The 56974-nt window shown below is 76.6% G+C and carries 49 protein-coding genes; 25 read left to right on the forward strand and 24 right to left on the reverse strand.

The window, feature by feature from the left end; all coding sequences use genetic code 11:
* From Cpa01nite_RS08560 to Cpa01nite_RS08570, 3 genes are all read right to left on the reverse strand, one after another.
* Window positions 1–695 (reverse strand): YcnI family copper-binding membrane protein (locus Cpa01nite_RS08560; protein ID WP_203668345.1); only part of this gene is annotated, 695 nt, incomplete at its 3' end.
* A gap of 119 nt (window positions 696–814) precedes the next feature.
* The gene (locus Cpa01nite_RS08565; RefSeq protein ID WP_203668346.1) at window positions 815–1450 is read right to left on the reverse strand and encodes a hypothetical protein; all 636 of its coding nucleotides are present in this window, start codon (window positions 1448–1450) and stop codon (window positions 815–817) included.
* A 164-nt stretch (window positions 1451–1614) separates the two neighbouring features.
* A complete protein-coding gene (locus Cpa01nite_RS08570; protein WP_203668347.1) occupies window positions 1615–2370 on the reverse strand; it encodes an SDR family NAD(P)-dependent oxidoreductase in 756 nt (251 codons plus the stop codon).
* 215 nt (window positions 2371–2585) lie between these two features.
* On the opposite strand from Cpa01nite_RS08570, the gene Cpa01nite_RS08575 reads away from it, so the two are divergent.
* Together Cpa01nite_RS08575 and Cpa01nite_RS08580 are read left to right on the forward strand one after the other, a co-directional pair.
* Window positions 2586–4634 carry a SpoIIE family protein phosphatase gene (locus tag Cpa01nite_RS08575; protein ID WP_203668348.1) on the forward strand — a complete coding sequence of 683 codons (2049 nt, stop codon included), beginning with the start codon at window positions 2586–2588 and terminating at the stop codon, window positions 4632–4634.
* A 30-nt stretch (window positions 4635–4664) separates the two neighbouring features.
* Window positions 4665–5168, forward strand: coding sequence for a metallophosphoesterase family protein (locus tag Cpa01nite_RS08580; protein WP_203668349.1), 504 nt, complete (start codon window positions 4665–4667; stop codon window positions 5166–5168).
* Window positions 5169–5191: 23 nt separating this feature from the next.
* Here the strand turns inward: Cpa01nite_RS08580 and Cpa01nite_RS08585 are convergent, their stop codons facing one another.
* The 5 genes from Cpa01nite_RS08585 to Cpa01nite_RS08605 all read right to left on the reverse strand — a co-directional run bounded on the left by Cpa01nite_RS08585 (window position 5192) and on the right by Cpa01nite_RS08605 (window position 10345).
* Window positions 5192–6367, reverse strand: coding sequence for a PP2C family protein-serine/threonine phosphatase (locus Cpa01nite_RS08585; RefSeq protein ID WP_203668350.1), 1176 nt, complete (start codon window positions 6365–6367; stop codon window positions 5192–5194).
* Between the two features lie 65 nt (window positions 6368–6432).
* Window positions 6433–6855: an ATP-binding protein gene (locus tag Cpa01nite_RS08590; RefSeq protein ID WP_203668351.1), complete on the reverse strand. Its 423-nt coding sequence runs from the start codon at window positions 6853–6855 to the stop codon at window positions 6433–6435.
* On the reverse strand, window positions 6842–7177 hold the full coding sequence (locus Cpa01nite_RS08595; protein WP_203668352.1) for an STAS domain-containing protein: 336 nt from the start codon (window positions 7175–7177) through the stop codon (window positions 6842–6844). Before Cpa01nite_RS08595 ends, Cpa01nite_RS08590 begins: the two co-directional genes overlap by 14 nt.
* 16 nt (window positions 7178–7193) lie before the next feature.
* On the reverse strand, window positions 7194–9164 hold the full coding sequence (locus Cpa01nite_RS08600; protein WP_203668353.1) for a glycosyltransferase: 1971 nt from the start codon (window positions 9162–9164) through the stop codon (window positions 7194–7196).
* On the reverse strand, window positions 9161–10345 hold the full coding sequence (locus tag Cpa01nite_RS08605; protein WP_203668354.1) for a PP2C family protein-serine/threonine phosphatase: 1185 nt from the start codon (window positions 10343–10345) through the stop codon (window positions 9161–9163). Before Cpa01nite_RS08605 ends, Cpa01nite_RS08600 begins: the two co-directional genes overlap by 4 nt.
* Window positions 10346–10464: 119 nt before the next feature.
* Between Cpa01nite_RS08605 and Cpa01nite_RS08610 the strand changes: the two genes are divergently transcribed.
* The 3 genes from Cpa01nite_RS08610 to Cpa01nite_RS08620 all read left to right on the forward strand — a co-directional run bounded on the left by Cpa01nite_RS08610 (window position 10465) and on the right by Cpa01nite_RS08620 (window position 14159).
* Complete coding sequence (locus Cpa01nite_RS08610) at window positions 10465–12738, forward strand: putative bifunctional diguanylate cyclase/phosphodiesterase (protein WP_203668355.1); 2274 nt, start codon at window positions 10465–10467, stop codon at window positions 12736–12738.
* A 75-nt stretch (window positions 12739–12813) separates the two neighbouring features.
* A complete protein-coding gene (locus tag Cpa01nite_RS08615; RefSeq protein ID WP_203668356.1) occupies window positions 12814–13455 on the forward strand; it encodes a thioredoxin-like domain-containing protein in 642 nt (213 codons plus the stop codon).
* Window positions 13452–14159: a DUF305 domain-containing protein gene (locus tag Cpa01nite_RS08620; RefSeq protein ID WP_203668357.1), complete on the forward strand. Its 708-nt coding sequence runs from the start codon at window positions 13452–13454 to the stop codon at window positions 14157–14159. The genes Cpa01nite_RS08615 and Cpa01nite_RS08620 overlap by 4 nt, the downstream gene beginning before the upstream one ends.
* A 24-nt stretch (window positions 14160–14183) precedes the next feature.
* Here the strand turns inward: Cpa01nite_RS08620 and Cpa01nite_RS08625 are convergent, their stop codons facing one another.
* Window positions 14184–14579, reverse strand: coding sequence for a type II toxin-antitoxin system VapC family toxin (locus Cpa01nite_RS08625; RefSeq protein ID WP_239068636.1), 396 nt, complete (start codon window positions 14577–14579; stop codon window positions 14184–14186).
* An 85-nt stretch (window positions 14580–14664) separates the two neighbouring features.
* Entirely contained in the window at window positions 14665–16506 is a 1842-nt protein-coding gene (locus Cpa01nite_RS08630; protein ID WP_203668358.1) for a cation:proton antiporter, read from the reverse strand.
* A 242-nt stretch (window positions 16507–16748) separates the two neighbouring features.
* Here Cpa01nite_RS08630 and aztD point away from each other — a divergent pair, with 242 nt between their 5' ends.
* The 3 genes from aztD to Cpa01nite_RS08645 all read left to right on the forward strand — a co-directional run bounded on the left by aztD (window position 16749) and on the right by Cpa01nite_RS08645 (window position 22555).
* Window positions 16749–18137 carry a zinc metallochaperone AztD gene (gene aztD / locus Cpa01nite_RS08635; protein WP_203668359.1) on the forward strand — a complete coding sequence of 463 codons (1389 nt, stop codon included), beginning with the start codon at window positions 16749–16751 and terminating at the stop codon, window positions 18135–18137.
* A 104-nt stretch (window positions 18138–18241) separates the two neighbouring features.
* Entirely contained in the window at window positions 18242–19165 is a 924-nt protein-coding gene (locus Cpa01nite_RS08640; protein WP_203668360.1) for a metal ABC transporter substrate-binding protein, read from the forward strand.
* A 138-nt stretch (window positions 19166–19303) separates the two neighbouring features.
* Complete coding sequence (locus Cpa01nite_RS08645) at window positions 19304–22555, forward strand: S8 family serine peptidase (protein ID WP_203668361.1); 3252 nt, start codon at window positions 19304–19306, stop codon at window positions 22553–22555.
* 19 nt (window positions 22556–22574) lie between these two features.
* Here Cpa01nite_RS08645 and Cpa01nite_RS08650 read toward each other — a convergent pair whose 3' ends face one another.
* Window positions 22575–22844: a DUF7218 family protein gene (locus Cpa01nite_RS08650; RefSeq protein ID WP_203668362.1), complete on the reverse strand. Its 270-nt coding sequence runs from the start codon at window positions 22842–22844 to the stop codon at window positions 22575–22577.
* 187 nt (window positions 22845–23031) lie between these two features.
* Here Cpa01nite_RS08650 and Cpa01nite_RS08655 point away from each other — a divergent pair, with 187 nt between their 5' ends.
* Complete coding sequence (locus tag Cpa01nite_RS08655; RefSeq protein WP_203668363.1) at window positions 23032–23670, forward strand: alpha/beta hydrolase family protein; 639 nt, start codon at window positions 23032–23034, stop codon at window positions 23668–23670.
* Between the two features lie 77 nt (window positions 23671–23747).
* Here the strand turns inward: Cpa01nite_RS08655 and Cpa01nite_RS08660 are convergent, their stop codons facing one another.
* The gene (locus tag Cpa01nite_RS08660; RefSeq protein WP_203668364.1) at window positions 23748–24227 is read right to left on the reverse strand and encodes a heme-degrading domain-containing protein; all 480 of its coding nucleotides are present in this window, start codon (window positions 24225–24227) and stop codon (window positions 23748–23750) included.
* A gap of 100 nt (window positions 24228–24327) precedes the next feature.
* Entirely contained in the window at window positions 24328–26040 is a 1713-nt protein-coding gene (locus Cpa01nite_RS18570; RefSeq protein WP_239068637.1) for a bifunctional NAD(P)/FAD-dependent oxidoreductase/class I SAM-dependent methyltransferase, read from the reverse strand.
* Between the two features lie 67 nt (window positions 26041–26107).
* On the opposite strand from Cpa01nite_RS18570, the gene Cpa01nite_RS08675 reads away from it, so the two are divergent.
* The gene (locus tag Cpa01nite_RS08675) at window positions 26108–26695 is read left to right on the forward strand and encodes a helix-turn-helix domain-containing protein (protein ID WP_203668365.1); all 588 of its coding nucleotides are present in this window, start codon (window positions 26108–26110) and stop codon (window positions 26693–26695) included.
* Between the two features lie 10 nt (window positions 26696–26705).
* On the opposite strand, the gene Cpa01nite_RS08680 is transcribed toward Cpa01nite_RS08675, so the two are convergent.
* Together Cpa01nite_RS08680 and Cpa01nite_RS08685 are read right to left on the reverse strand one after the other, a co-directional pair.
* Window positions 26706–27878, reverse strand: coding sequence for an SLC13 family permease (locus tag Cpa01nite_RS08680; RefSeq protein WP_203668366.1), 1173 nt, complete (start codon window positions 27876–27878; stop codon window positions 26706–26708).
* 101 nt (window positions 27879–27979) lie between these two features.
* Complete coding sequence (locus tag Cpa01nite_RS08685; protein ID WP_203668367.1) at window positions 27980–29212, reverse strand: AGE family epimerase/isomerase; 1233 nt, start codon at window positions 29210–29212, stop codon at window positions 27980–27982.
* A gap of 307 nt (window positions 29213–29519) precedes the next feature.
* On the opposite strand from Cpa01nite_RS08685, the gene Cpa01nite_RS08690 reads away from it, so the two are divergent.
* From Cpa01nite_RS08690 to Cpa01nite_RS08700, 3 genes are all read left to right on the forward strand, one after another.
* The gene (locus tag Cpa01nite_RS08690; RefSeq protein WP_203668368.1) at window positions 29520–30611 is read left to right on the forward strand and encodes a LacI family DNA-binding transcriptional regulator; all 1092 of its coding nucleotides are present in this window, start codon (window positions 29520–29522) and stop codon (window positions 30609–30611) included.
* Between the two features lie 74 nt (window positions 30612–30685).
* Window positions 30686–31495, forward strand: coding sequence for an HAD family hydrolase (locus tag Cpa01nite_RS08695; protein WP_203668369.1), 810 nt, complete (start codon window positions 30686–30688; stop codon window positions 31493–31495).
* Entirely contained in the window at window positions 31492–34005 is a 2514-nt protein-coding gene (locus Cpa01nite_RS08700; RefSeq protein WP_203668370.1) for a glycoside hydrolase family 65 protein, read from the forward strand. Before Cpa01nite_RS08695 ends, Cpa01nite_RS08700 begins: the two co-directional genes overlap by 4 nt.
* 22 nt (window positions 34006–34027) lie before the next feature.
* Here the strand turns inward: Cpa01nite_RS08700 and Cpa01nite_RS08705 are convergent, their stop codons facing one another.
* The 3 genes from Cpa01nite_RS08705 to Cpa01nite_RS08715 form a co-directional block, all read right to left on the reverse strand.
* A complete protein-coding gene (locus Cpa01nite_RS08705) occupies window positions 34028–34519 on the reverse strand; it encodes a hypothetical protein (protein WP_203668371.1) in 492 nt (163 codons plus the stop codon).
* 35 nt (window positions 34520–34554) lie between these two features.
* Window positions 34555–34932, reverse strand: coding sequence for a hypothetical protein (locus tag Cpa01nite_RS08710; protein ID WP_203668372.1), 378 nt, complete (start codon window positions 34930–34932; stop codon window positions 34555–34557).
* Window positions 34933–35049: 117 nt separating this feature from the next.
* A complete protein-coding gene (locus Cpa01nite_RS08715) occupies window positions 35050–35418 on the reverse strand; it encodes a hypothetical protein (RefSeq protein ID WP_239068638.1) in 369 nt (122 codons plus the stop codon).
* Window positions 35419–35769: 351 nt separating this feature from the next.
* On the opposite strand from Cpa01nite_RS08715, the gene adhE reads away from it, so the two are divergent.
* From adhE to Cpa01nite_RS08735, 4 genes are all read left to right on the forward strand, one after another.
* On the forward strand, window positions 35770–38481 hold the full coding sequence (gene adhE, locus Cpa01nite_RS08720; RefSeq protein ID WP_239068639.1) for a bifunctional acetaldehyde-CoA/alcohol dehydrogenase: 2712 nt from the start codon (window positions 35770–35772) through the stop codon (window positions 38479–38481).
* Window positions 38482–38639: 158 nt separating this feature from the next.
* Window positions 38640–39188 carry a hypothetical protein gene (locus Cpa01nite_RS08725; RefSeq protein ID WP_203668374.1) on the forward strand — a complete coding sequence of 183 codons (549 nt, stop codon included), beginning with the start codon at window positions 38640–38642 and terminating at the stop codon, window positions 39186–39188.
* A gap of 71 nt (window positions 39189–39259) precedes the next feature.
* Window positions 39260–39385 (forward strand): molybdopterin oxidoreductase, encoded by a 126-nt coding sequence (locus tag Cpa01nite_RS08730; protein WP_203668375.1) that lies wholly within the window; start codon window positions 39260–39262, stop codon window positions 39383–39385.
* Between the two features lie 100 nt (window positions 39386–39485).
* Window positions 39486–40772: an aminotransferase class I/II-fold pyridoxal phosphate-dependent enzyme gene (locus Cpa01nite_RS08735; protein ID WP_203668376.1), complete on the forward strand. Its 1287-nt coding sequence runs from the start codon at window positions 39486–39488 to the stop codon at window positions 40770–40772.
* Between the two features lie 20 nt (window positions 40773–40792).
* Here the strand turns inward: Cpa01nite_RS08735 and Cpa01nite_RS08740 are convergent, their stop codons facing one another.
* From Cpa01nite_RS08740 to Cpa01nite_RS08755, 4 genes are all read right to left on the reverse strand, one after another.
* Complete coding sequence (locus Cpa01nite_RS08740; protein ID WP_239068640.1) at window positions 40793–42118, reverse strand: multidrug effflux MFS transporter; 1326 nt, start codon at window positions 42116–42118, stop codon at window positions 40793–40795.
* A 106-nt stretch (window positions 42119–42224) separates the two neighbouring features.
* The gene (locus tag Cpa01nite_RS08745; protein ID WP_203668378.1) at window positions 42225–42686 is read right to left on the reverse strand and encodes a VOC family protein; all 462 of its coding nucleotides are present in this window, start codon (window positions 42684–42686) and stop codon (window positions 42225–42227) included.
* A gap of 55 nt (window positions 42687–42741) precedes the next feature.
* Complete coding sequence (locus Cpa01nite_RS08750; RefSeq protein WP_239068641.1) at window positions 42742–43809, reverse strand: adenylate/guanylate cyclase domain-containing protein; 1068 nt, start codon at window positions 43807–43809, stop codon at window positions 42742–42744.
* Window positions 43806–44696, reverse strand: a complete 891-nt coding sequence (locus Cpa01nite_RS08755; protein WP_239068642.1) for a biotin--[acetyl-CoA-carboxylase] ligase — start codon at window positions 44694–44696, stop codon at window positions 43806–43808. Before Cpa01nite_RS08755 ends, Cpa01nite_RS08750 begins: the two co-directional genes overlap by 4 nt.
* A gap of 119 nt (window positions 44697–44815) precedes the next feature.
* On the opposite strand from Cpa01nite_RS08755, the gene Cpa01nite_RS08760 reads away from it, so the two are divergent.
* The 4 genes from Cpa01nite_RS08760 to Cpa01nite_RS08775 all read left to right on the forward strand — a co-directional run bounded on the left by Cpa01nite_RS08760 (window position 44816) and on the right by Cpa01nite_RS08775 (window position 49058).
* Window positions 44816–46441, forward strand: a complete 1626-nt coding sequence (locus Cpa01nite_RS08760) for an acyl-CoA carboxylase subunit beta (RefSeq protein ID WP_373307369.1) — start codon at window positions 44816–44818, stop codon at window positions 46439–46441.
* On the forward strand, window positions 46438–47019 hold the full coding sequence (locus Cpa01nite_RS08765) for a hypothetical protein (protein ID WP_239068643.1): 582 nt from the start codon (window positions 46438–46440) through the stop codon (window positions 47017–47019). Before Cpa01nite_RS08760 ends, Cpa01nite_RS08765 begins: the two co-directional genes overlap by 4 nt.
* Entirely contained in the window at window positions 47016–47252 is a 237-nt protein-coding gene (locus Cpa01nite_RS08770) for an acyl-CoA carboxylase epsilon subunit (RefSeq protein WP_239068644.1), read from the forward strand. The genes Cpa01nite_RS08765 and Cpa01nite_RS08770 overlap by 4 nt, the downstream gene beginning before the upstream one ends.
* 87 nt (window positions 47253–47339) lie before the next feature.
* A complete protein-coding gene (locus tag Cpa01nite_RS08775) occupies window positions 47340–49058 on the forward strand; it encodes a DUF885 domain-containing protein (RefSeq protein WP_203668379.1) in 1719 nt (572 codons plus the stop codon).
* 86 nt (window positions 49059–49144) lie between these two features.
* Here Cpa01nite_RS08775 and Cpa01nite_RS08780 read toward each other — a convergent pair whose 3' ends face one another.
* Window positions 49145–49852 carry a vitamin K epoxide reductase family protein gene (locus Cpa01nite_RS08780; protein WP_203668380.1) on the reverse strand — a complete coding sequence of 236 codons (708 nt, stop codon included), beginning with the start codon at window positions 49850–49852 and terminating at the stop codon, window positions 49145–49147.
* 98 nt (window positions 49853–49950) lie between these two features.
* Between Cpa01nite_RS08780 and Cpa01nite_RS08785 the strand changes: the two genes are divergently transcribed.
* The 4 genes from Cpa01nite_RS08785 to Cpa01nite_RS08800 all read left to right on the forward strand — a co-directional run bounded on the left by Cpa01nite_RS08785 (window position 49951) and on the right by Cpa01nite_RS08800 (window position 55344).
* Window positions 49951–50616 carry a Maf family protein gene (locus tag Cpa01nite_RS08785; protein ID WP_203668381.1) on the forward strand — a complete coding sequence of 222 codons (666 nt, stop codon included), beginning with the start codon at window positions 49951–49953 and terminating at the stop codon, window positions 50614–50616.
* A 324-nt stretch (window positions 50617–50940) separates the two neighbouring features.
* Window positions 50941–52740 carry an acetyl/propionyl/methylcrotonyl-CoA carboxylase subunit alpha gene (locus Cpa01nite_RS08790; RefSeq protein ID WP_239068645.1) on the forward strand — a complete coding sequence of 600 codons (1800 nt, stop codon included), beginning with the start codon at window positions 50941–50943 and terminating at the stop codon, window positions 52738–52740.
* 5 nt (window positions 52741–52745) lie between these two features.
* The gene (locus tag Cpa01nite_RS08795; protein ID WP_239068646.1) at window positions 52746–53240 is read left to right on the forward strand and encodes an NUDIX hydrolase; all 495 of its coding nucleotides are present in this window, start codon (window positions 52746–52748) and stop codon (window positions 53238–53240) included.
* Window positions 53241–53361: 121 nt separating this feature from the next.
* A complete protein-coding gene (locus Cpa01nite_RS08800) occupies window positions 53362–55344 on the forward strand; it encodes an endonuclease/exonuclease/phosphatase family protein (protein WP_203668382.1) in 1983 nt (660 codons plus the stop codon).
* Between the two features lie 72 nt (window positions 55345–55416).
* Here Cpa01nite_RS08800 and Cpa01nite_RS08805 read toward each other — a convergent pair whose 3' ends face one another.
* A complete protein-coding gene (locus tag Cpa01nite_RS08805) occupies window positions 55417–56829 on the reverse strand; it encodes an NAD(P)H-quinone dehydrogenase (RefSeq protein ID WP_239068655.1) in 1413 nt (470 codons plus the stop codon).
* Window positions 56830–56974: the final 145 nt, after the last annotated feature.

A 56974-nucleotide genomic window follows, 5' to 3' on the forward strand; every position in this document is an offset into this window, starting at 1 on the left:
AGCGCCGCGACGCCCGCCGCGAGCCCGAGGCCGCCGAGCACGACGGGCAGCGCCCCGCCGTCGTCGGAGCCGGCCGGGGCGGCCACGTCGTCGTCCGCCGCCACGTCCTCGGCCGCCGCGTCGTCCGCCGCAGCCCCGTGCCCGGCGGCCGCGGCCTCGGTCGTCGTGAAGGTCGGCGCCGGCTGGTCCGGCTCGGCGTCGCCCTCGGCGACCTGGTCCCAGTCGACGACCTCGCCGTCGGCGTACTCCTGGTGCGCGGGCAGCACCAGCTCGGTGCCGGCCGCGGGCAGCGGGCCGACGGACAGGGCGAACTGCTGGAACTCGCCGTCGCCGATGCCGGCGCCGTCGGCGGTCCAGGTCACGCTCAGCGGGGCCTCGGTGATCGTGGCGCCGTCCACCTCGACCGGCTCGGGCAGGTCGCCGCGCTCGACGGTCGCGGTCCAGCCCGGGACGGGCTGGGTGGAGACGGACGTCAGCGGGGTGTCCGTCGGGAGGTCGACGGTCACCCGGGTCGTCGCCGACGTGGGCGACTCGTTGGGCACGCGGAAGGTCAGCACGGTCCAGCCGCCGGCGGCGGTGGTCTCCGGGACGACGCGGACGTGCGCGGACGCCGCGGCGGCGGAGCCGAGGACGAGCGATGCGGCGAGCGCGGCGCCGGCCGATGCGCGGGCGAGGGTGCGGGGGGTTGCGGACACGGTGGTTCTCCTGGGGTGCGTGGGGGCACGCCCGCGGCACCGCCGGACGATCGCGGCGGCGCGCCGGGCGCGCGGGGACGCGCGGCCCCACCCCGCGCCGCCGGTCGGCGTGCGGGGCCTCAGGCCACGCGGGGGCGGGTCCCCAGGGGTGGCCCGCGCCGGGCGACCCCGCCGCGCAGGGCCGGCAGCGGGCGCGGCCCGGCGACCGCGGGGGCGACGGGGCGGGGCCGCGCGGCCACCGGCGCGGGCAGCGCACCGGCGAGCGCGGGCAGGAGCGCCGACCAGCGGCGGGCCAGCGCGAGGACGCCGCGGTCGGTGGCGGCGAGCACGAGCACGGTGGCCGCCATCGCGGCGACGTGCGCGGCGAGCATGAGCCCGCCGGGGCCGTGCGGCTCGGTGCCGGCGAGCGCCTCGACGGGTCCCGCCGCACCGGCCGCCGGTGCCGCCACGCCCGCGTGCCCCGCGTGCGCGCCGCTCGCGACCGGGCCGACCCCGACCGGGGCGAGCCAGGTGAGCGCGGCGTGCACGCCGAGCTGGCCGGCGACGGCGGCGGGCAGCAGGACCCGCGCGGTGAGCGGACGGCGCGCGAGCGCGGCGGCGCCGACCAGGACGAGCGCCCCGATCAGCGCGAGCGGCCCCGCGGACGGCGCGTGCCCGCCGGCGAGCACGTGGGCGCCGGACCCGAGCGCGAGCACGGTCGTCGCGACGCCGAGCAGGCGCCCCACGACGAGCGCGCGCTGCACGGACGGGTCCACGGCGCCGACGCTACGGCATGCCCGGGACGAAGGTCCCGTCGGGACCGGGTGACCCGGCGGGCGACCCCGCCCCGGCCGGTGACCCGGTCCCGCCGGGGGCCGCGACCGGCGCGGCGACCCGCGTCGGACCGCGGGGTCGCTGCGTCGGACCCGGGGGAACCGCGTCAGACCGCGGGGTAGCCGCCGTCCACCTGGTGCAGGCTGCCCGTGATGAACGACGCCTCGTCGCTGAGCAGGAAGGCGACGAGCGCGGCGACCTCGTCCGGCCGGCCGATCCGCCCGATCGGGTGCTTCGCGGTGATGGCGTCGACCTGCTCCTGGGGCAGCTGCGCCATCAGCGGCGTCCAGATGTTGCCGGGCGCGACGGCGTTCACGCGGACGCCGCGGGTGCCGTACTCGACGGCGGCGTTCTTGGTGAGGCCGTTGATCGCGTGCTTGGACGCGACGTACGCGGAGTTTCCGGGCGCGGCGACGAGGGCGTGCATCGACGCCATGTTGACGACCGCGCCGCCGCCGGCGGCCTCGATGGCGGGCAGCTCGGCGTGCAGGCCGTACAGGACGCCGTTGAGGTTGATGTCGATGACCCGGCGCCAGTCCGCGTCGAGGTCGAGCTCGCCGGTCGGCAGCTGGTTCCGGGCGGCGATGCCGGCGTTGTTCACCGCGAGGTGCAGCGCGCCGTAGGTCGCGACCGCGAAGTCGACCGCCGCGCGCGAGCTGTCCGCGTCGGCGGTGTCCTGCTGGAACGCGGCCGCGGTGCCGCCGCCGGCGGCGATCTCGTCGGCCACGCGCTGCGCCGCCTCGAGGCGGATGTCGGTGACGACGACGGACGCCCCCTCGGCGGCCAGGCGCTGCGCCACGGCCTCCCCGATCCCGCTGCCGCCACCCGTCACCAGGGCCACCTTGCCGTCGAACCGCGCCATACCGCGTCACTCCTCGTCTCGATCTCCCGGGCCGCACGACGCGGCCCCGACGAGTCAACACCGACCGACCGGTCGGCGATGGTGTCCCCGGGGTGTCTGACCCGTCACACCGGGACCGAGGTCCCTGGACCGCTCGCCGCGCGGCGAGGCGGGCGGTGCGGCTCGCGGCCACGTAACCTGCTGGTCAGGACGGGGCCGACAGCCGAGGGGGACGGGTGACGACGGAGCCGCAGGCCGCCCGCGCGCGGCGGCCGGGGGCGCGCGACGTGCGCGTCGTCCTCGTGTTCGCGGCGCTGAACGTCGCCGCGTCGCTGCTCGGCAGGTCGACCCTGGTCGCCGGCGCCGACGTGAGCCTGGTCTGGCCGGCGGCCGGCGTGTCGGTGCTGTGGCTGGTCGCCCGCGCCCGCCGCCCGTGGCCCTGGCTGGACCCGCTCGTGCTCGCCCTGTCGACCGGCGCGGTGGTCGCGGCCACCGGCGCCTCGGTCTGGACGGCCGTCATCGGCGCCGGCGCGGCGACCGTGCAGGCCGTGGTCTGCACCTGGGTGCTGGCCCGGCGCGCCCCGTACGTGTGGGCCGCCCGAGGGCGGCAGCAGCTGCGCCGCGTGGCCGACCTGTGGTGGTTCGTGCTGGGCGCCGCCCTCAGCTCGGTGGCGTCCGCGCCGCTGGTGGAGCTCGCGGTGGTCGTCGGCGGCGGCCCGTGGACCTGGGAGACGGCGCTGCTCTGGTGCGCGCGGAACACCGTGTCGATCGTCGGCATCGGGACGCTGGGCTTCACGATCGGGGCGTGGCTGCACCAGCGCGCGTCCCGGCGCACCGCGCCCGAGCGCCTCGCGTGGTGGACCGACGGCAAGCCCGCCGACTACCTCGCGGCCCTGCTGCTCGCCCCGGCGCTGTACGTCGTGTGGTTCGTGGAGATCGACTGGGTGGCGGTGGTGTTCCCGCTGATCGGGCTGACGGTGTGGGCGGGCTCCCGGCTGCCGAGCCGCTCGGTCGTCCTGCACACCACGCTCTGCGGGTACGTCGCCATCCAGCTCACCCTCGGGGGCACCGGGCCGTTCTCCGACCTGCCCGACGCGACGGCGCAGGTCGGCGTCGCGCAGCTCTACGTCGGCCTGATCACGGTGATCGGGCTCGCGCTGGCGATCGCCCGGGACGAGCGGCTCCGCCTCGTGGCGGACCTGCAGGCGGCGCGGGACCGCGCCCAGGCGCAGGCGACGCTGCTGACGACGGTCGTGGACACGATGTCCGAGGGCGTCCGGGTGGTCGACGGCGCCGGCCGCGTCGTGGTCCGGAACCCGACCGCCGGGCTGCTGCTCACCGGCCGGCCCGACACCGGTCCGGGCGACGAGGACCTGGCGCACCTCGCGCGGATGGACGGCACCGCGGTCCCGGAGGCCGAGCTGCCGTTCCGCCGGGCGCTCGCGGGCGAGCAGGTGCGGGACGCCGACCTCCTGGTCCGGGTGCCCGGCGCCACGGAGCCCCGGATCGTCACCTTCTCCGCGACGCCCCTGCCGTCCGCGTCGGGCGGCGGCGCGGTGACCGTGCTGCGGGACGTCACCGCCGAGCGCACCGAGCTCCGCCGCGCGGCCCAGGTGCAGGCCAGCCTGCTGCCCTCCCTGGCGCTGGACGTGCCCGGGCTCGACCTCGCGGCGCGGTTCGTCCCGGCGGGCTCGGTGGGCGGCGACTTCTACGACTGGCAGGCGGTCGCCGACGGCCTGGTGCTCACGCTCGCGGACGTGATGGGCAAGGGCCCGGCCGCGGCCATCCTCGCGGCGACGACCCGCTCGGTGCTGCACGCGCAGCCCGCGCTGCACGACGTGGCCGGCACGCTCGCCGCCACCGAGCGCGCGATGACCGCGGACCTGGCGAACGCGGGCGCGTTCGTCACGATGTTCCGGGCCTACGTGGACGCGGCGGACGGCACCGTGTCCTACACCGACGCCGGCCACGGCCTGTCGCTGATCGTCGGCGCCGACGGCGCGGCGCGGCGCCTGTCGGCGACCGGGCTGCCGCTCGGCATCGCCCCCGGGCCCGCCCGGGTCAGCGCCCGCACCCGCCTGGACCCCGGCGACGTCCTGGTGACGTTCTCGGACGGCGTGCTCGACGCGCTGGGCGGCTCGCTGGGCGACCTGGACCAGGTCGGGCGCGCGCTGCGCGGCACGGACACCGCCGAGGAGGCCGCCGAGGCCGTGCTGCAGCTCGTCGACCCGCGGCACCCCGCCGACGACGACCTCACCGTCGTCGCGCTCCGCCGCGCCGCCTGACCCGTTCCCGCGCCACACCCGGAGGCCCCGGTGCACCTGCTGCTCCTCGCCGACACCCACGTCCCCCGCCGCGCCCGCGACCTGCCGCCGGTCGTCTGGGACGCGGTCGACGCCGCCGACGTGGTGCTGCACGCCGGCGACTGGGTGGACGTCGCCCTGCTGGACGCGCTCGAGGCCCGCGCCCGCCGGGTGGTGGGCTGCTGGGGGAACAACGACGGCGCCGACCTGCGCGCCCGGCTGCCCGAGGTGGCGCGGGCCGAGCTCGGCGGGCTGCGGTTCGCGGTGGTGCACGAGACCGGCCAGGCGACCGGCCGGGAGGCGCGCTGCGCCGCGGCGTACCCGGACGCCGACGTGCTGGTCTTCGGGCACAGCCACATCCCGTGGGACACGGTCGCGCCGGGCGGCCTCCGCCTGCTCAACCCGGGCTCGCCCACCGACCGCCGCCGGCAGCCGACGGGCACCTTCCTCACGGCGCGGGCCGAGGGCGGGGCGCTGCACGACGTCGTGCTGCACCCGGTCCCCCCGCGCGCCTGACGCGCACGGGATCCGCGGCGGGGTCAGCCCGCCCGGCGCACCGCCACGACCGTGATGTCGTCCGGCCGCTCGGCGACGCGGGCGGCCAGGCGCAGCACGGCCTCGACGGCGTCGTCGGCCGTCCCGGCCCCGCGCACCGCCTCGACCAGCGGCCGGACGCCCGCCAGCGTGCCGTCGAGCAGGTCGAGCACCCCGTCGGAGAACGTCACCAGGAGGTCCCCGGGCCCGAGCCGGACGGTGCGCTCCTCGCGGGCCTCCTCGTCGAGCACGCCCAGCGGCAGGCCGGTGGCCTCGAGCCGCTCGTCCGTGCCGTCCGCGCGCACCACCACGGTGAGCCCGTGGCCGGCGTCGGCGTAGCGCAGGTCCCCGGTAGCGGCGTCGAGCGCGGCGTGGAACGCGGTGGCGAACACCCCGGCGCCGGACAGGTCGGAGTGCAGGATCGCACCGGCGTACAGCAGCGACTGCGCGACGTCGGTCCCGTGCGCGGAGCCGCGGAGCACGGCCCGGATCGACGCGGCCATGATGCCCGCGCCCGCGCCCTTGCCCATCACGTCGACGAGGCTCAGCACGAGCCCGCCGTCGGTGGCCGTCCAGTCGTAGAAGTCGCCGCCGACGGCCCGGCTCGGCAGGCAGGCGCCGGCGACCTCGTACCCGGGCACGTGCGGGGCGGACCGTGGCAGCAGGCCCGCCTGCACCTGCGCGGCGCGCTCGAGCTCGGAGTCGATCACGAGCTCCTTCTCGACCCACGCGGCCAGGTCCCGCAGCAGCGCCGCGCTGTCGGCGTCGAAGTCGCGCGGCTGCTGGTCGGCGATGCACAGGGTGCCCACCCGGTAGCCCCCGGGGGCGACCAGCGGCTGCCCGGCGTAGAACCGGAGCCCGCCGTCGCCGACCACGAACGGCTTGTCGCGGAACCGCTCGTCGCGGGCCGCGTCCGGCACGACCATCATCCGGTCGGCCAGCACGGTCGTGCCGCAGAACGAGTCCTCGCGGGCCACCCGCGGCTCGTCGAAGCCGGCCATCGCCTTGTGCACGACGACGTCGCGGTCGACGAGCGAGACGATCGCGGTGGAGACGCCGAACAGCTGGCGGGCGAGCCGGACGACCCGGTCGAACCGGTCCTCCGGCGGGGTGTCGAGCACGCCGAGGCGGTGCAGGGCGGCGACCCTGTCTGCTTCCCGGTGCGAGGTGTCGGTGGCCATCGGGTCGACGGTACGTCACCCGCCCCGGAGGGCGCACGGCCGGCCCGGACGCGCCCCGGGGCGCGTCAGGACCAGTCGCGCGCGAGCCGCCAGGTGTTCCGGCCGCCCTCGCGCGCCAGGCTCAGGCTGTCGACCGCCCGCAGGACCAGCGCGATGCCCCGGCCGCTCTCCGCGAGGTCGTCGACGGGCGCCGGGTCCAGGTCGACGCGCACCGGCGCACCGGTGTCCGACAGCTCGGCCTCGAGCCGCGGCGCGCGGGCGCGCAGCAGGACGGTCGCCTCCACCGGTCCGGGTCCCACCGGGGTGGTGTGCCGGACGATGTTGGTGGCGATCTCGATCACCGCCGTCTCGAACCGCATCCGGTCGAGCTCGGGCACGCCGGGCGCGGCGCCCCACAGCCGCTCGAACGCCCCGTGCACCTCGTCGAGCCACCCGGGCTCCGCGGGGCCGTCGACGCGGAGCTCGACGGCCCCCTCAGCGGCGGTCACCGACCGCGTCCTCGACGTCGGCGTAGGGGCGAAGCACCCGGTCCATCGTCGTGAGCTCGAGCACGGTGCGGACCTGCGCGCCCACCCGGGCGATCCGCAGGTCGCCGCCGGCCGCCCGCGCGGACCGCAGGCCGCCCACGAGCGCGCCCAGCCCGGACGAGTCGAGGAACGCGGTGTCCCCGAGGTCGACCACCACGAGCGTCCGGCCCGCGGCGACCTCCCGGTCCACCGCCGCCTTGAGCTCGCCCGCGGCGGCCATCGTCAGCCGGCCCGTCACGTGCAGCACCGCCACGCCCTCGCGCTGGTCGGTCGTCAGCTCCATCGGTTCCTCCTCGTCGTCATGCGATCCCCCGGCGCCGTGCGCTCGCGGGCGGGGTGGCCTCGGGCCCGGTGAACCCGCGGTAGCGCAGCGCCTGGACCACGACGCTCAGCACCACCAGGTCGTACACCACCCAGACCAGGTTGACCGCCGTGCCGACCCACCACGCCAGCCCCATCGACTGCCGGACGATGCCGATGAGCGCCGCGACCACGAGCAGCCCCATCGCGAGCAGCTGGGGCCACACGAGCCGCCACTGGCTCGGGGAGCCGTCCGGCCGCACCTTCGGCGTCACGGCGAACCCGAGGGGCCGACCGAACCACACGTTGGCCACGGCGGTCCACACGGCCTTGATCCACACGGGGAACAGCGCGAGCGCGTACTGCTGCCCGCGCCAGGTCTTCACGCCCCGGGCCGCCACCAGGAACAGCAGCTGGCTGGCCAGGAAGAACGGGATGAACCGCGCGAAGAAGTCGACGGTCCAGGCCGTGACGGGCAGGACGCCGAAGCACAGGAAGATGATCGGGGCGGCCAGGTAGACCAGCGCGGCGAAGCCCGACAGGTACGACCACATCGTCGCGAAGTACATGAGCTTCTGCCCGACCTTCAGGCCCCGCACGCCCAGCGGGTTCTCCTTGAGCATCACCTGCATGGTGCCCTGGGCCCAGCGCAGCCGCTGGGTCATCATCGTGCCCAGGTCCTCGGGCGCGAGCCCGTGCGCGAGGCTCTCGTGGTGGTAGACGGTCCGCCAGCCGAGCGCGTGCAGCCGCATCGCCGTCGCCATGTCCTCGGTGACCGACAGGGTGGCCACCGGCATGACCGCCTGCGCCTCCGAGGACCGGTCGACGTCGACGGCGCGCACCAGGGCCTGCACGGACTCGATCGCGCCGAGCGGGGACCACTCCCGGTCCGCCAGCCGGGCGAGGGCGGGCTCGTCGACCACGACGGCGCCGATCTCGTCGTCCCGGGCGATCGGCAGGGCCGCGATCGCGGCGAGGTCGTCCTGGATGCTCGCGACGTCCCGGGCGACGACCTGCGCCGAGATCGCGTCGACCTCGCGCTGGAAGCCGTAGGTGACGTCCGACAGCGGCTCGCCCGCGTCCAGGGCCGCGAGCGCCCGCGCGGCGGCCTGCTGCACCTCGTGCAGCACCGCGGCCTGCTCCGCGTCGGGCGCGGAGCGCTGCGCGCGGGCGAGCAGCCGGCGGGACGCGTGCAGCGCCTCGCGCACGGAGCGCTCGGTCTCCCGGACGTAGCCGACGAGCCCGAGCTGCATCAGGGCGTCGCGGCGCAGCACGGCGTTCGACCCGCAGAAGAACGCGGCGTTCCAGCCGTCCTTGCCCTGCTGGATCGGGCCGTAGAACAGCGGCGCCTGGCTGCCGAGCGGGTCCGCCCCGGTCACGTTGGTGAAGAACTGGGGCGTCTGCACGAGCGCGACGCCCGGGTCGGCGAAGTACCCGAGGACCCGGTCGAGGATCTCCGGCTCGGGGATCTGGTCGGCGTCGAGGATCAGGAGGAACTCGCCCTCGGTGGCGAACAGCGCGTTGTTGAGGTTCCCGGCCTTCGCGTGCCGGGGCCGGTCGGTCCAGTCCTCCGACCGCTCGATGTACCCGACGCCCGCGGCGCGCGCCGCGGCGGCCAGCTCGGGCCGCGAGCCGTCGTCGAGCACCCAGGTCCGGTGCGGGTAGGCGATGTCCCGCGCGGCCTCGGCGGTGCGCATCACCAGCTCCACCGGCTCGTTGTACGTCGTGACGAACACGTCCACCGTGAGGTCCCGCGGGGGCGGCGGCGGGTCGTCGCGGCGGCGTGCCCGCCACATCGTCGTGCCGAACAGCGCGACGTCGACCAGCGAGTACGTCTCGGCGATCACGAGCGGCACGGCGATCCACCACGCCGACCAGTTGACCGACTCGAGCCACCGCCAGGCGATGTAGTTCACGCCCAGCACCAGCGTGAGCACCACGACCACCCGCAGCACCAGCTGCTGCCTCATGCGTCTCCCCTCCGCAGCACCACGACCGTCATGTCGTCGGCACGATCCGTCGTCGCCGCCGCGGCCGCGAGCACGCGGTCCACGGCGTCCGCCGCCGACGTGGCCGCGCCGAGCGGCCCCGCCAGCACGTCCTCCGGGTCCAGCGCCCGGTCGCCCCGCTCCAGCAGGCCGTCGCTGACGACCGCCAGCGTGTCCCCCGGCGCGAGCGTCGTCTCGGCCGCCAGCCGCGGCACGCCGACGACCACCCCGAGCGGGGGGCCCTGCGCGGGCAGCCGCCGCACGGCGCCGTCGGCGGACCGCACCACCGCGAGGCCGTGCCCGGCGTCCGTGTACCGGAGCACGCCGGTCGCCGGGTCGAGCGCGGCGTGGAACGCCGTGACGAAGGCGCCGGCGCGGTCCAGGTCCGGCTCGAGCACGCGCTCGGCGAGCTCCACGGCGGGCCCCACGTCCTCGTGCCGCCCGACGCCGCGCAGCACCGACCGCACGGTGGCGGCGATGATCGCGGCGCCGAGGCCGCGGTCCATCACGTCGGCCAGGGTGACGACGAGGCGGCCGGGCGTCGCCTGCCAGTCGTAGAAGTCGCCGCCGACCCCGTGGGCCGGCAGGCAGGCGCCGGCCAGGTCCCAGCCGGGCACGTCGGGCGGCGCGTGCGGGAGCAGCCCGCGCTGCACCTCGGCCGCGCGGCCCAGCTCGGCGTCCGCCGCGAGCTCCTTCTCGACCCACGCCGCGAGGTCGGACAGCAGCGCCTCGTCCTCGGCGGTGAACTCGCGCGGCCGCCGGTCCATCAGGCACAGCGTGCCGACCCGCTCGCCGCCCGCCGCCGCCAGCGGCCGGCCGGCGTAGAACCGGATCCTGGGGTCGCCCGTCACGAACGGCCGGCCGGCGAACCGCGGGTCGAGCCCGGCGTCCGGGACCACCAGGGTCTCGGGCCGCTCGATCGCGACGGCGCAGAACATCCCGTCGCGGGGCGCCTGCGTGAGGGTCGTGCCCTGGTGGGACTTGAGGTACAGCCGGTCGGTGTCGACGAGCGAGACGAACGCCATCTGCACGCCGAACAGCTGCTGGGCGAGCCGGGTCACGCGGTCGAACCGCTCCTCGGCGGGCGTGTCGAGGACGTCGAGCTCGCGCAGCGCCGCCACGCGTCGTGCCTCGTCCGCCGCCGGTCCCGCGGTCTCGCCCATGCCTCACCCCCCGGGCCGTGACCCTACCCACAGGCGGGGTGACGCGCCCGGCGGCGCCCCGCGCGAGGTCCACCCCCCTGACGGGTCAAGGACGGGGACGGGGTGCCGATCAGGACCTCGTGCTCCAGCGTGCCTCCCTCGTCCGGCTCGCGGTCGTCGTCGCCGCGCTCCTGGTGCACGCCGCGCTGCCCGCGGGGACGGTCCGGGACGTGCTCTACGTGGCGGTGGGCGCCGTCTGCGCGGCCCGGGCCGCCCGGGCCGCGGCGCGGATCGCGGGGCCGCAGCGGCGCGCGTGGCAGCTGCTCGCACTCGGCCTGGCCGCGTGGGTGCTGGGCGACCTGGCGTGGACCGTGCTGGAGCGCGGGCTCGGCGTCGAGCCGTTCCCCTCGGTCGCCGACATCGCGTACGTGGCGTCGTACCCGCTGCTCGCCGTGGGTCTCGTCCGCGCGTTCCCGGCGCCCCGCGGGCGCCGTCCCACCTGGCTGCTCGACGCGTTCCTCGTGACCAGCGGCGCGCTGCTGGTCCTGTGGGTGCTCGTCCTGGAGCCCACGCTCGCCGGCTGGCACGACGACCCGCTCGGCACGGCGGTCGGCGCGGCGTACCCGGCGGGGGACGCCGTGCTGCTGCTGGTGCTGGCCCGGGCCGCGACCGCGTCGGGCGCCCGCCCGCCGGCACTGCGGCTGTCGATCTGGGGCGTCCTGGCGATCCTCGTCGCCGACGAGCTGTTCCTGCTGGCCCCGGGCTGGCCCCCGCTCGAGGAGCGCGTCCACCTGGTCGACAGCCTGTGGCTCGCCGGCTACGTGCTGCTGGCGGCGGCGGCGCGGCACGCCTCGGCCGGGCAGGTCGCGCCGCCGCGGGAGGAGGGCGACCTGAGCACCCGGTACCTGGTGCTGGTCGCCGTGTCGGTGTGCGTGCTGCCCGGGACCCTCGCCGTCGAGACGCTCGGGGGCGGTCCCGTCCACCTCGTCGAGGTGTGCCTCGCCGCCACCGCCGTGATCGCCGCGTTCCTGCTGCGGTTCATCGGGGTGCTGCGAGCGCTGCAGCGGCAGAACACCCGCCTGGAGCACCTCGCCGTCACGGACCCGCTCACCGGGCTCGCGAACGCGACGGGGCTCGCGCGCCGGCTCGCCGCCGGCCCCGGGGACGCCCCGGCGGGCACCGTCCCGGCGGTGCTGCTGGTGGCCCTCGACGGCTACCGCGACGCCGCGGAGACGCTCGGGCACGTCGTGTCCGACGACCTGCTCCGCGAGGTCGGGGTCGCGCTCCGGCGCGAGGCGGGTCCCGCCGCCACCCCGGCGCGCCTCGGCCGGGAGGTGTTCGCGGTCGCGCTGGACGTGGCCGGTCCGGACGCCGCGGAGGCGCTGGCGCGGACGCTCGTGGCCGGGCTCGCGGCGCCGGTGCCCGTGCGAGGCCTCGACCTGCCCGTCCGACCGCTGGCGGGGGTCGCGGTGGCGGCGGCCCGCCCGGCCGCAGCGGACGAGCTGGTCGCGCGGGCCGACGCCGCGCTCGCCGCCGCACGCCGCCGGGACGACCGGGTCGCGGTCGACGCGACGCCGTCCGCCGCGCCGGGCCTCGTGCCGAGCCCGCGCGCCGGCGCCCCCGCGCCGCGCCCGCGCGAGGCCGACCTGCTGCGGCGGCTGCCCGCCGCAGCCGCCGACGGCGAGCTGGTCGTGCACTTCCAGCCCCTGGTGTCCGTCGCGGGCGGCCGCGTGGAGGGCGCGGAGGCGCTCGTCCGCTGGCAGCACCCCGAGCACGGGCTGCTGGGGCCGGACGCGTTCGTCCCCGCCGCCGAGCGCACCGGGCTGGTCCGACCCGTGACGCTGCACGTGCTCGACGTCGCGCTGGCGCAGTGCGCGCGGTGGCGCGCGGCCGGGTCGGCGGGGTTCGCGGTGTCCGTCAACGTCTCCGCGCACGATCTGGACGACCCGCGGCTGGTGGCGGACGTGCGGGACGCCCTGCGTCGGCACGGGCTGCCGGCCGACGCGCTCGGCCTGGAGGTCACCGAGACGATGGCGATGCGCGACGCCGCCCAGGCCGGGCGCACCCTGCGCGCGCTCGACGCCTGCGGCGTCCACCTCGCCGTGGACGACTACGGCGTCGGCTACGGCTCGCTGGACTACCTGCGGGGCCTGCCGTTCTCCGTGCTCAAGGTGGACCGCGCGTTCGTCGCCCCCGCCGTCGAGGACCGCGTGTGCGCGGAGATCCTCCGCTCGACCGTGGACCTCGGGCACGCCCTGGGCATGCGGGTCGTCGCGGAGGGGGTGGAGGACGAGCGCACGCTCGCGCTGCTCCGGGGCCTGGGCTGCGACGCGGCGCAGGGCTGGGCGCTGGGTCGCCCGGGCCCGGCGGAGGTGCTGGACGCGCGGCTCCGCGCGGTGGCCCCTGTCAATTAGTAGACCCTTCAAGTATTGTCGCCGGACCGACCGACCGGCCCCCGGCCGCGCCGACCGACCCGAGGAGCTACCCCCATGCCCGACCGCCGTCCCACCGCGGCCGAGCGCCAGGCCCGCCTGGCCGCCGTCCGAGCCGAGCAGAAGAAGAAGGAGCGCGGCCGCGCCCTCTGGATCGGCTCGATCGCCGGCGTGCTGGTGCTCGCCCTCGTCGGCGTCAGCGCCTGGGTGATCGTCGACGCCGGCCGCGACAAGGCCGCGCTCGAGGCGCAGGCCGACGCCGAGATCGACGGTGTCGAGTCGTTCGACGGCCTGACGTTCAACCACGTCACCACCTCCGTCGACTACGCGCAGGACCCGCCGGCCGGCGGCGACCACAACGCCGCGTGGCTGAACTGCGGCGTCTACTCCGAGCCGGTCCCGAACGAGAACGCGGTGCACTCGCTCGAGCACGGCGCCGTGTGGGTCACCTACGACCCGTCGCTGCCCGCCGAGGACGTCGCGGCGCTGGAGGCGTTCGCCGACAACCAGTCGTACGTGATCGTCTCCCCGTACGAGGGCATCGACACCCCCGTCGCCGTCAGCGCCTGGGGCTACCAGCTCAAGGTCGACTCGGTCGACGACGAGCGGCTGCCGATCTTCATCCAGAAGTACCTGCTCAACCCGGAGCTCGCCGAGGTCGGCGCGCCGTGCTCGAGCGGCGTGGGCACGCCCGCGTGACGTCGCAGGACCCGCAGGCCGACGCGCCCGTGGCGCCCGGTCCCGCACCCGCGGGCCGGGGCCACGGGCGCGTCGTGCTCGCCGTGGTGGTCGTCGCGGCGCTCGCGCTCGGTGCGCTCGCCGGGGCGCTGCTCGCCCGCCAGCCCGTGCTGACCGCCGCGTCCGACGGATCGGTCGACGCCGGCTTCGCCCGCGACATGCAGGCGCACCACGCGCAGGCGGTCGACCTCGCCGTGCTGGTCCGGGACCGGAGCACGGACGAGGAGGTGCGGACGGTCGCGCTCGACATCCTGCTGACCCAGCAGAACCAGATCGGGCAGATGGCGGGCTGGCTGTCGACGTGGGGGCTGCCGGCCGCGGCGTCCCGCCCGCCCATGGCCTGGATGGTGGGGACGGAGCACGCCCACGGCGCCGCGACGTCGTCGGCCGACGGCGGGGCGGCCGGCTACGCCGCGATGCCGGGGTGGGTGTCCCGCGCGGACCTCGCGCGCCTGACCGACGCCACCGGGGCCGAGGCCGACCGGCTGTTCCTGCAGCTGATGATCCCGCACCACCGGGGCGGCGTGGAGATGGCCGAGTACGCCGTCGAGCACGCGCAGCGCCCGCAGGTGGTGGCGCTGGCGCGGAACATCGTGACGTCCCAGGAGCGCGAGCTCACCGCGCTGCAGGACATGCTGGACGCGCGGGGCGGCCCGGTCGGCTGAGCCGGCGCACCGCGGGCGGGACGCTCAGTCCCGCCCCGGGGCGAGCACGTGCAGCCCCGTGCGCGTCGCCGCTTCGGCCATGCGGTCGTCATAGGTGACCAGGGCGTCGAGCTCGTCCCCGAGCGTCAGGGCGGCGGCGACGTGCACCGCGTCCGGCGACCGCAGCGCGTCCGGCCCGAGCCGCCCCGCCGCGTCCATCACCTCCGGCGTGAGCGCGACGAGATCGAGCGCGGTGAGCACGTCGTGCGCGAGCGGCACGCGGTCCGGCACGGCACGCCGGACGGCTCGCACCAGCTCGGTCCGCGCCAGGTCGCTCGACACGTTGACCGCCTCGAGCATGACCGCCCGGAGCGCGGCGGACTCCGCCTCGGCGACGACCAGCTTCGCCAGCGCCGAGGTGTCGTAGTAGTACAACGCCACCCTCAGTACCGCTCGTCGTCGCGCATCTCGGCGAGCACGGCCGAGACCGACGCACCCGCGTGGGCGACAGGCTCGGGGAGGTCGGCTAGTCCCGCCCGCGCAGCTCCAGGCTGATCTGGTCCGCGTCCAGCACCCGCAGCGCCTCGGTGAGCGCCCCCGAGCTCGCCGTGCCGAGGTCGCGCACGCGCAGCAGTGCCTCGCGCTGCGCGTCGAGCACCGCCAGCCGCAGCTCCCGCACCTGCGCGGCGGCCGACGCGCGGTCCTCCGCGGCGGCCTCGTCCTCGTCGACCTCCCCGCCCTGCCGCTCGGCGATCCGGCGCGCCTTCGCCAGCACCTCCGGGTCGTACGCGCCGCCGTCCGGGCGGCGCAGGTCCGGGTCGCCGAGCAGCGCCGCCGCGGCGGTCGCCATCTCCCCCACGAGCCGGTCCACCTCGGCGCGGTCGTCGGACCCGTCGCGGGCCAGGCCGAGCCGGCGCACGAGCCAGCCGAGCGTGCCGCCCTGGACCAGCAGCGTGCCCGCCGCCACCACGAAGGCGACCAGCAGGAGCAGCGCCCGGTGCGGCGTGTCCCGCGGGAGCGACTGCGCGGCGGCCAGCGTCACGACGCCGCGCATGCCCGCCCAGACCAGCACCGCGCCCTCGCGCGGACCGAGGCGCTCCGCCTGCAGGTAGTCGATGTCCGCGATCCGCCGGGTGATCCGGTACCGCAGCCGCCGGCCGCGCGCCTCGGGGGCGTCGTCCCGGCCGAGGCGGGGCCGGCGTCGGCCCAGGGTGGTGCGCACCGTCGCGGCCGGCACCGGCGCGGTGGTCGCCCGCGGGGCGGCGCCCGCCGGCGGGGCGCCCGGGACGCGGCGCGCGGCCAGGTCCTCGCGGGTGAGCGACCCGAGCTCGGCGCGGTCGTTGAGCGCCGCGAGGTAGCCGCGCACTGTCACACCGCGCCGCGCGCGCCGGGACAGGCGGTGCAGCAGGTAGGCCACGTAGACCGAGCGCACCGCGAGCACCACCACGGCCGCGAGCGCCCCGAGCCCGACCGCCACCCACAGGTGACCGTGGTCCTCCCGCACCTCGGCGACCAGGCCGTACAGCTCCAGGCCCATGACCAGGAACACCGCGCCCTCGAGCAGCAGCTCGAGCGTCCGCCAGTTCGCCGCCTCGGCGATCCGGTCCTGCGGTCGCAGCCGTACGCTCCCCGATCCCGCGACCAGGCCCGCCGCCACCGTGGCGACCAGCCCGGACGCGCCCAGGTGCTCCGCCGGGATGTACGCGACGAACGGCACGATGAACGAGATCGCCGTCGTGAGGTGCGGGTCCGCCACCCGGGTGCGCACCCACAGGCTGACCTTGCCGACCAGGCCGCCGATCAGCACGGCCACCACGACCGCGAACACGAAGTCGGTCGCCACCTCCCACAGCGTCACGGAGGCCGCCGTGGCGACGATCGCGGAGCGCAGCAGCACGAGCGCGGACGCGTCGTTGAGCAGGCTCTCGCCCTCGAGCACGGTGACGATGCGCGGGCTGACGCCGGACCTGCGGACGATCGACGTCGCCACGGCGTCGGTCGGGCTCAGCACCGCGCCCAGCGCGATGCCGGTCGCCAGCGTGATGTCGGGGACGATCCAGGAGAACAGCAGGCCGAGCACGACCGACGTCGCCACGACCAGGAGCACCGACAGCCCGCTGATCGCCGTGAGGTCGCGCCGGAAGTCCATGGTCGGCACGGACACCGACGTGGCGTACAGCAGCGGCGGCAGGACGCCGCCGAGGATCCACTCGGGCTCGATCTCGACCGCCGGCACGGCCGGCAGCAGGCTGATCCCGACGCCGAGCGCCACGAGCAGCAGCGGGGCGGCGACCCCGACCCGGGGCGCCAGGGCGGTGACGGCGACGACCGCGACGGCGCCGATCACCCCGATCAGCAGCAGGTCCATGCGCTCCGCCCCTCCGTGCCTCCGGCGCGCCCGCCGGTGCGGGAGCACGCCCGCCGCCGAGGCTACCGAGCCGGGCCGGCCCGGGCCGCGCGGGCGCGGCGGCGGTGCGCCCCGGTGCAAGCCGACGCGGTAATGAGACTGGGTATCAGTTGTGTTAGCGTGACCGTGCTGATCAACCGACCCGCGACCGGAGAGGAGACGGCGCCCGGGGCAGGAGTGCGCCCGCGGCCGCCGACCCCCGCATGAGCCTTCCCACCCCCACCCGCCGCCGCGTCTCCGGCGCGCTCGGCCTCGGTCTGACCGCCGCGCTGCTCGCCGCCTGCGGCACCTCCGGCGACGCCGCCGCCGAGCCGTCCGCCACCGCCGAGGAGACCACGACCGCCCCCGCGGCCACCGAGGTCGCCACCGCGAAGCCGCGCCTCGCCCTCGCCTACGACGGCGGCATCCAGGTGCTCGACGCCGACACCCTCGAGGTCGTCTCCGACATCGAGCTGGAGGGCTTCAACCGGCTCAACCCGGCCGGCGACAACCGGCACGTGATGGTCTCGACCACGGGCGGGTTCCAGGTGCTGGACGCCGGCACCTGGACGCAGCCGCACGGCGACCACACGCACTCGTACACGTCCGACCCGGTGCTCACCGACGTGCTGTGGCCGGCCGAGACCCCCGGCCACGTCGTGAGGCACAAGGGCCGCACCGCCCTGTTCGACGACGGCACCGGGCAGATCACGGTCGTCGACTCCGACGCGCTGACCGACCTGGACGCCGAGGCGCGGGAGTACACCACCCCGTCGGCGCACCACGGCGTCGCGGTCGAGCTGACCGACGGCACCCTGGTCGTCTCCGAGGGCACCGAGGACGAGCGCACCGGCGTCCGCGTCCTCGACGCCGAGAACACCGAGATCGCGGCGCTCGACACCTGCCCCGGCGTGCACGGCGAGGCCGTGGCCGCCGACGAGGCCGTCGTCATCGGCTGCGAGGACGGCGCCGTGGTGTACGCCGGCGGCCAGCTGACCAAGATCACCGCGCCCGACGCGTACGGCCGGATCGGCAACCAGGCCGGCTCCGAGGCCAGCCCGTTCGTGCTCGGCGACTACAAGTCCGACCCGGACGCGGACCTCGAGCGCCCGACCCGCGTCTCGATCATCGACACCCGCGACGCGTCGATGCGCCTGGTCGACCTGCCGTCGTCCTACACCTTCCGCTCGCTCGCCCGCGGCGACGCCGGCGAGGCCCTGGTGCTCGGCACCGACGGCCAGCTGCACGTCATCGACCCCGAGACGGCGACCCTGGTCCGCTCGATCCCCGTGATCGACGCCTGGGAGGAGTCCGAGGTCTGGCAGGAGCCGCGCCCGGCCATCACCGTGCTGGACGGCTCGGCGTACATCTCCGACCCGAGCACCAACTCGCTGCACGCGGTCGACGTCGAGACCGGCGAGGTCTGGCTGAGCGGCGACCTCGAGGTCACGCCGAACGAGCTCACGGGCGTCTCCGGCGCCGTCGCCGAGCACGGCGGCCACGACCACGCCGAGGACGAGCACGCCCACGAGGACGAGCACGCCCACGAGGAGGACGAGCACGCCCACGACGAGGACGAGCACGCGCACGAGGACGAGGGCGCCGAGGGCTGACGCCCGCCCTGCCGCCCCGCACCTCCTCGAGTGGAGCGTTCTGCCCGGACACGCCGCGCGTGCCGGGCAGGACGCTCCACTCGCGCCCACCCGGAAGGACCGCTGTGCCCCGCACGACCCGCACGACCCGCACCCTGACCTCCGCGCTCGCTCTCGGGCTGGCCGGCGCCGCGCTCACGGCCTGCTCCCCCGCCGGCGACGACGCGGACGCCCCGCACGACGTCGTCGCCGCGTTCTACCCGCTGCAGTTCGTCGCCGAGCGCGTCGGCGGCGAGCACGTCGCCGTCACCTCGCTGACCCCGCCGGGTGGCGAGTCGCACGACCTGGAGCTGTCGCCGGCCTCGGTCGCGCGCGTCGGCGACGCCGACGTCGTGGTGTACCTGTCGGGCTTCCAGGCCGCGACCGACGAGGCCGTCGCCTCCACCTCGCCCGCCCACGTCGTCGACACCGCGGAGGCCGCCGCGCTCGAGGTCGCGCCCGACGGCGTCGAGCCCGGCACCGGCGACAGCCTGGACCCGCACTTCTGGCTCGACCCGACCCGGCTCGCCGACGTCGCGCACCAGGTCGCCGACACGCTCGCCGAGGTCGACCCCGAGCACGCCGGCGACTTCGCCGCGGGGGCGGACGCGCTGGTCGCCGACCTGGACGCGCTCGACGCGGAGCTCGAGGCCGGGCTCGCCGCCTGCCGGGGCGCGACGCTCGTCGCCTCGCACGAGGCGTTCGGCTACCTGGCCCAGCGGTACGGGCTGCACCAGGTCGGCCTCAGCGGGATCGACCCCGAGGTCGAGCCCTCGCCCGCGCGCCTGCGCGACGTCGCCGCGACCGTCGAGGCCGAGGGCGTGCGCACGCTGTTCTTCGAGACGCTGACCAGCCCCAAGGTGACGCAGACCCTCGCCGACGACCTGGGCGTGGCGACCGCGGTGCTCGACCCGCTGGAGGGTCTGGCGGAGGACGACGAGCGGGACTACCTGGACGTCATGCGGGACAACCTCGCGGCGCTGACCGACGGGCTGACCTGCTCGGCCTGAGCCCCACCGGCCTCCTGCCGCGGATCACCCGCTCGCCGGCGCGCGGGTGATCCGCGGCCGCGGCGTTCACGCGGCGCGGGGCGCGGCCGATCGGAACCCCGGCTCGCACCGCGGTGGTGCGCCACCGAGGAGGCCGCAGTGCGACAGATCGTCCGGACCGTCACCGCGATCGGCGTGAGCGCCGGTGTCGTGCTCGGCGCGGCTCCCGTCGCCACGGCGCACCCGTCGGCGCCCTCCGTCGTCCCGGCGGTCGCCGCCGGCGGCGCGGCCACGACCGCGACCCCGCCGCCCGCCGACCCCGCGGCGCCCGCCGACCCCGCGGCGCCCGCCGACCCCGCGGAGCTCACCGCCGCCGAGGACGCACCCGACCGGTCCGTCCTGCCCGAGGCCCCGCCCGCCACCACCGCCGACCCCGCCGAGGAGACCGGCCTGCCGGCCGCCTCGCCGGACCAGGTGCTCGTGCAGTTCGCCCCCGGGGTGGACCCGGCCGAGCAGGCCGCGGCGCTCGCGACCGAGGGCGTCGCCGCCGAGGACGACGTCGCCGCCACCGGGTTCGTCGAGGTGCCCGTCGGCGACGCCGACCCGGCCGACGTGGTCGAGGCGCTCGACGCCGACCCCCGCGTCGCCGCGGTGCAGCTCGACGTCGTCCGGACCGCCCAGGCCCGACCTGCCGACGAGCTGGCGGCGCTCGCACGTCCGTACCTCGACCTGCTGCGCCTGCCGCGCGCCTGGGACGTCACCTCGGGGGCCGGCCAGGTCATCGCCGTCCTCGACACCGGGGTCGACCTCGACCACCCCGACCTCGCGGGCCGCCTCGTGCCCGGGTACGACGCCGTGAACGAGGACGCCGACCCGAGCGACGACCAGTGGCACGGCACCGCCGTGGCGGGGGTCGCCGCCGCGATCGGCGGCAACGGACGGGGCGCCGCCGGCGCCGCGCACGGCGCGTCGATCATGCCGGTCAAGGTGCTCGACCACCGGGGCAGCGGCTACGACTCCGACGTCGCCGAGGGCATCCGGTGGGCCGTCGAGCACGGCGCCGACGTCATCAACCTCTCCCTCGGCGGGCCGGGCGCCTCACCCGTCCTGCGCGCGGCGATCGCGGACGCGGTCGCCGCCGGGGTCGTCGTCCTGGCCGCCGCCGGCAACTCGGGCACCCAGGTCCCGGAGTTCCCCGCGGCCTACGCACCCGAGATCGACGGCCTCCTCTCGGTCGGTGCCACCGACGACGCCGGCGTGCTCACGCCGTTCTCGACGTGGGGCGACAGCACCACGGTCGCCGCCCCGGGCAAGGGCCTGGTCGCGCCGTCCAACGGCGGCGGCTACCTGACCGCGAGCGGCACCTCGTTCAGCACGCCGCTGGTCAGCGGCGTCGCAGCGCTCCTCACGTCGCGGGGCCGGACCCCCGCGCAGGTCGAGCAGGCGGTGGTCACGACGGCGCGCGACGCCGGTCCGCGCGGCCGGGACCCCTTCTACGGCGCGGGCGCGGTCGACGCGGCCGCCGCGCTCGGCCTGGGCACCGCGACGCCGCTCGAGCAGGGGCCCGGCGACGGCGCCGTGGACGACTCCACGCCCGCACGGGCGCGCGCCCTCCCGCTCGCCCGCACGGTCACCGGTGCGCTGTCGCCGGAGGGCGACGAGGACTGGTACGCCGTCGAGGTGACGACCGCCGGCTGGTACACCGCGACCGTCACCCCGACCGGCAGCGCGCAGGCGACGCGCCCCCGGACCACCGCCCTGTCGGCGTCCGGCGAGGTGCTGGCGCGCGGCGAGGCCGCCGCCGCGGGCAGCCCGCTCGCGCTCGCGGTCCCGGTCCCGGCGGCGGGCACGATCCGGCTGGGCGTCGCGAACGTCGACGGCTCCCGGGGCGACCGGTACACCGTGACGCTCACGAGGTCCGCGGGCGCGCAGCCCCTGGCCGGCACCGGCGAGCACGTGTGGGTGCTCGGCACCTCCCTCGTCTCCCACCAGGCGGGGGTCGCGGTCCGGCCCGCGCTCACCGTGACCCTCGGCCGGACGCCGGCGGACGGCGCGGCGTCGGCGGCGACCGTGCGGCTCGTCGACGGCAGCTCGGGCGCGGACGTCCCCGCGACGCTGGCCGTCGACCGGGGGGTCGGCACGCTCACGCTCACCCCGACGACCGACCTGGTCGCCGGCCGGCACTACCAGCTCTGGGTCGGGGGCCTCACCGACACCGCCGGCGCGGTGCAGCCGACCCCCTCGCGGACGTGGTTCACCGTCGCCGCCGGCGGCGACCGGTTCACGCCCGTCGAGCCGCGGCGCGTCCTGGACACGCGCACGGGTACCGGCGTGCGGGCGGGCGTCGTTCGGCCCGGCAGCCCCGTGCGGCTGGTGGTCGGCGGCGTCGCGGTCCCCGCGGACGCGACCGCGGTCGTGCTCAACGTGACCGCCGTCAGCCCGACCGCCAAGGGCAGCCTCCGCGTGTACCCGACGCCCGCCGCGGGTGCGGCCGCCCCGACCGCCTCTCTCCTGAACGTCGTGGCCGGCGAGGACCAGCCCAACCTCGCGACCGTCGCGCTCGGCGCCTCGGGCGACCTGACGTTCGCCACGTTCAGCACCACGTCGCACGTCGCCGCGGACGTCGTCGGCTACTACCGGGCGGGTGGGGCCACCGCGTTCGTCCCGACGGACCCGGCGCGGGTGCTGGACACCCGGGCCGGGACGGGCGGCGTGCCGCGGGCCCGCGTGGCCGCGGGTCGGTGGGTGGACCTCCGGGTGACCGGGAAGAACGGGGTCCCCGCCGACGCCTCGGCCGTGGTGCTCAACGTGACCGGCGTCGGCGCGGCGGCGCGGACGAACATCCGCGTCTACCCGACCCCCGCCGCGTCGGAGCCGCACGTCCCGTCGACCGTGCGCAGCATCAACCTCCTGCCCGGGCACAACGAGGCCGCGATGGCCGTCGTGCCGGTCGGCGACGGCGGGCGCGTCCGGTTCTTCTCGCACACCGCGGCGACCGACGTCGTCGCCGAGCTCGCGGGGTACTTCTCCGCGACCGGCACCGACGGGTTCGTGCCCGTGACGCCGGCGCGGGTGGCGGACACGCGCACCGGCCTCGGGATCACCGGGGCCCTCACGCCGGGGCGGGTCGCGACGTTCCCGGTCCGCGGTCGGGCCGGCGTCCCGGACGCGGCCACCGCGGTCGTCCTCAACCCGACCGCCGTCTCGCCGGCCGGGCGTTCCAACATCCGGCTGTTCCCGGCGAACGCCGGTGACGTCGTGCCGGGGGTGTCCGCGATGAACGTGGTGGCCCGCCGCGACCAGGCGAACGTCGCGGTCGTCCGGCTCGGCGCGGGCGGCGCCCTGTCGACCCGGTCGGACTCGGCGCAGACGGCGATGGTCGTCGACCTGTTCGGGTACTTCCGCCGCTGACCCCCGCGGGGCGCTCCGCTCAGTGCGAGCGGAGCGCCTCGACGAGGTCGGCCTTGTTCATCGACGACCGGCCCTCGATGCCGATCTCGGCGGCCCGCTTGCGCAGGTCGTCCACGGTCCAGTCCTCGTACGAGCCGGACTCGCCGCCCTTCTTCCCGACGGACGACCGCCCGCGCGCCGCAGCCGCGTTGGCGATGCGCGCGGACTTCTCCTTGCTGTTGCCCTCGTCGCGGAGCTCCTCGTAGAGCTCCTTGTCCTTCACGCTCGGACCCGGGTCACGGCGCGGCATGGCGGCCTCCTCGCATCGACTCCTCGGACGCTCCCGACGATGCCGCGCGCGGCTCCGCGCCGCATCCCGAGCCGCGCGGTGCCGTGCCCCGAGCGGATCCACCCGGACGGACGCGCCGGGGCGTGCCGTCAGCAGGTCGTCGCCGAGCGCCACCGGCGAGCTCGGCACCCCGCGTAGCGTGGCGGGCGTGAGCAGCCTCGACATCGCCACCCCGCAGGGGCCCGCCCGCGCGCACCTGCACCTGCCCGCCGGCGTCGCGCCGGGCGCCGACGGCCGCACCCGCGTCCCGGGCGCGCTCGTGCTCGGCCACGGGGCCGGCGGCGGCGTCGGCGCGCCGGACCTCCTCGCCGTGACCGCGGCGGCCACCGGGCTCGGGCTGGCGGTCGCGCTGGTCGAGCAGCCGTACCGCGTCGCCGGCAAGCGGGTCGGCCCCCGCGGCCCCGCGCTCGACGAGGCGTGGACCGCCGTCGTCGCGCACCTGCGCACGCACGCCCTGGACGCGCCGCTGGTCACCGGCGGCCGGTCGGCCGGCGCCCGCACCGCCTGCCGGACGGCGCTCGCCACCGGCGCCGTCGGCGTGCTGTGCCTCGCGTTCCCCACGCAGCCTCCGGGCCGGCCGGACGCGCCGAGCCGGCTGCCCGAGCTCGAGGCCGCGGGCGTCCCGGTGCTGGTCGTCCAGGGCCGCACGGACCCCTACGGCACCCCGGCGGCGGCGCCGACCCGCACGGTCGTCCCGGTGCCGGGCGACCACTCCCTGAAGAAGGACACCGGGTCGGTCGCCGCCGCGGTGACGACCTGGCTGCCCACGGTCCTCCCGCTCCCCTGACGCCGAGATCGGCAACCCCGGCCCGGGCCGGCACCTCGGGCTGCCGGCCTCGGCACCGGCGTGCCGACGTCGGCGGGTCAGCCGTCCAGGAAGGTGCGGACCGCCTCCGTCACCAGCGCGTGGTCGTCCGCCTGCGGGAGGCCCGAGACGGTCACCACGCCGACGACGCCCACGCCCTCGACGTGCACCGGGAACGCACCGCCGTGCGCGGCGTACTCCTGCAGCGGCAGCTCGTGCACCGCGCCGAACGTGGTGCCCTTCGCTCGCGCCCGCAGGCCCTGCAGGTAGGAGGAGGTCCCGAACCGCTCGACGACCCGGACCTTCCGGTCGATCCACGAGTCGTTGTCGGCGACCGTGCCCGGCCGGGCCGCGTGGAAGAGCTGCTGCCGGCCCCGCCGGACGTCGACCGTCACCGGCAGGCCACGCTCGGTGGCCAGCCGGACCAGCAGCGTGCCGAGCTCCCACGCGTCGTCGTTGGTGAAGGTCGCGAAGCGCAGCTCGCGCTCCTGCCGCTCGACGTCGGCGATCAGGGCCCGGACCTCGGTGTCGTCGCTCATGAGCGCGATCCTGCCACCCCGGCGCCGCCTCCGGTGCGCGACGGGAGCGCGCGGCGAGGGGCGCCGCGCGCGACGCCCCTCGCCGGAGTCGTGGCCCCCGTCAGCCCCGGCGGACCGCCCGCACCACCGTGTCCCGGATCGTGATCTCCCGGCCGTCCGGGTCGGTCGCGGTCCGCGGCCGGGCCTCGGCGACGGGCACGTCCCATCCGCCGGGCTCCAGCGCCGCCACGACGTCCGCGGGCTCGAAGAACAGCTCCGGCAGGTCCGGCCGCCCGATCGTGGTGGCGAGGTCGCTCGCGTGGTGCGCGACGACCAGCAGCGTCCCGCCCGGGGCCACCGCCCGCGCCATCCGCGCGAACGCCACGGCGCGGACCTCCGGCGGCAGGTGCAGGAAGTGGCTGGTGACCAGGTCGTACACGCCGTCGCCCGCGTCCCGCTCCGCGATGTCGACGCGCTCGGTCCGCACCCGGGCGGCGACGTCCGGCCCGGCCGCCGCGGCCGCCGCCTCGACCCGGTCCAGCGCGGTCTGCGCCAGGTCGACCGCGGTGACGGACCAGCCGCGGCCCGCGAGCCACAGGGCGTCGCCGCCCTCGCCGCACGCCACGTCCAGCGCGCGCCCCGGCGCCAGGCCCGCCACCTCGTCGACCAGCTGCGGGTTCGGCCGCCCGCTCCACACCTGCGGCGCGGAGCGGTACCGGTCCTCCCAGAACTCCCGGTCGTGCCGCACCTCGAACGGGTCGCCGCGGTGGCCGTGCCCGTGCGCGTCACCGCCGGACCCGTCGCCGCCGGGCTCGTCGCCGCCGTGCCCGCCCTGGCCCGCCCGGTACCGCGCCACCGCGGCGTCGGCGTCCTCGGCCGCGAGCTCGGCCACCAGCGCCGCCCCCGCCGTGAGCCCGGCCGCCGCGGCGACCTGCACCTGCGCCCGCAGGTCGGTGACGTTCCCCGCGACCCGCACGCCCGGCACGCCCGTCGCCCCGTCCGGCGCGGCGCCGACCCGGGTCCCGATGACGCGGTCACCCATCGTCACCGGCTCGGTCGGCAGCCCCAGCCCCTCGAGCCCGTCGAGCCGGGCCCGCAGCCGGGTGGCGACCACCACGGCGTCGCGGTGCAGCACCGTGCCGGAGGTCAGCCGGACGCCGGTGAGGGCGTCGTCCTCGACCTCGAGCCCGGCGACCGGCCAGTCGACGACCTGCACCCCGAGCGCGGCGAGCCGCTCCCAGTCGGCGTCGGTCAGCCCGTCGGCGCCCGACGCGGGCTCCGCACCCGCACCCGCGCCCAGGAACAGCGTCACGTCGGCCGTCCACCCCCGCCACAGCTGCGCCTGGTGCACCGCCACCGGCCCCGACCCGAGGACGGCGACCGCGCGGTCCCGCACCTCGTACCCGTGGCAGAACGGGCAGTGCAGCACGTCGCGGCCCCAGCGCTCCGCGAGACCGGGCACGTCCGGCAGCTCGTCCACCAGGCCGGTCGCGACCAGCACCCGCCGCGACCGGACGACCCGCCCGCCCGCGAGCGCCGCGCGGAACCCGTCGCCGTCGCGCCGGACGTCGACCACCCGGTCCTCGACCACCTCGGCGCCGTAACCCTCGACCTCGGCCCGGCCGCGCGCGAGCAGCTCGGCCGGCGACAGCCCGTCCAGGCCGAGGTAGGCGTGCAGGTGCGCCGCGGGCGCGTTCCGCGGCGCGCCGTCGTGCACCACCAGCACCCGCTTGCGCGCCCGGGCCAGGGTGAGCGCGCCGCTCAGCCCCGCCGCCCCGCCGCCGACCACCAGCACGTCGTACCGCTCGTCCATCACGTCCTCCTCGTGGGTCACGACGTCCACGGTCGTGCCACGCGCCCCGGGTTGACAACTTCCGTTGCCGGAACGGCAAACTGGCGGCATGTCCGACTCCCTGGAGCCCGTCCTCGACGCCGTCGGCCCCCGGCTGCGCGACCTCCGCCAGCGCCGCGGCGCCACGCTCGCGGACCTGTCGCGCAGCACGGGCATCTCGGTCAGCACGCTGTCGCGCCTCGAGTCCGGGCAGCGGCGCCCGACGCTGGAGCTGCTGCTCCCCCTGGCCCGCGCGCACCAGGTCCCGCTCGACGAGCTCGTCGGCGCCCCCGGGACCGGCGACCCGCGGGTGCACCTGTCGCCGGTCGTGCGGCACGGCATCACGTACCTGCCGCTCAGCCGCAAGCAGGGCGGGATGCAGGCGTACAAGCTGATCTTCCCGCCGGGGCAGCACCCGGGGCCGCCGGACCCGCGGACGCACGAGGGCTACGAGTGGATGTACGTGCTGTCCGGGCGGATGCGCCTCGTGCTCGGCGAGCACGACCTCGTGGTCGAGCCCGGCGAGGCGGTCGAGTTCGACACCCGGATCCCGCACTGGTTCACCAACCCCGGGCCGGGCCCCGCGGAGGTGCTGTCCCTCTGGGGCCCGCAGGGCGAGCGGATGCACGTCCTGGCCCGCTCGACCCGCAGGTCCTGAGGCGCCGGGGTCAGGCCACCACCGCGAGCGCCAGCACCGACGCCACCACGCACAGCGGCGCCAGCCACAGCCCCTGGACCACGAACGCCCGCACCGGGACGTGCACCAGCGCCTGCCGGCACCGCCGCCACCACAGCACGGTCGCGAGCGAGGCCCACGGGGTCAGCAGCGGGCCCACCCCGGTGCCGATCAGCACGGCGGCGAGCCGGCGCACGTCCTCGCCGGCGACCGGCTCCAGCAGCAGGTAGGCGGGCAGGTTGTTCACGCCGTTCGCCACGGCCGCCGACAGCCCCGCGACGCCGAGCAGCGCGCCGAGGTCCCCGCCCGCCGGCGCCGCGGCGAGCACCGCGTCGCCCAGGCCGCGCACCTGCAGGGTCTCGACGACGACGAACAGCGCGCCGACGACCACGACCATCCGCCACGGCACCAGGTCCCCGACCCGCCCGGGCACCGGCCGCCGCCGGACGGCGAAGGCGACGAGCAGCGCCGCGCACGCCGCGAGCGCCACGGCCCACACCGGCAGGCCCGCGACGAACCCGACGGCCATCACGGCGACGACCACCCCGGTCGCGACGAGGAGCCCGCGGTCCGGCGGCACGTACCGCTCCGGCGGCTCGAACCGCCCGCGCAGGTCCGCGCGCCCGCGCACCGCGAGCACCGCCACCGTCACGACCACCGCCGCGAGCGCCGGCGCCCACATCACCCCGAGGTACCCGACCCCCTGCTCGGCGAACCGGTGGTCGGCCAGCAGGTTCGTCAGGTTCGACACCGGCAGCAGCAGCGACGCGGTGTTGGCCAGCGCGACGACCGTCAGCACGAGCAGCAGCGGGGACGTCCGGGTCCGCCGGGCGAGCGTGATCGCGAGCGGCGTCAGCAGCACCGCCGTCGTGTCGAGCGACAGCAGCACCGTCGACGCCACCGCGATCGCGACCAGCAGCAGCCAGAGCAGCCAGCGGCGCCCGCGCGCGGCCCGCGCCGCGGCGTCGGTGGCGACGTCGAACAGCCCCGCCGCCCCGCACAGCTCGGCGACGACGGTCAGCGCCGCCACGAACAGCAGCACCGGCCCGACCCGCTCCGCGAGCGCCCACGCGTCGGCACGTGGCAGGGCGCCCGAGAGCACCGCGGCGACCGCCGGCACCAGCGCGACGACCCACCACGGGACCGACCGCCGGCGCCTGGGCACGGCGGAACTCTAGGGTCCGCCCGGCACCCCCGCGCGGCGGCGTCCGCGCGGCGGGCCGACCGACGCCGGCCCCGCGCCCGGCCCGGGCGCCCGCACCCGCGTCAGTCCAGCAGCCCCTGCGCCAGCGCCGGCGCGATCACCGGCGCGAGCGGCAGCCGCGGGACCAGGGTCGCCTGCACCGCGTGGTACAGGTCGGCCTTGCCCTCCCACACCGTCCGCGACACCCGGTTGTCGGTGCCGAGCTCGTGCCACCAGGACCCGCCGTCCCGGTCGAGCAGGAACTCCTCGGCGTAGTCCCACCAGGCCGCGTACCAGTCGTCGAACCGCTGCTCGCCCGTGGCGGCGTGCAGGGCCGCCGCGGCGGCGATGCCCTCGGCGGCGACCCAGTGCATGCGCTCGCGGACCACCGGCTCCCCCGCCCAGTCGACCGTGTAGACGAACCCCGGCGCCCCGTCGACGGCCCAGCCCTCGCGGACCGACGCGTCGAACAGCGCGGTGGCGTCCTCGACCATCCACACGGGGGCGACGTCGCCGGCAGCGGTCAGCGAGGCGCGGGCGTGCAGCGTCAGGCGCGCCCACTCGAGCCAGTGGCCGACCGTCGCGCCGTACGGCCGGAACGGGTGCGCCGGGGTGTCGGCGTTGTACTCGAGGTCCGCCTGCCACCGGGCGTCGAAGTGCTCGGGGATCCGCCAGTCGTTGTCGCGCGCGAAGCCGTGCACGACCCGGGTGAGGATGCGGACGGCCCGGTCGAGCCACACCCGCTCGCCGGTGACGCCGTGCGCCGCGAGGTACGCCTCCACGGTGTGCATGTTGGCGTTGACCCCGCGGTACCCGTCGAGCTCGGTGAACGTCCGGTCCCAGGACTCGACGGCCATCCCGGCCTCCTCGTCCCAGAACCGCCGCTCCGAGACCTCGAGCGCCTCCCGGAGCAGCGCCTCGGCGCCCGGGCGGCGCGCGGCGGCCGCGGAGGACGTGGCGAGAATCACGAACGCGTGCGGGTACGCCGCCTTGGCGTCGTCGCGGGGCGTGCCGTCGGCGTTCACCTCCGCGTACCAGCCGCCGTGCTCCGCGTCCCGGAACAGCCCGTCCAGCGCGGCCAGCCCGTGGTCGACCAGCGCGGCGGCGCCCGGCCGGCCCAGCAGGTGCCCCAGGGCGTACACGTGCGTCATCCGGCAGGTGATCCACAGCTCGGCGGGGCCCGGCAGCGGCCGGCCCACGTCGTCCAGGCGCAGGAACCCGCCGGACGGCGTCGCGGACGCCTTCCCGAAGGCGAGCAGGCGGTCGGTCTCGGTCTCGAGCCAGCGGGCGTGCGCGGGCGTCGTCAGCCACGTCATGGGTGTCACCCTAGTCACACCCGCGGCCGTGCCACCCGCGCCGCCGGGGCCGCTCGCGTCGCACGTCCCGCGGCCCCTCCGCCGCGTCCGCGCAGCGCACGCCGCCGCCGGCCGACCACCTGGTCGCGATGTGCACGAACGTGCAGGCAGCGACCCCCGCGCCCGGTTCGTCCGGGTCGTCCTGGACCTTTGACACCGCCCCCTCGCCGCGGGCAGGATCGTCGCGGATTTGACCGGTCAAAGTGGCTCCGTCGGTCCGCACGACCTCCCTCCACCCACCCCGCACGGACGCCACGAGGACCGCCCCATGCCCACCGCCGACGACACGCGCGCGTCGACCCCGCGCGCCCCGCGGGTCACGATCCGCGCCGTCGCCGAGCACGCGGGCGTGTCGCGGCAGACGGTCTCCAACGCGGTGAACGCCCCGGACCGGCTGTCGCCCACGACGCTGGACCGGGTGCGCCGGTCGGTCGCCGCCCTCGGCTACCGCCCCGACCGCGCCGCCCGCGCGCTCACCTCGCGCCGCTCCGGCCTGATCGGCATCCGCGTCGGCGCCACCGCGCACCGCACGGCGGCGCACCCCGACCGGCTGCTGCACGAGCTGGTCGCCGCGGCCCGCCCGCACGGGTACCGGTTCCTCGCCTTCGACGCCCCGTACGGGGACGACGCCGCCGAGATCGCCGCGTACGCCGAGCTGCTCGCGGCCGGCGACGTGGACGCCGTCGTCGTGGCGGACACCCACCCGGGCGACGCGCGGCCGGGCTGGCTCGCGGCGCGCGGGGCGGCGTTCGTCGCGCACGGCCGGCCCTGGGGCGACCCGGACGCCACCCACCCGTGGGTGGACGTCGACGGGGCGCTCGGCGTCCGCCTGGCGGTCGAGCACCTGGCCGAGCGGGGGCACCGTCGCATCGGCTTCGTCGGCTGGCCCGCCGACGGCGCCGGCGGGGACGCGCGCCGCGCCGCGTGGCGCGAGGCCGCCGGCGCGCTCGCCGGGCCGGACGCCACCGCCGCCGCGGACGACCCGGCCGCCGCCGCGCGCGCCGTCGCCCCGCTGCTGGCGGGCGCCGGCGCGGCGCCGACCTCGCTCGTGTGCGCGTCCGACGCGCTCGCCCTCGGGGCGCTGGCCGCGGTCGCCGACGCGGGCGCCGTCCCGGGCCGGGACGTCGCGGTCACCGGGTTCGACGACTCCGACCTGGCGTCCCTGCCGCGCCCCGGGCTGACGAGCCTGCGGCAACCGATCAGACTGGTGGCGCAGACCCTCGTCGAGCAGGTGCTGGACCGGCTCGGCGTCGACCTCGGGAGGGCGCCGGCACCGGCCGGTCCGGTGCCGCCCGAGCTCGTCGTCCGGGCCTCCAGCGCCGCGCCGGCACCGGCCGCCGTCCGGGCCCTGTCCGCCTGACCCGCAGCACCGGCACCACCCGCACCGCCCCGCACCGCCCACCGCCCGCACCACGCCCCCGGGAGAGCTCCACCGTGGCTACCGCACCCGACCGCCCCACCGCGGTCCTCGACGGCCTCGACGCCGTCCTGTTCGACCTGGACGGGGTCCTCACCCCCACCGCCGTCGTGCACATGCACGCCTGGGCGCGGCTGTTCGCGCCCCTGCTCGACGCGCGCGCCGCGGCCCCGTACACGGACGCCGACTACTTCGCGCACATCGACGGCAAGCCGCGCTACGAGGGCGTGCGGTCCCTCCTGGCGTCGCGCGGCATCGAGCTGCCCTGGGGCGACCCGACGGACTCCCCCGACACCGAGACGGTCTGCGGCCTCGGCAACCGGAAGAACGCCGTGTTCACCCAGGTGCTCGAGACCGAGGGCGTCACGCCGTACCCGGGGTCGGTGCGCCTCGTCGACGCGCTGCTTGCGCAGGGCCGGAAGGTCGCCGTGGTGTCGAGCAGCCGGAACGCCGTGCCCGTGCTGGCCGCCGCCGGCCTGACGGACCGGTTCGGCCTCGTCGTCGACGGCCTCGTCGCCGCCGCCACGGGCCTGGCGGGCAAGCCCGACCCGGCCACCTACCTGTACGCCGCCGAGCAGCTCGGCGTGCCGCGCGAACGCGCCGTCGTGGTCGAGGACGCCGAGTCGGGCGTCGCCGCCGGCCGCGCCGGGGCGTTCGGGCTCGTGGTCGGCGTGGACCGCGGCGCCGGCGTCGAGGCGCTCACCGCGCACGGGGCCGACCTGGTGGTCGACGACCTCGCCGCGCTCCTCACCCCGTCCGACCCCGCCGGCACGTCCGGCGCCCCCGAGCACCCGCAGCCCCACGAGCACGAGAGCACGCAGCCGTGAACCCCACCTCCCTGTTCACCCCCGACCCCCTCGACCGCAACCGGTTCCCGAAGGACGAGTGGCGGCTGCGCGAGACGCGCCACGACGCGTCCGACCTGGGCCGGACCGAGACCCTGTTCGCCGTCGGCAACGGGTACCTCGGCATGCGCGGCAACGTCGAGGAGGGGCGCGACAGCCACAGCCACGGCACCTTCATCAACGGCTTCCACGAGACCTGGCCGATCCGGCACGCCGAGGAGGCGTACGGCTTCGCCCGCGTCGGCCAGACGATCGTCAACGTCCCGGACGCCAAGATCATGCGGCTGTACGTGGACGACGAGCCGCTGCTGCTGACCGTCGCCGACCTGCACTCCTACGAGCGCAGCCTCGACTTCCGCGACGGCGTACTCTCCCGCGACCTCGTGTGGCAGACCCCGTCCGGCAAGCGCGTGCAGGTGCGCACCCGGCGGATGGTGTCGTTCGCCGAGCGGCACCTGGCCGTCATGACGTACGAGCTCACCATGCTCGACGCCGACGCCCCGGTGGTGCTGAGCAGCCAGATCCTCAACCGCCAGGACGGCCAGGACGAGTACCACGTCCGCGCCGCCGCGATGGGCGAGGGGTTCGACCCCCGGAAGTCCGAGACGCTGACCGCGCGGGTCCTGGAGCCGCGCTCGCACTGGGGCTCCGACGGGCGGTACGTCATGTCCTACCGGGCCGCCGCGTCCGGGATGACCCTCAGCGTCGCGGCCGACCACGCGATCGAGACGGACAACGCCTACGAGGAGCTGTCGCTCGTCGAGGAGGACCTGGCCAAGCACGTCTACCGGGTCGACGCCAAGCGCGGCCAGACCGTCCGGATCACCAAGGTCGTCACCTACCACTCGTCCCGCGGCGTGCCCGCGCGCGAGCTCGCCGACCGGTGCCGCCGGACGCTGGACCGCGTGCAGGCGACCGGGGTCGAGCAGCAGTTCGCCGACCAGCGCGCCTGGCTCGACGACTTCTGGGCGCGCAGCGACGTCGAGGTGCCCGGGCAGCCCGACCTGCAGCAGGCCATCCGGTGGAACCTGTTCCAGCTCGCGCAGGCGACCGCCCGCGCCGAGGGCAACGGCATCGCCGCGAAGGGCCTCACCGGCTCGGGGTACAGCGGGCACTACTTCTGGGACACCGAGATCTACGTCCTGCCGTTCCTCACGTACACGTCGCCCCGGATCGCCCGGAACGCGCTGCGGTTCCGGTACACGATGCTGGACGCCGCCCGCCGCCGGGCCGCCGAGCTCAACCAGAACGGCGCGCTGTTCCCGTGGCGCACGATCAACGGCGAGGAGGCGTCCGCGTACTACGCGGCCGGCACCGCGCAGTACCACATCGACGCCGACATCGCGCACGCCGTGCGGCAGTACGTGGCCGCGACCGGCGACGACGACTTCCTCGCCCGCGAGGCCGTCGACATCCTGGTCGAGACCGCGCGCATGTGGGCCGACCTCGGCTTCTGGCGCGGGACGAACGGCGACGCGTCGTTCCACATCCACGGCGTCACCGGCCCGGACGAGTACACGACCGTCGTGAACGACAACCTGTTCACGAACGTCATGGCCCGCGCGAACCTGCGCGGCGCCGTCGAGGCCGTCGACCGCCTGGCGCACGAGCACCCCGCCGAGCACGCCGCGCTGGTGGCCCGGCTGCACCTGACCCAGGACGAGCTGGACGAGTGGGCGCACGCCGCCGAGCGGATGCACATCCCGTACGACGAGCGCCTGGGCATCCACCCGCAGGACGCGAACTTCCTCGAGAAGGAGCTGTGGGACCTGGCCAACACGGACCCGGCCAAGCGCCCCCTGCTGCTCTACTACCACCCGCTGGTGATCTACCGGTTCCAGGTGCTCAAGCAGGCCGACGTCGTGCTGGCGCTGTTCCTGCAGGGCGACCAGTTCACCGCCGAGGAGAAGCTGGCCGACTTCGACTACTACGACCCGCTGACCACCGGCGACTCGACGCTGTCCGGCGTCGTGCAGTCGATCGTGGCCTCCGAGGTCGGGTACCAGGAGCTCGCGCTGCGCTACTTCACCTCGGCGCTGTACGTGGACCTGGCCGACCTGCACCACAACACCGCCGACGGCGTGCACGTCGCGTCGGCCGGTGGCGTGTGGAGCGCGCTGGCGTGCGGGTTCGGCGGCATGCGGGACCACGAGGGCGTCGTGTCCCTCGACCCGCGGCTCCCCGAGGTCTGGGACGGGCTCACGTTCCGGCTCACGCTGCGCGGCACCCGGGTCCGGGTGGACGTCCGGCACACCGAGCTGCGGCTCACGGTGGAGGAGGGCGACGCCGCCGACCTGGTGGTGCGCGGCGAGCCCGTGAAGGTCACGGCCGGCGACCCGGTCGTGCTGCCGCTGGCCCCCGCGCCGCGGCTGATCGGCACGCCGACCGTCCGGGACATCGAGGGCACCCGCCGCGCCGACGGCACCCTGATGACGGCCAGCGTGCCGGACCACCCCACGGTGCTCACGCCGCCGCCCGTCACGCACGACTGAGGGCCGTCCGGGCGGTGGCGGGTCATCCCGTCAGCGCCTGGCGGAGCTGCCGGAGCACCTCCGCGTCCTCCGGCTCGTAGCGGAAGCCGGTCGCCCGGGGGGCCGGCGCCCGGCGCGGCAGCGCGGGCGCCGGCCTCGCGTCGTCCCCGGGCTCGTCCGCCGTGCGCCCGGACGGGCCCCGCGGCTCCCCGTCGGCCAGCGCCGTGCGGACGAGCCGGCGGACCAGGGCGAGGTTGAGGTCCGGCCCGGCCGAGACGACCAGCGTCCCGTGCCCGCCGAGCCGGTGGGCGAGCAGGGTCCGCGCCGGGGACTCCACCAGCAGGCTGCTGCTGTCGCCGGCGAGGTCCCCGCCGTCCCGGGCCACCGCCGCCGCGAGCGCGGTGGCGAGCGCCGCGATCCGCGGCTCCGGCGCGGGCACGCCGGGGGCGGCGGCGCCGTCCGGGGCGAGCCAGGCCGCCGCGGCCCCCGCGGGCAGCGCGCGGACCAGCGTGTCGAGCACCTGCGGGACGTCCACCGTCGCGCCTCCAGTCTCCTCGCCGCGCCCGTCGGTCAGCGCTCGATGTCGATGCCGGCCTGCGTCAGGTCCCGCAGGCGGCGCCGGGCGAGCGCCAGGTTGCCGCGCTCCCGGTCGAGCACCAGGTACGAGAACAGCCCGGCGTACCGCGGGTCGTCGCTCAGGGTCACGAGGTGCAGCTCGTCGGTCTGGGAGATGAGGATGTCGTCGATCGCCTGGCCGCCGCCGAGCTGCTCGATCGAGCGCATCTGCGCCCGCACCACCTCGGTCGCGACGGCCGCGGCCAGCTCGATGTCGAACGGCTTCACCACCGTCGACATGATCGTCATGCCGCTCGTCCAGTCGACGCCCGCGAGCGCGATCGCGCCGTCCAGCGCCATCACCTGGGCCGTGGCTTCCTCCATGCTGACCATGCGTCACTCCTCGTCCGTGCGGGTGGAACACCAGCGACGCTGCCACCGGCGCGCGGCACCCCAATCCCACGGCGCCGCCCCCCGAAACGCGATTGCGGGGGGCGGGCCGCCGGGCGGCTAGACCTCGACCGTCCCGCCGAGCGAGCGCAGCGTGCGCCGCGCGAGCGCGAGGTTGCCCCGGCTGCGGTCCAGCGCCAGGTAGCCGAACACGCCCTGCAGGCGGGGGTGGTCGCAGACCAGCGTGAGGTGCAGCTCGTCGTGCAGCGTGACGAGGATGTCCTCGACGGCGCCGCCGCGGCCCATCTGCTCGACCGCGCGGAGCTTCGCCCTCACGAACTCCGTGGCGACGGCGGCGGCGAGCTCGATGTCGTACGGCACGGAGGTGGCCGACGCGAGCATGAGCCCGTTCGTGTGGTCGACGAACGCGAACGCCAGCGCGCCGTCGAGCTTCATCAGGTCCTGGGCGACGTCCTGCAGGGTGGGCACGGGGGCCTCCTCGGCAGCGGCGGGCCGTGACCGGCCGCGGGTCGGTGGTCGCGCACGGCGGGGGCCGGCACGGTGCGGGTCGGCACCCGCGCGATGATGCGCACGCTAGCGGCATTCGTGGACCGTGTCAGCAGCGCTCTGACCAGGGCGACAAATGCCTCGATTATCGCCGAACCGGGCCATTCCGGCTTTTTCTGGGTCATTCCCGGAGCGGTGGGCGGCCGCCGGGGACGGGACCGAGGTCCCCGGGACTCCGGTCCCAGACTTTGTGAAAGTTTTCTCGATAGCGTCGTGGACGTGAGGTCGACGGAGCCCTCCGCACCCCAACCCACCACCCTCGGGAGAGTCCCCGTGACCACCACGACGACGAGCACCGGAACCGCCGCGGCCATCGACCAGCTGGTCGCCGGCGCGACCAAGGCGCTGGCCGAGTACGCCCGCTTCACCCAGGAGGACGTGGACCGCCTGGTCAAGAAGGCCGCGGTCGCGGCGCTCGACCAGCACGGGCAGCTCGCCGAGCTGGCCGTCGAGGAGACGGGCCGCGGCGTCTTCGAGGACAAGGCCGTCAAGAACATCTTCGCCTGCGAGCACGTCACCAACTCGATGGCGGCGCTCAAGACCGTCGGCGTGATCGCCCGCGACGAGATCAACGGCATCACCGAGATCGCGGAGCCGGTCGGCGTCATCTGCGCGATGACCCCGGTGACCAACCCGACCTCGACCGCGATCTTCAAGGCGCTCATCGCGCTCAAGACCCGCAACCCGATCATCTTCGCGTTCCACCCGAACGCCCAGCGGTCGTCGGTCGCCGCGGCCCGGGTCGTGCGCGACGCGGCCGTCGCCGCCGGCGCCCCGGAGCACTGCATCCAGTGGGTGGAGACCCCCTCGATGGAGGCCACCGGCCTGCTGATGAACCACCCCGGCGTCTCCACCATCCTGGCGACCGGCGGCAACGCGATGGTCCGTGCGGCCTACTCCTGCGGCAAGCCGGCCCTCGGCGTCGGCGCGGGCAACGTCCCGGCGTACATCGAGAAGACCGCCAAGCTCAAGCGGGCCGTCAACGACGTGGTGCTGTCCAAGTCGTTCGACAACGGCATGATCTGCGCCTCCGAGCAGGCCGTCATCCTCGACGACGAGATCTACGACGCGGCGCTCGCCGAGTTCGCCGTGCTGCACGCCTACCGCGCCAGCAAGAAGGAGAAGGCGCTCCTCGAGAAGTTCATCTTCGGCGTCGAGGCCAGGGGCAAGAACTGCGGCGAGGCCAAGCTGAACCCCACCGTCGTCGGCAAGTCCCCGCAGTGGATCGCCGAGCAGGCCGGCTTCTCCGTCCCCGCCGACACCTCGATCATCCTGGCCGAGGTCGGCTCGGTCGGCCCCAACGAGCCGCTGACCCGCGAGAAGCTCTGCCCGGTCCTCGCCGTGCTGCGCGCCGGGTCGACCGAGCAGGGCATCCAGCTCGCCGAGCAGATGGTCGAGTTCGACGGCCTCGGCCACTCGGCCGCGATCCACACGCAGGACGACGCGCTCACCGAGGAGTACGGCAACCGGGTCAAGGCGATCCGCGTCATCGCGAACGCCCCCTCGTCGCTCGGCGGCATCGGCGACATCTACAACGCCTTCATCCCGTCGCTGACCCTGGGCTGCGGCTCCTACGGCCACAACTCGGTGTCCAACAACGTCTCGGCGATCAACCTCGTCAACATCAAGCGCGTGGGCCGGAGGAACAACAACTTGCAGTGGTTCAAGGTCCCGGCCAAGACGTACTTCGAGCCGAACGCGATCCGCTACCTGTCCGACATGCCGGAGGTCGAGCGCGTCACGATCGTCACGGACGCCACCATGACCACGCTCGGCTTCGTCGACAAGGTCCTCGACGTCCTGCACCGCCGCGGCAACAACGTGTCCGTGCAGATCATCGACCAGGTCGAGCCGGAGCCCAGCGTCAAGACCGTCCAGGCGGGCGCGGCGCAGATGCGGCACTTCCGCCCCGACACGATCATCGCGCTCGGCGGCGGGTCGCCGATGGACGCCGCCAAGGTCATGTGGCTGCTCTACGAGCACCCCGAGATCGTGTTCTCGGACCTCAAGCAGAAGTTCTTCGACGTCCGCAAGCGCGCGTTCAAGTTCCCGGTGCTCGGCGAGCTGGCCAAGCTGGTCTGCATCCCGACGACCTCGGGCACGGGCGCCGAGGTCACGCCGTTCGCGGTCATCTCCGACCCCGACGCCGGCAAGAAGTACCCGCTGGCGGACTACGCGCTGACCCCGACGGTCGCGATCATCGACCCGGTGCTCACCGCGAAGATGCCGCGCTCGCTGGCCGCCGACTCCGGCTTCGACGCCCTGACCCACGCCACCGAGGCGTTCGTCGCGGTGTACGCCAACGACTTCACCGACGGCATGGCGCTGCAGGCGATCCGCCTGATCTTCGACAACCTGGCGCAGTCCGTGAACGGCGACCCGGCCGACCCGGCCACCAAGGACGCCCGGGAGAAGATGCACAACGCCGGCACCATCGCCGGCATGGCGTTCGGCAACGCGTTCCTCGGGATCGTGCACGCGATGGCGCACGTCATCGGCTCGACGTTCCACCTGGTGCACGGCCGGACGAACGCCACGCTGCTGCCGCACGTCATCCGGTACAACGGCCAGATCCCGACCAAGCTCACCAGCTGGCCGAAGTACGAGCACTACGTCGCCCCGGAGCGGTTCCAGCAGATCGCCCGGATGCTGGGCCTGCCGGCGGAGACCCCGGAGCAGGGCGTCGAGTCCTACGCCCTGGCCATCGAGGCGCTGCGCGCGAAGGTCGGCATCCCGTCGTCCTTCCAGGCGCAGGGCGTCGACGAGCAGGACTTCCTGTCCCGGCTCGACGAGGTCGCCATGGGCGCCTACGAGGACCAGTGCGCCCCGGCGAACCCCCGGATGCCGATGCGCGCCGACATGAAGGACATCATGACCGCGGCCTACTACGGCACCTCCGTGGCGGAGGTGCGGGGCCGCCGCGAGCAGCAGGGCGCCGTGGACGCGCCCGCCGGGGCGGGGGCCCCGGCCGAGGCCGACGCCTGAGCGTCCGTCCGGCCTGACACCAGGCCCGCTGCTCGCCCGAGCGCCCCGCCCGCGACCCCCTCGCGGGCGGGGCGCTCCCGTGCGCCTGCGCCAGGGCGTCCAGGGTCCTCCGAGGTCCGACTGGCACACTGGACCGTCCACCGACGAGGAGGCCCCCGATGACCACCCGCCGCACCGCCCGCCCCACCGACGGGTCCGCCGCCCGACGCGGCCGGCTCGCCCGCACCGCGCTGGCCCTGCCGCTGCTGCTCGGCGCCGGCGCCGCGCTCGCCGCGTGCTCCCAGGTCGAGGAGGTCGCCTCCCAGGCGCAGTCCGTCGCCGACTCCGCGAGCGAGGCCGCGGGCAACCTGCAGGACCTCGCCGACTCCGCCCGCGAGCGCGTGGAGTCCGCCCGGGCCACCGTCGACGACGTGACCGCCCGGCTGCAGGACCTCGACGGGACCGCCCGCGAGGCGACCCAGGGCGCGCTCGACCAGGCCGAGACCGCCATGGGCGACGCCACCGCCGCGCTCGACGAGGCCCAGGCGGACGGCAGCGCCGCGGCGCAGGAGCAGCTCGACTCGGCGCAGTCGGCCCTCGACTCCGCCCGGGGCGCGCTCGACTCGGCGTCCTCGCAGGTGGACGCGACGACCGCGGACGCGCTCGACCGGCTGGCGCAGCAGGTGGAGGACCTGTCGCAGCAGGTGCGGCAGGCCGGGCAGGGCTGACCCCGCGAAGTCACCCGCACGGATCCGCCGCGAGGACTTGAGCCGGCGCCCGTGGTGCCGATCACACAGGCATGACCACGCACCACCACCCGCGCACCCGGACCCGGCAGCTCGTGCCGTGGTGGGTCGCGTGCGCGTGGGGGTCGCTGGTGCTGCTCGTCGTCGCGGGCCTCCTGGCGGCCGCCGGCGTGCTCTGACGCCCCCGCGCACGTCACCGCGGCCCGGTCCGCGGGCGCGCCCGGCGCGAGCGCGGTCGACGGGACTACCCTCCTCGGGTCCCCGACCGACAGGACCGCGATGACCGCCACGCCCTCCCCCGCCCGTCCCGCCACGCCCGGCCGGTGGCGCGACGTCGCCCGGTCCGCCGGGCTGCTCGGCGCCGACGGCGTGCCGCGGCCGACGATCTTCGCCGAGATGTCCGCGCTCGCCGCGGGCACGGGGGCGATCAACCTCGGCCAGGGGTTCCCGGACGTCGACGGCCCCGAGTCGGTCAAGCGGGTCGCCGCGGAGGCGATCGCCGCGGGCGCCAACCAGTACCCGCCGGGCCCCGGGATCCCCGAGCTGCGCGTCGCGATCGCCGAGCACCAGCAGCGGCACTACGGGCTCGCGCCCGACCCGGACACCGAGGTGCTCGTCACGACCGGGGCGACGGAGGCGCTCGCCGCAACGCTGCTCGCGCTGACCGAGCCCGGCGACGAGGTCCTCACGCTCGAGCCGTTCTACGACTCGTACGCGGCCGTGATCGGCCTGGCCGGGGCGCGGCACACCACGGCGCCGCTCGCCGCCACGCCGGACGGGTTCCGGCTGGACGCCGACGCGCTGCGCGCCGCCGTCACCGACCGCACCCGGGTCGTCCTGCTCAACACCCCGCACAACCCGACCGGCGCGGTGCTCACCCGCGAGGAGCTGGCGGTGGTCCTCGAGGTCGCCGAGCGGCACGACTGCGTCGTCGTCACCGACGAGGTCTACGAGCACCTGACCTACGACGGCGTCGCGCACGTGCCGTTCGCGACGCTGCCCGGTGCGGCGGGGCGCACGCTCACCATCTCGTCGGCGGGCAAGACGTTCTCGTTCACCGGGTGGAAGATCGGCTGGGTCACCGGCCCGGCGCCGCTGGTCGACGCGGTCCGCGCGGTGAAGCAGTTCCTCACCTACGTGTCGGGGGCGCCGTTCCAGCCGGCGATCGCCCACGCCCTCGCCCTGGAGACCACGGACGGCCCGGACGCCGGCTACGTCGCCCGGCTTGCCGCCTCGCTCGCCCACCGCCGGGACCTGCTGAGCGCGGGGCTCACCGCCGCGGGGTTCGACGTCGTGCGGCCGCAGGGCACGTACTTCGTGGTCGCCGACGCGGCGCGGCTGCTGGCCGGGCCCCTCGCGCGGCACGGCCTGCACGACGCCGCCGACCTGTGCCGGGCGCTGCCGGAGCTGGCCGGCGTCGTCGGCGTGCCCGTCGGCGCGTTCACGCACGACGGCTCCGCGGCCGACCGCGCGCTGCGCACCGCCGTGCGCTTCACCTACGTGAAGCAGGAGGCCGTGCTCCGCGCGGCCTCCGAGCGGCTGGCCCGGCTCGGCGAGAGCCGCTGAGCCGACCGGCCCCGCGCGGCTCAGCGGGCCTCGGCGGCCGCCTCGCTGACGGTCGCCCCGCCGAGCCCGCCCTCGGTCCACCCGCCGCGGCGGTACGCCGGGGTGGCGAGGGCGAGGACCAGCAGCGCGCCGCCCGCGCCCGCGAGCATGACGGTCGCCATCGCCCAGGCGGACTCGCCGAGCACGCCGACCAGCGGCGCGACGACACCCGAGACGCCGGCCTGCAGCGCGCCGATGAACGCCGCCGCGGTGCCGGCGCGCTCGCCGTGCCGCGACAGGGCGATCGCGGACGCGTTCGGCGGCGTGAAGTTGACCAGCGACATGGTGAGGAACAGGACCACCAGCAGCGCCGGCAGCCCGCCCGCGCCGGTCAGGGCGAGCACCAGCAGCGCCAGGACCAGGACGAACGAGATCGGCAGCGCGACCCGGATGATCTGGATCGGCGCGTACCGGCGGACCAGCGCGGCGTTCACCTGCGCGCCGCCGACCAGGCCGATGCCGTTGATCGCGAACACCAGCGCGAACTGGCCGGACGTGAGGCCGAACCCCTCGCGCAGCACGAACGGCGAGCCGACGACGTAGCTCATCAGCACCGCGAGCCCGAGGCCGGGCAGCAGGGCCAGCGCGACGAAGTGCCGGTCCCTGATCAGCACCCGGTACCCGCTCCACACGCCGCGCGCCGAGGCGAGCCGCCGCTCGCGCGGCAGCGTCTCGGGCAGCCGGAGCAGCACGACGACCCAGAGCGCCGCGCCGTACAGCGCCAGCGCGACGAACACCGCGCGCCAGCCCCACTGCCCCGCGATGAGCCCGCCGACGCTCGGCGCGAACAGCGGGGCCACGCCGATGACGAGCATGAGCCGGGACAGCAGCCGGGAGGCGTCGGGCCCGACGAACCGGTCCCGGATCACCGCCATCGCCACGACGGACGCCGACGCGTTGAAGAAGCCCTGCACCATGCGCAGGCCGATGAGCGGGATGATCGCCGGGGCGATCGCACACAGCAGCGAGGTGACGACGTGCAGCGCGACGCCGATCAGCACGGGCAGCCGGCGCCCGAACCGGTCGGACAGCGGGCCGATCACGAGCTGCCCGGCGGCGCCGCCGACGAGCATCATCGTCATCGTCAGCTGGGCCGCGGCCGCGCTGGTGTCCAGGTCGCGCGCCACGTCGGGCAGCGACGGCAGGTAGATGTCGGTGGTGATCGCGGGGAGCGCGGTCATGACGCCGAGCAGCAGGACGTACTTCGCGCTCGGCCGGAGCGCGGCGGCCGGGGCCGGGGTGCCCGCCGGCGCCGCCGCGGTCGTCGAGGGTCGGGCAGGGGTGGGGACGGGTTCTCCGGTGCTCATCTCGTGCCCCATGGTCCCACGCGCGCGGACCCGGTGCGAATCGATTCGACCCGCGCCGCGACCGGGCGCGGGCCCGGCTTCGGGCCCGCCCGCGCGAAGGGCCGGGTCAGGTGGCCGGGCCCAGCTCCTGGAACACCGTCAGCTGCAACCCGGCCGGCCCCTCCAGCCGCGCGTTCAGCGAGCGCCACGGCGTCTCGGTCGGCGGCGCGACGAGCTCCGCGCCGCCGGAGCCCACGAGCCGCTCCGTCGTCGCGGCGGCGTCGGCGACCTCGAACGCCACCCGCACGTGCCGGGCGACCGGGCGGCCGACCTCCACGTCGTCGATCAGCCGCTTCTGCGCCGGGTTCGCGAGCTCGAGGGTCGCCCGGCCGGCGTCGAGGATCGCGACGTGCGCACCGTCGCCGCCCTCGTACGCCTCGAGCTGCTCCAGCCCGAGCACGTCACGGTAGAACGCCAGCGCGGCGTCGTAGTCCTCGGCCTCGACGACGAGCCGGAGCTGGCGGACGGGACGCGCGGCGTCGGCGGCCTCGGGGCGGTCGGCGGGCGCGGGGCGGTCGGCGTCGGTCATGCGCCCGAGTCTGCGCCGCCGGGGCCCCGCGACGGAACCCCCGGCCGGGCGGTCGTCAGGCCGTGCGGATCCGCACCGGGGCGAACGAGCCGATCCCCTCGAGCTCCCGCTCGGGCTGCGGCTCCAGCAGCAGGCCCGGGGCGTCGAGCAGCAGCCGCGCGGTCTGCGGGTCGGTGAGCACCGTGCTCGGGTCGGCGATGTCGGTCAGCCGGGCGGCGACGTTCACCGACGGCCCGAACACGTCGCCGAACCGGGACAGCACCCGGCCCCACACGACGCCGACGCGCACGGGCGTGACGCCGCGCGCGCCCTCGGCGAGCCCGCCGGCCCCGCGCTCCCGCTCGACGTCCAGGTCCCCGCCGAGCACCCGCGCGAGCTCCAGGGCGACCCGGGCGCCGGTCCGCACGTCGTCGGCGACGAACAGCACCGCGTCGCCGATCGTCTTGACGACGCGGCCGCCGCACTGGGTGACGACGTCCCGCGCGGCGGTCTCGAACCGCTGCACGAAGTCGGACAGGTCGGTGGAGCCGAGGCCGGCCGTGCGGCGGGTGAACGACACCATGTCCGCGAACCCGACGGCCCGCGCGAGCGGCAGCGCGGCCGGGTCGGCGCCCGTCCCGCCCGCGGCCTCGCCGCCCGCGGCGAACTCCACCGCGTACCGCGCCGCGATCGACGCCAGGTGCCGGCGGTAGGAGTGCAGGAGCTGGTCCTCGAGGACCGGTGCGAGCTGCGGCAGCTCCTCGAGCACCGCGCGGCGGGCCGCCGGGTCGTCCAGGCCGTGCCGGGTCGCGACGTCCTCGACCAGCGCCTCGACCTGCCACAGCGCGAGCCGGTCGCTGGTGTGCCCGAGCGCCCGCGTCAGCGAGATCATCGTGCGGCTGCCCAGGTGGCCGTCGCGCAGCATGCCCGCGGCCCGCTCGACCGCCTCGGCGTCGCGGGCGGTGAAGGCCACGTCGTCGGCGTCGGGGTGCGGCAGGCCGAGCGTCCGCCAGTACAGCCGCACCAGGTCGAGGTCCATGCCGGAGCGCTCGGCGATGTCGCGCAGGGAGAGCGTCCGGGGCCCGCCCAGCAGGGCCGCGTCCAGCGCGGCGGCCTGCACCCCGTCCTGCACCTCGTCCGTCACGACAGCGACCCTAGTTCACCGACCGGCCGCACGTGACGCACGTCACCGGCGAGCAGCACCCGCTCCGACCCGGCGGCGTCCCGGAGCACCAGCGCCCCGTCGGCGTCGATCCGCTCCGCCGTGCCGCGCAGCTCCGACCCGTCGGGCAGCGTGGCCCGCACGCCCGCACCCAGGGTCAGGCAGGCCCCCGCCACGGCGGCGTCCAGGCCGGCCGCCGCGACGTCGCCGCCGTGGTCCCGCCACGGCGCGAGGACCCCGTCGACCTCGCGCACCACGGCGACCAGCAGGGCCGTCCGGTCGACGCCCGCCGCGCCCGCCGCCCGCAGCGAGGTCGCGCTCGCGACCGGCAGCTCGTCCGCGCGCTGCGCCACGTTGAGGCCGATGCCGAGCACGACCGCGTCGCCGCCGGGCGCGACCTCGGCCAGCAGGCCCGCGGCCTTGCGGTACCGGCCCCAGCCGGGCAGGTCGGCGCCGTCCGCCCCCGGGACCAGCACGTCGTTCGGCCACTTGAGCCCGGCCGCCAGCCCGGTCGCGGCGCGCACCGCGCGGACCACGGCCAGGCCGGCCAGCAGCGGCAGCCAGCCCCACCGGTCGCGCGGCACGCCCGGCCGCACGGCCAGCGACAGCGTCAGCGCGGCCCCGGGCGGCGTGGTCCAGGTGTGGCCGGCGCGGCCGCGGCCGGCCCGCTGGTGCTCGGCGACGAGCAGCCCGGCGTCCGCCCAGGCCGGGTCCTCGGCGACGCGCGCGAGCAGCTCCGTGCTGGTCGAGCCCGCCTCGGGGAGGACCGCGCACCGGCGCAGCGGTCCCGCCGGGTGCAGCAGCGCCGCGCGCACCTCGTCCACGCGCAGCGGCCCCCGCGCCGGGTCGTCCCGGTCCGTCTCGTCCACCCGTCCATCCTCGCCCGCCGCCGTCGCACCCGCGTTGTGGCATCCCCACGACCCCGCGCGCGCAGGTCCGTGCCCGTCGCCCAGGCACCGGGCCGGGGCGGACCACTAGCCTCGTGCGGGTGACCGACCTGCCCGCAGCGGACCCGACCGCCGCCACGCCCGTCCCGCCCCGGCCCGCCGGGACCGCCGCGAAGGTCGCCGACCTCGCCGACCGGTACCGCGCCGCCGTCACCGAGCCCGAGCAGGCCGCGGCCGAGAAGCAGCACGGCCGCGGCAAGCGCACCGCCCGCGAGCGCATCGAGGCGCTGCTCGACCCCGGCTCGTTCACCGAGCTCGACGCGTTCGTCCGGCACCGCTCGACCAACTTCGGCCTGGACCGCAAGCGCGTCCCCGGCGACGGCGTCGTCGTCGGGCACGGCACGGTCGACGGCCGCCCGGTCGCGGTCTACTCCCAGGACTTCACCGTCTTCGGCGGCAGCCTCGGCGAGGTGCACGGCCAGAAGATCACCAAGGTCATGGACCTCGCGCTGCGCACCGGCATGCCGCTGGTCGGCATCAGCGACGGCGGCGGGGCGCGCATCCAGGAGGGCGTCGCCGGGCTGACCCAGTTCGCCGAGATCTTCCGGCGCAACGTCGCCGCGTCGGGCGTGATCCCGCAGATCAGCCTCATCCTCGGCCCGTCGGCGGGCGGCGCGGTGTACTCCCCCGCGCTCACCGACTTCATCGTCATGGCCGACGGCACGTCGAACATGTTCATCACCGGCCCGGACGTCATCCGCGCGGTCACCGGCGAGGACGTCGGCTTCGAGGAGCTCGGCGGCGCGACCACGCACAACACCCGCTCGGGCGTCGCGCACTACCTGGCCTCCGACGAGGACGACGCGCTCGACTACGTGCGCTCGCTGCTGTCGTACCTGCCGCAGAACAACCTCACCGACGCGCCGGCCTACCCGCACGAGGCGGAGCTCGAGGTGACCGACGCCGACCTCGAGCTCGACGCGCTCGTGCCCGACTCCGACAACCAGCCGTACGACATGCGCACGGTCGTCGAGCACGTGCTGGACGACGGCGACCTGCTCGAGGTCCAGCCCCTGTTCGCGCGGAACGTGCTGGTGGGCTTCGGCCGGGTCGAGGGCCACGCCGTCGGCGTCGTCGCCAACCAGCCGCTCACCATGGCCGGCACGCTCGACATCGACGCCGCCGAGAAGGCCGCCCGGTTCGTGCGGACCTGCGACGCGTTCAACATCCCGGTGCTCACGTTCGTCGACGTCCCCGGCTTCCTGCCGGGCACCGACCAGGAGTGGAACGGCATCATCCGCCGCGGCGCGAAGCTCATCTACGCCTACGCCGAGGCGACCGTCCCGCTCGTCACCGTGATCACCCGCAAGGCGTACGGTGGCGCGTACATCGTCATGGGGTCGAAGCAGCTCGGCGCCGACGTGAACCTCGCCTGGCCGACGGCGCAGATCGCGGTCATGGGCGCCGGCGGTGCCGTGAACATCCTGCAGCGCGGCGCCCTCAAGCAGGTCGCCGAGGCCGGCGGGGACGTCGAGGCCGAGCGCGCCCGGCTCACCCGCGAGTACGAGGAGGCCATCGTGAACCCGTGGGACGCCGCCGACCGCGGCTACGTGGACGCGGTGATCGCGCCCGCCGAGACCCGGTCGCAGATCGTCCGGGCGCTGCGCGTGCTGCGCACCAAGCGCGCGGCGCTGCCGCCCAAGAAGCACGGGAACATCCCGCTGTGACCGGCGACCCGCTGCTGCCCGGCCCGGACGAGCACGACGACCACGGCGGCCACGACCACCCGCACGGCCACGCCGGCGGCGCGCACGGCCCCGAGCCGCTGCCCGGCGTCGACACCGGCGCGATGCACGCCGCCGTGGACGCGCTGGCCGCGGCCCTGCACGACTACGTCGACACCGCCGCGGGCGTGCGCGCCGAGTTCGGCGCCTCCGAGGCGGACGAGGACCCGCGCGTGCTCGCGCTCGAGTCGCGCGTCTCGGGCCTGAACGCCCGGCTGTACGACCTGCTGCACGAGAGCCTCGGCATGCACTCCGAGCTGACCGGCATGACGTGGGAGGAGCCCGCCCCCGCCGAGGCCCCGGCCGCGGACGAGGACACCGACGAGTTCCACCTCGGCTTCGTCGTGAGCGTGCCGGCCGCGACCGGCGACCAGTCGATCGACGCCGTGCTCGGCATCGTGGACAACGGCGGCGCGGAGATCGTCGAGCGCCTGCTGGACAGCGGGTTCACCGTCGAGGGCTGGGGCGCGTCCCGCGGCGCGCCGGTGTCGTTCGACGACGACGAGGACGACGAGGCGTGAGCGCGGGCGACGCCGCGGCGCTGCCGCACGTGCAGGTCGTCCGGGGCACGCCGGACGACGTCGAGCTGGCCGCGCTCGTCGCGGGGCTCGTCGCCGCCTCGGCGCCCGCGGACGACGACGGGGTCGAGGACGCCGCCCCGCCCGCGGCGTGGTCGGACCGCGCGCGGGTGCTGCCCGGCTCGGGCTCGACGTGGCGCACCGGTCCCGACGCCTGGCGGAGCAGCCTGCGCTGACGCGCGGGGCCGGGACGCCGGGTCGGGCCGCCCCGCCTGCACGGAAAAGCCGGGGTGCTCTCCCGCGGCGCGGGTAGGGTCGGCCGGGTGAGCACTGCACCCGAGACCACCGGGGCGCCGCAGCGCCCCGCCAGCCCCATCGACGACGTCGCCGACGCCCACGTCGCGACCTACGCCGCCCTGGACCCGTTCGACGCGACCGCGCTGGGCCTCCCGGGCCACGACCACGAGGTCACCGACCTGTCCCCCGCCGGCCACGAGGCCCGCGCCGACGCGACCCGCGCGACGCTGGCGCAGCTCGACGGCCTGGCCCCGGCGGACGAGGTCGACACGATCACCCTCGCCGCGATGCGCGAGCGCCTCGGCCTGGACCTCGAGCTGCACGAGGCCGGCGAGACGCTCGCCGACCTCAACGTCATCGCCTCGCCCGTCCAGGGCATGCGGGACGTGTTCGACCTCATGGGCACCGACGGCGCCGACGCCTGGTCGACGATCGCCCAGCGCCTCGCCGGGCTGCCGCAGGCCGGCGCCGGCTACGTGGAGTCGCTGCGCCTGGCCGCCTCCCGCGGCCGCGTCCCGGCGATCCGCCAGGTGCGCGAGGCCATCACCCAGGCCGAGGAGCTCGCCGACGCGTCGTCCTCGTTCTTCACCTCGTTCGTGACCAGCCCCGAGGCCGCCGCGGCGGTCGAGGCGGGCGGCGACGCGCTGCGCGCCGACCTGGAGCGCGGCGCCGAGGCCGCCCGCCGGACGTACGCGGACCTGGTCACGTTCCTGCGCGACGAGCTCGCCCCGCAGGCGCCCGAGGCCGACGCCGCAGGCCGCGAGCGCTACGCGCTGTGGTCCCGGTACTTCCTCGGCGCGACCGTGGACCTGGACGAGACGTACCAGTGGGGCCTCGAGGAGCTCGCGCGCGTCGTCGCCGAGCAGGAGGCCGTGGCCGCCGAGATCGCCGGCCCGGGCGCCACGGTCGAGCAGGCCGTCGCCGCGCTGGACGCCGACCCGTCCCGCCGGCTCGAGGGCACCGAGGCGCTGCAGCGCTGGATGCAGGAGACCTCGGACGCCGCCGTCGCCGCGCTCGACGGCGTGCACTTCACGATCCCGGACGCGATCCGCACCCTGGAGTGCCGCATCGCCCCGACCCAGAACGGCGGGATCTACTACACCGGCCCGTCCGACGACTTCAGCCGGCCCGGCCGGATGTGGTGGTCGGTGCCGCCGGAGGTCACCACGTTCAACACCTGGCGCGAGAAGACCACCGTCTTCCACGAGGGCGTCCCGGGCCACCACCTCCAGGTCGGCCAGGCCGTCTACAACCGCGCGCAGCTCAACTCCTGGCGCCGGCTGGCGTGCTGGGTGTCGGGCCACGGCGAGGGCTGGGCGCTCTACGCCGAGCGGCTCATGGCCGACCTCGGCCACCTGGACGACCCGGGCGACCGGCTCGGCATGCTCGACGGCCAGCGGATGCGCGCCGCCCGCGTCGTGCTCGACCTCGGCGTGCACCTCGGCCTCGAGGCGCCGGAGCGCTGGGGCGGCGGCACCTGGGACGCCGACAAGGCGTGGGAGTTCCTCCGGGCGAACGTCAACATGCCCGAGCAGTTCATCCGGTTCGAGCTGAACCGCTACCTGGGCTGGCCGGGCCAGGCGCCGTCGTACAAGATCGGCCAGCGCATCTGGGAGCAGATCCGGGACGGCGCCGCGGCGACCGCACAGCAGCGCGGCGAGGCGTTCGACCTGCGGGCGTTCCACGCCCGGGCGCTGGGCATGGGCGCGCTGCCGCTCGACGTGCTGCGGACCGCGCTGGCCTGACCGGCGCGCGACGCACGAGGGCCCCCGGACCTGCGCGGTCCGGGGGCCCTCGTGCGTGGGGGTGCGCGCGGTGGCGGCGCCGGGGCTCAGGCCGCCAGCAGCGTCGGGCCGTACCGCAGCAGGATCGCCGCGACGAGCAGCACGAGCACGGCCACGGTGACGTACCAGTCGGCGCCCGACGCCACGAACCGGCGCGCCCACGGCCCGGCCGCGCCGGGCAGCCGCAGGTGGCCGTCCCGGACGTTCCACCGCGTCAGGCCCGCCCACACCAGCGTCGTGGTGACGGTGATGAGCAGGCACCAGGGGCACAGGGCCTTGATCACGAAGTAGGACTGCAGGAACAGCCACCACGCGAACACCAGCGCCACGGTGTACAGCGCCTGGGTGCCGAGCATGTACCAGCGGGGGAACCGCACGCCGGCGATCCCCGCGACCGAGATCGCGATGACCACGGACTCGAACGCGATGCCGAGGAACGCGTTCGGGAACCCCAGCAGGTCGGCCTGCCACGACCGCGCGACCGTGCTGCAGGAGATCACCGAGCTGAGGTCGCAGCTGAAGGTCGCCGTGGGGTCGGCGGCCAGCCGCCACGCCTCGATCGACAGCACGAACGACGTGAACAGCCCGACGACCCCGGACACCGCCATCTCGACCGCGGTCCGGCGGCGCCAGGCGGCGCGCGCCGGGGAGGCGGGGTCGTCGTCCACCGGGTCGTGGTCGAGCAGGTCGGTCGGGTCGGCTGCTGCGCCGCGCGGGCGCGTTGCCCGCGCGCTGTCCTCGGTCACGCCGGTCATCGTCGCATCCCCTCCTGGGAGTTCTCCGGACATCATCGGCGCGCGCGCGGTGCCGCCCCGGAGGACGTACGTCCCCGGCCTGCCCGTACGCTCGCCGGGTGACGACCCTGGTGCTCGCCTCCGCCTCCCCCGCCCGGCTCGCGACCCTGCGGTCCGCCGGCATCGAGCCGACCGTCGCGGTGTCCGCGGTCGACGAGCCCGCGGTGCTCGCCGCCGCCGGGGACGTGCCGCCCGCCGAGGCGGTGCTGCTGCTCGCCCGCGCCAAGGCCCGGGACGTCGCGCCGGGGCACGCGGGGGCGCTCGTCCTCGGGTGCGACTCGATGCTGGAGCTCGACGGGCAGGTGCTGGGCAAGCCGGCCGACGCCGCGGACGCCGCCGCGCGGTGGCGGGCGATGCGCGGGCGCAGCGGGCGGCTGCACACGGGGCACTGGCTGGTGGACGGGCGCGACGGGGCCGGGTCGGCCGCGTCGGCCGGGTCGGCCGGGTCGGCCGGGTCGGCAGGGTCGGCCGAGGACGGCGCCACGTCGACCACCGTCGTGCACTTCGCGGACGTGTCCGACGCCGAGATCGACGCCTACGTCGCGACCGGCGAGCCGCTGTGGGTCGCCGGGGCGTTCACGATCGACGGGCTCGGGGGCGCGTTCGTCACCGGCGTCGAGGGCGACCACCACGGCGTCGTCGGCCTGAGCCTGCCGCTGCTGCGCGGGCTCCTGGCGGCGCGCGGCGTGCCGATCCACACCCTCTGGACCCGCCTCCCCGCCTGACCCGCGCCCCGGGTGGGGCGAGCGCCACCCCCGCGGCTCGACCCGCCCAGTGGGCACCGGACACGTCGAGTGGGCACTCCGTGGTTGCCCGCTCGACGCGTCTGGTACCCACTCGGCGCCGGGGTCGGGGACGCGGGCGCCGGCTCACGGGCGCCGCGCGGTTTGTCGGGGGCGGACAAGGGCGCGCCGGGCCGCACCGCCGGCGCCGCGCGTCCGCTGTGGAACCCTCCAACGGCGCGCGGGACCGGTTGGCCGGATCGGCGATCTTCGCGGCGCGGCGCCCGCGGGCGTGATCGCCGGACGCCCCCCGCGTTACGGTGAGCCGTGCCCCGCATCTCGAAGGTCCTCGTCGCCAACCGCGGCGAGATCGCCGTCCGCATCGCCCGTGCCTGCCGGGACGCCGGCCTCGCGTCCGTCGCCGTCTACGCGGACCCCGACCGCGAGGCGCTGCACGTGCGCGTCGCGGACGAGGCGTACGCCCTGGACGGCGCGCGCGCCGCGGAGACCTACCTCGACATCGCCAAGCTGCTCGACGTCGCGCGCCGCTCGGGCGCCGACGCCGTGCACCCGGGCTACGGGTTCCTGTCGGAGAACGCCGAATTCGCCCAGGCGGTCCTCGACGCCGGCCTGGTCTGGGTCGGCCCGCCGCCGGCCGCGATCCGGGACCTCGGCGACAAGGTGAGCGCCCGGCACATCGCGCAGCGCGCCGGCGCCCCGCTGGTCGCGGGCACCCCCGACCCGGTCTCCGGCGCCGCCGAGGTGCACGCGTTCGTCGCGGAGCACGGCCTGCCGGTCGCCATCAAGGCGGCGTTCGGCGGCGGCGGCCGCGGCCTCAAGGTCGCCCGCACCACCGAGGAGATCGACGAGCTGTACGACTCCGCCGTCCGCGAGGCCGTCGCGGCGTTCGGCCGGGGCGAGTGCTTCGTCGAGCGGTACCTGGACAAGCCGCGGCACGTCGAGACCCAGTGCCTCGCGGACGAGCACGGCACGGTCGTCGTCGTGTCGACCCGCGACTGCTCGCTGCAGCGCCGGCACCAGAAGCTGGTCGAGGAGGCGCCCGCGCCGTTCCTCTCCGACGCCCAGCGAGCCCAGCTGGTCGACGCCTCGATCGCGATCCTGACGGAGGCCGGCTACGTCGGCGCCGGCACCTGCGAGTTCCTCGTCGCGGCCGACGGGACGATCTCGTTCCTCGAGGTGAACACCCGCCTGCAGGTCGAGCACCCGGTCTCCGAGGAGATCAGCGGCATCGACCTGGTGCGCGAGCAGCTCCGCATCGCCGACGGCGAGCCCCTCGGCTACACCGAGGTCCAGACCCGCGGGCACTCCTTCGAGTTCCGGCTCAACGGCGAGGACCCGGCCGCCGGGTTCCTGCCCGCCCCCGGCAGGATCACGACGCTGCGGTTCCCGGCAGGCCCGGGCGTCCGCGTCGACTCCGGCGTCGTCGAGGGCGACACCGTGTCCGGCGCGTTCGACTCGATGATCGCCAAGCTGGTCGTCACCGGCGCGACCCGGCAGCAGGCCGCCGAGCGCGCCCGCCGCGCGCTGGCCGAGCTGGAGATCGCCGGCATCCCGACCGTCGTGCCGTTCCACCGCGCCGTCATGACCGAGCCCGCGTTCGTCCCGGCCGACCCGGCGCAGCCGTTCGCGGTGCACACCCGGTGGATCGAGACCGAGTTCGCCGACCGGCTGCCCGCGCTGACCGGCACCCCCGCCGTGACCGCCGCCGGCGCCGACGAGGACGGCGAGCCGACGGAGCTGGAGCGCGTGGTCGTCGAGGTCGGCGGCAAGCGGCTCGAGGTCGTGCTGCCGGCCGCGCTGGCGCTGCGGGCCGGCCGCGGCCGCGCCACCGGCCCCGGTCCCCGCCGCTCCGCGCCGCGCCGCGCCGCGGGCCGCCCCGCCGCCGCCTCGGGCAACGCCCTCACGTCGCCGATGCAGGGCACGATCGTCAAGGTCGCGGTCGGCGAGGGCGACACCGTGGCCGAGGGCGACCTGGTCGTCGTGCTCGAGGCCATGAAGATGGAGCAGCCGCTGGTCGCCCACCGCGCCGGCACGATCGCCTCCCTGTCCGCCGACGTCGGCGGCATGGTCGCGGCGGGCACCGCCATCTGCGAGATCGTCGACTGACGCCGGTGGCGCGGCGACCCCACCACCCGGGCGACGGGTGGGTCGAGTGCCGGTGCGGCCGCCGGCACTGGGGCACCGCCGGCGCGGCGGGCCTGCTGCTCGCGCGCCCGGCGACGGCCACGGACGCCGCGGCCGTCGTCCTGCAGCACCGCGCGCCGTGGAGCGACCAGGGCGGCACCTGGGGCCTGCCCGGCGGCGCCCGGCACACCGGTGAGTCGGCGGTCGACGGCGCGCTGCGCGAGTCCGAGGAGGAGGCGGGGATCGAGCCGGCGTCCGTCCGGGTGGTCGGCGAGCACGTCCTGGACCACGTCGACTGGACGTACACGACGATCGTCGCGGTCGCGTCCGGCCCGGTCGACGCCCGGCCCACCGACGACGAGAGCCTCGCGATCGCGTGGGTCGCGCTGGACGACGTGACCGACCTGCCGCTGCTGCCCGCGTTCGGCGACGCCTGGCCCGCCCTGCGCGCGGCGCTGCCGCCGGAGGTCGAGGGCGGCTGACCCGCCGGCGCGGCCGACGGGGCCCGCGGAGCGCACGGGGCCGGCCCGGCACGGCGCGGCCCGGCCCGATCGCCCGCCGCGGGGTTCGCCCCCGCGCAGCGCGGCCCACTACGTTGACGGCGTGAGCGTCCCCGAAGCCGCACCGCCGTCGGTGCCCCCCGCGTCCGCGTCGTCGCCGGGTCCGGGCCCGCTCCCGCCGGACGCCGGCACCGCGACCCGGGTCGCGCTCGTCGCGCTGGTCACCGTGCTCGCCGTCGACGCCGTGCGCGCCGCCGGCCCGGTCCTGGACCGCGCGTTCGCCGTCAGCACGGTCGCGGTCGCCGGGGCCGCGCTGCTCACGTTCCTCGGCGCCGGCCTGCTCGCGGCGCTCCTGCTCGTCGGCACCGGGCGCCGCGCGGACGGCACCGCCTCGGGCCGCACCGCGCTCGCCGCCGTCGTGGCCCTCGGCGCCGCCCGGCTGGTCACCCAGGCCGTGCACGACGAGGCGCGGTTCGTCGCCGGCCTGGTCACCGCGTCGCTGGCCGTGACGGCGCTGGTGCTCGCGACCACGCTGGTGGCCGGTCGCGCGGGCGGCGGGCGGCAGGCCGCCCTCGGGATCACGCTGGGCACCGGGCTGGCGGCGGCGCTGCAGCTCGCGCTCGGCACGTGGGACCCGCTGTGGCGCGGCGGCGTGCTGGGCACGGTCGTCGCCGTCGCGCTCGTGCTCCTCGCCGTCGGCGTCGCGGCCGTCGCCCGGGGCGAGACCGCGTCCGGCCGTCCGCGGCGCACCTGGGTGCTCGGGCCGGCGCTGGCGCTGGTCGTCATGGTGCTCGGCAACCCGGCGTTCGCGGCGTCGCAGTCGGAGCTGCCGCTCCTGGCGGCCGGCACCGCCACCGTCCTCGCCTCCGCCCTGACCGCCTGGCTGCTGCTCGTGCCGCGGATCATGGCGCGGCCGGTGCGCTGGGCCTCCGTCGGCCTGCTGCCGGTCGCGACCGCCGTCGCGTTCCTCACCACGGGCGTCGTCGCGCTGGTCGCGGTCCTCGTGGCGGAGGTCGCGCTCGGCGTGGTGCTCACGGTGGCGCTGAAGACCCGCCGGCCCGCACCGCCCGGGATCGGCCGCACCGCGCTCGCGACCGCCGCGGTCGGCCTGGGGCTCGTCGTCGTCCTGCTGGTCTACCTGCTCGACTACGACGTGCCGCTGGGCGTCGACAACGCGTGGGTCGTCGTGCTGGCGTCGGCCGTCCTGGCCGCCGGCGGGCTGCGGTTCCGGAGCCCGGCGGCGGACGCCACGGGGCGCGAGCCCGCTCCCCCGCTGCGGGCGAACGCGCTGCGGTTCCTCGTGCTGCCGTCCGTCGCGCTGCTGCTCGTCGGCTGGGCGTCCGCCGCGCTCGCCGCGCCCGCGCCCGCCGTCGACCGCGACCCGAAGGCGTTCGTCGTCCTGGACTGGAACCTGCACTACGGCGTCGCCGCGCACACCGCCGTCGACCTGGAGCAGATCGCCCGGACGATCGAGGCGCAGGGCCCGGACGTCGTCGCGCTGCAGGAGGTGTCCCGCGGCTGGGTGCTCGGCGGCGGCGCCGACATGCTCACCTGGCTCGGCCACCGGCTCGGCATGCAGGTCGCGTTCGCGCCCGCCGCCGACCAGCAGTTCGGCAACGCGCTGCTGTCCCGGACCGAGCTGACCGACGTCGAGGTGGTCCCGCTGCCGTACGGCGCGGGGCCGCAGGAGCGGTCGGCGCTCACCGCACTGGTCGCGGGCCCGGGCGGCGAGGCGGTGCGCGTCACGTCGGTGCACCTGCAGCACCGCGACGACAACGCCGCGACCCGGCTGGACCAGCTCGCCGCGCTCGAGGCCGCGCTGCCCGCCGACGGCCCGTCGGTGCTGGCCGGGGACCTCAACGCGGGCCCCGGGTCGGCCGAGCTCGACGCCCTCGGCGCGGCCGGCTGGGCGAGCGCGATGGACACCGCCGGCGCGCAGGACGTGCTGACCCACCCGAGCAACGACCCGGAGGTCCGGATCGACTGGGTGCTCGGGCGGGGCGGGATCACGTTCGCCGACGCGCGGGTGCTGGCCGACGACTCGTCGGACCACCTGGCTCTCGTGACCGAGGCGCGGCTGGGCTGAGGCGCGGGGGCGCACCGCGCGGGGCGCCCCCGCCGGCGCCGGGCCACGCGGCCCGGGCCGGCCCCGGCCCGGTCAGCCCTGGTCGGTCTGGTGCAGGACGCGGGCCACCTCGGCGATGCTGCCGGACAGCGACGGGTACACCGTGAACGCGTTCGCCACGTCGTCGACCGTCAGGCTGTGCGACACGGCCAGCGTGATCGGGAAGATCAGCTCCGACGCCCGCGGGGCCACCACGACGCCGCCGAGCACCGTGCCCGCCGTCGAGTGCGCGAACAGCTTCACGAACCCGTCGCGGACGCCGAGCATCTTCGCGCGCGGGTTCCGGGCCAGCGGCAGCGTGTGCGTGACGAAGTGCGCGTCCCGCTCGACCAGCGCCGTCTCGCTCAGGCCCACCGTCGCGATCTCAGGAGCGGTGAAGATGTTCGCGGCCACCCCGCGGAGCTTCAGCGGCGCCACCGCGTCCCCGAGCGCGTGCGACATCGCGATCCGCCCCTGCATCGCCGCGACGGACGCGAGCGGCAGCACGCCGGTGACGTCGCCCGCCGCGTAGACGCCGCGGGCCGAGGTGCGGGACACCTTGTCGACCTCGATGTGCCCCGACGGGGTCGTCCGCACGCCCGCCTCCGCCAGGCCGAGGCCCTCGGTGCTCGGGATCGAGCCGACCGCCAGCAGCACGTGCGAGCCCTCGATCTCGCGGCCGTCCGCGAGGGTGACCACCACGCCGTCGGCGGTCCGCCGGGCGGCCTCGGCGCGCGAGCGCCCGACGACCTCCATGCCGCGGGTCCGGAACACGTCCTCCAGCATGGTCGCCGCGTCGGCGTCCTCGCCCGGCAGCACCCGGTCGCGGCTGGAGACGAGGACGACCTGGGAGCCCAGCGACACGTACGCGCCGGCGAACTCGGCGCCGGTGACGCCCGAGCCGACCACGATCAGCCGCTCCGGCAGCTCGTCCAGGTGGTAGAGCTGCGTCCAGGTGAGGATCCGCTCGCCGTCGGGCTGCGCGTCGGGCAGCGTGCGCGGGGTCGCGCCGGTCGACAGCAGGACGACGTCGGCGTCGAGCGCCTCCTCGGCGTCGCCGGTGACCACGACGCGCTCCGGCCCGTCGAGCCGCCCGTGGCCGATCACCACGCGCACGCCCTCGCGCTCGAGCCGGGTCCGGATGTCCCCCGACTGCGCGAGCGCGAGGTCCCGCACCCGGGCGTTCACGGCGGCCATGTCGATGCTGTGCCGCCGGGTCCGGCCGGTGTCCTGCGCCGGGTCGGCCCCGTCGCCCTGGCCGGCGGGCACGTCCAGGCGGATGCCCAGGTCGTGCGCGCGCTCGGCGATCGTCATCCACTCCGCCGTGGCGATCAGCGTCTTGGACGGCACGACGTCGGTCAGCACCGCGGCGCCGCCCAGGCCCGCGCGCTCGACGACCGTCACGTCGGCGCCCAGGCGGCGGGCGACGAGGGCGGCCTCGTAGCCGCCGGGGCCGCCGCCGACCACGACGACCCGCGGCGCGGGGCGGTCGCCGCGGCCGCCGGGCGAAGGGGCGGCGGCGCTCGTCGGCGAGGACGCCGGCGGTGCCGCCGCGGCGTCGGGGGCGTCGGTCGCGGCGGGCTCGGCCGCCGCCGGGTCGGTCGCGGCGGTC

The sequence above is a fragment of the Cellulomonas pakistanensis genome (genome assembly GCF_016862755.1).
GTDB lineage: Bacteria > Actinomycetota > Actinomycetes > Actinomycetales > Cellulomonadaceae > Cellulomonas > Cellulomonas pakistanensis.

Bases quoted from the DNA above. Each gene is read 5' to 3' on its own strand.
- Cpa01nite_RS08675 (WP_203668365.1), top strand. From the start codon at position 26,108: ATGTCCGACTCCCTGGAGCCCGTCCTCGACGCCGTCGGCCCCCGGCTG.
- Cpa01nite_RS08570 (WP_203668347.1), bottom strand. From the start codon at position 2,370: ATGGCGCGGTTCGACGGCAAGGTGGCCCTGGTGACGGGTGGCGGCAGC.
- Cpa01nite_RS08735 (WP_203668376.1), top strand. From the start codon at position 39,486: ATGACCGCCACGCCCTCCCCCGCCCGTCCCGCCACGCCCGGCCGGTGG.
- Cpa01nite_RS08630 (WP_203668358.1), bottom strand. From the start codon at position 16,506: ATGGACCTGCTGCTGATCGGGGTGATCGGCGCCGTCGCGGTCGTCGCC.
- Cpa01nite_RS08595 (WP_203668352.1), bottom strand. From the start codon at position 7,177: ATGGAGCTGACGACCGACCAGCGCGAGGGCGTGGCGGTGCTGCACGTG.
- Cpa01nite_RS08740 (WP_239068640.1), bottom strand. From the start codon at position 42,118: ATGAGCACCGGAGAACCCGTCCCCACCCCTGCCCGACCCTCGACGACC.
- Cpa01nite_RS08600 (WP_203668353.1), bottom strand. From the start codon at position 9,164: ATGAGGCAGCAGCTGGTGCTGCGGGTGGTCGTGGTGCTCACGCTGGTG.
- Cpa01nite_RS08615 (WP_203668356.1), top strand. From the start codon at position 12,814: ATGCCCGACCGCCGTCCCACCGCGGCCGAGCGCCAGGCCCGCCTGGCC.
- Cpa01nite_RS08690 (WP_203668368.1), top strand. From the start codon at position 29,520: ATGCCCACCGCCGACGACACGCGCGCGTCGACCCCGCGCGCCCCGCGG.
- Cpa01nite_RS08725 (WP_203668374.1), top strand. From the start codon at position 38,640: ATGACCACCCGCCGCACCGCCCGCCCCACCGACGGGTCCGCCGCCCGA.
- Cpa01nite_RS08730 (WP_203668375.1), top strand. From the start codon at position 39,260: ATGACCACGCACCACCACCCGCGCACCCGGACCCGGCAGCTCGTGCCG.
- Cpa01nite_RS08685 (WP_203668367.1), bottom strand. From the start codon at position 29,212: ATGACGTGGCTGACGACGCCCGCGCACGCCCGCTGGCTCGAGACCGAG.
- aztD (WP_203668359.1), top strand. From the start codon at position 16,749: ATGAGCCTTCCCACCCCCACCCGCCGCCGCGTCTCCGGCGCGCTCGGC.
- Cpa01nite_RS08780 (WP_203668380.1), bottom strand. From the start codon at position 49,852: ATGACCGGCGTGACCGAGGACAGCGCGCGGGCAACGCGCCCGCGCGGC.
- Cpa01nite_RS08585 (WP_203668350.1), bottom strand. From the start codon at position 6,367: ATGGCCACCGACACCTCGCACCGGGAAGCAGACAGGGTCGCCGCCCTG.
- Cpa01nite_RS08650 (WP_203668362.1), bottom strand. From the start codon at position 22,844: ATGCCGCGCCGTGACCCGGGTCCGAGCGTGAAGGACAAGGAGCTCTAC.
- Cpa01nite_RS08745 (WP_203668378.1), bottom strand. From the start codon at position 42,686: ATGACCGACGCCGACCGCCCCGCGCCCGCCGACCGCCCCGAGGCCGCC.
- Cpa01nite_RS08605 (WP_203668354.1), bottom strand. From the start codon at position 10,345: ATGGGCGAGACCGCGGGACCGGCGGCGGACGAGGCACGACGCGTGGCG.
- Cpa01nite_RS08710 (WP_203668372.1), bottom strand. From the start codon at position 34,932: ATGGTCAGCATGGAGGAAGCCACGGCCCAGGTGATGGCGCTGGACGGC.
- Cpa01nite_RS08660 (WP_203668364.1), bottom strand. From the start codon at position 24,227: ATGAGCGACGACACCGAGGTCCGGGCCCTGATCGCCGACGTCGAGCGG.